At 69.7% G+C, this 57,671-nt stretch carries 48 protein-coding genes (2 of these 48 running past the window's edge); 34 read left to right on the plus strand and 14 right to left on the minus strand.

The annotated features are described in order from the left end of the window. The 6 genes from ACZ7LS_RS33315 to ACZ7LS_RS33340 all read left to right on the plus strand — a co-directional run. Positions 1-573, plus strand: the 3' portion of a protein-coding gene (locus ACZ7LS_RS33315; RefSeq protein WP_385134591.1) for a quinone oxidoreductase family protein. It extends 408 nt beyond the left edge of the window; the window shows 573 of its 981 coding nt (coding positions 409-981); its start codon lies off the left edge, out of view; the stop codon is at positions 571-573. An 82-nt stretch (positions 574-655) separates the two neighbouring features. Next, positions 656-1,834, plus strand: coding sequence for an aminofutalosine synthase MqnE (gene mqnE, locus ACZ7LS_RS33320; RefSeq protein WP_356516718.1), 1,179 nt, complete (start codon positions 656-658; stop codon positions 1,832-1,834). 67 nt (positions 1,835-1,901) lie between these two features. Beyond that, complete coding sequence (locus tag ACZ7LS_RS33325) at positions 1,902-2,432, plus strand: GNAT family N-acetyltransferase (RefSeq protein ID WP_382525705.1); 531 nt, start codon at positions 1,902-1,904, stop codon at positions 2,430-2,432. A gap of 72 nt (positions 2,433-2,504) precedes the next feature. Further along, on the plus strand, positions 2,505-2,801 hold the full coding sequence (locus tag ACZ7LS_RS33330; protein WP_382525707.1) for a DUF4229 domain-containing protein: 297 nt from the start codon (positions 2,505-2,507) through the stop codon (positions 2,799-2,801). A 557-nt stretch (positions 2,802-3,358) separates the two neighbouring features. Further along, positions 3,359-4,714 carry a dicarboxylate/amino acid:cation symporter gene (locus ACZ7LS_RS33335; protein ID WP_382525709.1) on the plus strand — a complete coding sequence of 452 codons (1,356 nt, stop codon included), beginning with the start codon at positions 3,359-3,361 and terminating at the stop codon, positions 4,712-4,714. A gap of 413 nt (positions 4,715-5,127) precedes the next feature. Continuing rightward, positions 5,128-5,757 (plus strand): TetR/AcrR family transcriptional regulator, encoded by a 630-nt coding sequence (locus ACZ7LS_RS33340; protein ID WP_382525789.1) that lies wholly within the window; start codon positions 5,128-5,130, stop codon positions 5,755-5,757. Here ACZ7LS_RS33340 and ACZ7LS_RS33345 read toward each other — a convergent pair. Then, positions 5,711-6,796 (minus strand): MaoC family dehydratase, encoded by a 1,086-nt coding sequence (locus ACZ7LS_RS33345; RefSeq protein WP_385134593.1) that lies wholly within the window; start codon positions 6,794-6,796, stop codon positions 5,711-5,713. The genes ACZ7LS_RS33340 and ACZ7LS_RS33345 overlap by 47 nt on opposite strands. A gap of 305 nt (positions 6,797-7,101) precedes the next feature. Between ACZ7LS_RS33345 and ACZ7LS_RS33350 the strand changes: the two genes are divergently transcribed. Next, on the plus strand, positions 7,102-9,021 hold the full coding sequence (locus tag ACZ7LS_RS33350; RefSeq protein WP_385134630.1) for an AMP-dependent synthetase/ligase: 1,920 nt from the start codon (positions 7,102-7,104) through the stop codon (positions 9,019-9,021). Positions 9,022-10,422: 1,401 nt separating this feature from the next. On the opposite strand, the gene ACZ7LS_RS33355 is transcribed toward ACZ7LS_RS33350, so the two are convergent. Further along, positions 10,423-10,626: a cold-shock protein gene (locus ACZ7LS_RS33355; RefSeq protein WP_017948713.1), complete on the minus strand. Its 204-nt coding sequence runs from the start codon at positions 10,624-10,626 to the stop codon at positions 10,423-10,425. 388 nt (positions 10,627-11,014) lie between these two features. Here ACZ7LS_RS33355 and ACZ7LS_RS33360 point away from each other — a divergent pair, with 388 nt between their 5' ends. The 5 genes from ACZ7LS_RS33360 to ACZ7LS_RS33380 all read left to right on the plus strand — a co-directional run bounded on the left by ACZ7LS_RS33360 (position 11,015) and on the right by ACZ7LS_RS33380 (position 16,382). After that, positions 11,015-11,878, plus strand: coding sequence for a menaquinone biosynthetic enzyme MqnA/MqnD family protein (locus tag ACZ7LS_RS33360; RefSeq protein ID WP_385134595.1), 864 nt, complete (start codon positions 11,015-11,017; stop codon positions 11,876-11,878). A gap of 91 nt (positions 11,879-11,969) precedes the next feature. Continuing rightward, complete coding sequence (locus ACZ7LS_RS33365) at positions 11,970-13,598, plus strand: serine/threonine-protein kinase (RefSeq protein ID WP_385134597.1); 1,629 nt, start codon at positions 11,970-11,972, stop codon at positions 13,596-13,598. A 247-nt stretch (positions 13,599-13,845) separates the two neighbouring features. Beyond that, positions 13,846-15,072, plus strand: a complete 1,227-nt coding sequence (mqnC, locus tag ACZ7LS_RS33370; protein WP_385134598.1) for a cyclic dehypoxanthinyl futalosine synthase — start codon at positions 13,846-13,848, stop codon at positions 15,070-15,072. A 32-nt stretch (positions 15,073-15,104) separates the two neighbouring features. Beyond that, the gene (locus ACZ7LS_RS33375) at positions 15,105-15,554 is read left to right on the plus strand and encodes an imidazolonepropionase-like domain-containing protein (protein ID WP_382525719.1); all 450 of its coding nucleotides are present in this window, start codon (positions 15,105-15,107) and stop codon (positions 15,552-15,554) included. 135 nt (positions 15,555-15,689) lie between these two features. Then, a complete protein-coding gene (locus ACZ7LS_RS33380) occupies positions 15,690-16,382 on the plus strand; it encodes a demethylmenaquinone methyltransferase (RefSeq protein ID WP_385134600.1) in 693 nt (230 codons plus the stop codon). A gap of 117 nt (positions 16,383-16,499) precedes the next feature. On the opposite strand, the gene ACZ7LS_RS33385 is transcribed toward ACZ7LS_RS33380, so the two are convergent. After that, positions 16,500-17,006 carry a GNAT family N-acetyltransferase gene (locus tag ACZ7LS_RS33385; protein ID WP_382525723.1) on the minus strand — a complete coding sequence of 169 codons (507 nt, stop codon included), beginning with the start codon at positions 17,004-17,006 and terminating at the stop codon, positions 16,500-16,502. 107 nt (positions 17,007-17,113) lie between these two features. Here ACZ7LS_RS33385 and ACZ7LS_RS33390 point away from each other — a divergent pair, with 107 nt between their 5' ends. Beyond that, positions 17,114-18,400 carry a geranylgeranyl reductase family protein gene (locus ACZ7LS_RS33390; RefSeq protein ID WP_129773153.1) on the plus strand — a complete coding sequence of 429 codons (1,287 nt, stop codon included), beginning with the start codon at positions 17,114-17,116 and terminating at the stop codon, positions 18,398-18,400. Positions 18,401-18,556: 156 nt separating this feature from the next. Here the strand turns inward: ACZ7LS_RS33390 and ACZ7LS_RS33395 are convergent, their stop codons facing one another. After that, positions 18,557-19,105, minus strand: coding sequence for a glycoside hydrolase family 25 protein (locus tag ACZ7LS_RS33395; protein ID WP_385134602.1), 549 nt, complete (start codon positions 19,103-19,105; stop codon positions 18,557-18,559). A 349-nt stretch (positions 19,106-19,454) separates the two neighbouring features. Between ACZ7LS_RS33395 and ACZ7LS_RS33400 the strand changes: the two genes are divergently transcribed. Further along, the gene (locus ACZ7LS_RS33400) at positions 19,455-22,121 is read left to right on the plus strand and encodes a scabin-related ADP-ribosyltransferase (protein WP_469450099.1); all 2,667 of its coding nucleotides are present in this window, start codon (positions 19,455-19,457) and stop codon (positions 22,119-22,121) included. 41 nt (positions 22,122-22,162) lie between these two features. Here ACZ7LS_RS33400 and ACZ7LS_RS33405 read toward each other — a convergent pair whose 3' ends face one another. The 3 genes from ACZ7LS_RS33405 to ACZ7LS_RS33415 form a co-directional block, all read right to left on the minus strand. After that, entirely contained in the window at positions 22,163-22,522 is a 360-nt protein-coding gene (locus ACZ7LS_RS33405) for a hypothetical protein (RefSeq protein ID WP_382525729.1), read from the minus strand. Positions 22,523-22,928: 406 nt separating this feature from the next. After that, complete coding sequence (locus ACZ7LS_RS33410; RefSeq protein WP_382525731.1) at positions 22,929-23,123, minus strand: DUF397 domain-containing protein; 195 nt, start codon at positions 23,121-23,123, stop codon at positions 22,929-22,931. 11 nt (positions 23,124-23,134) lie between these two features. Next, complete coding sequence (locus ACZ7LS_RS33415) at positions 23,135-23,986, minus strand: helix-turn-helix domain-containing protein (protein ID WP_382878739.1); 852 nt, start codon at positions 23,984-23,986, stop codon at positions 23,135-23,137. Positions 23,987-24,231: 245 nt separating this feature from the next. Between ACZ7LS_RS33415 and ACZ7LS_RS33420 the strand changes: the two genes are divergently transcribed. Beyond that, positions 24,232-24,705, plus strand: a complete 474-nt coding sequence (locus ACZ7LS_RS33420) for an ATP-binding protein (RefSeq protein ID WP_382525735.1) — start codon at positions 24,232-24,234, stop codon at positions 24,703-24,705. A 1,859-nt stretch (positions 24,706-26,564) separates the two neighbouring features. Here ACZ7LS_RS33420 and ACZ7LS_RS33425 read toward each other — a convergent pair. Together ACZ7LS_RS33425 and ACZ7LS_RS33430 are read right to left on the minus strand one after the other, a co-directional pair. Beyond that, a complete protein-coding gene (locus tag ACZ7LS_RS33425) occupies positions 26,565-27,158 on the minus strand; it encodes a hypothetical protein (RefSeq protein WP_385134605.1) in 594 nt (197 codons plus the stop codon). 165 nt (positions 27,159-27,323) lie between these two features. Continuing rightward, positions 27,324-28,004: a TetR/AcrR family transcriptional regulator gene (locus tag ACZ7LS_RS33430; RefSeq protein ID WP_382525741.1), complete on the minus strand. Its 681-nt coding sequence runs from the start codon at positions 28,002-28,004 to the stop codon at positions 27,324-27,326. 103 nt (positions 28,005-28,107) lie between these two features. Here ACZ7LS_RS33430 and ACZ7LS_RS33435 point away from each other — a divergent pair, with 103 nt between their 5' ends. After that, positions 28,108-29,040 carry an SDR family oxidoreductase gene (locus ACZ7LS_RS33435; protein ID WP_385134607.1) on the plus strand — a complete coding sequence of 311 codons (933 nt, stop codon included), beginning with the start codon at positions 28,108-28,110 and terminating at the stop codon, positions 29,038-29,040. An 86-nt stretch (positions 29,041-29,126) separates the two neighbouring features. Here ACZ7LS_RS33435 and ACZ7LS_RS33440 read toward each other — a convergent pair whose 3' ends face one another. Further along, on the minus strand, positions 29,127-29,975 hold the full coding sequence (locus ACZ7LS_RS33440; RefSeq protein WP_382525745.1) for a C40 family peptidase: 849 nt from the start codon (positions 29,973-29,975) through the stop codon (positions 29,127-29,129). Positions 29,976-30,788: 813 nt separating this feature from the next. Here ACZ7LS_RS33440 and ACZ7LS_RS33445 point away from each other — a divergent pair. The 14 genes from ACZ7LS_RS33445 to nuoN are packed head-to-tail and all read left to right on the plus strand — an operon-like array spanning position 30,789 to position 46,913. Further along, complete coding sequence (locus ACZ7LS_RS33445) at positions 30,789-31,148, plus strand: NADH-quinone oxidoreductase subunit A (protein WP_382525791.1); 360 nt, start codon at positions 30,789-30,791, stop codon at positions 31,146-31,148. 19 nt (positions 31,149-31,167) lie between these two features. Beyond that, positions 31,168-31,722, plus strand: a complete 555-nt coding sequence (locus ACZ7LS_RS33450) for a NuoB/complex I 20 kDa subunit family protein (protein ID WP_046505025.1) — start codon at positions 31,168-31,170, stop codon at positions 31,720-31,722. Further along, positions 31,719-32,456, plus strand: a complete 738-nt coding sequence (locus ACZ7LS_RS33455) for an NADH-quinone oxidoreductase subunit C (RefSeq protein WP_382525748.1) — start codon at positions 31,719-31,721, stop codon at positions 32,454-32,456. Before ACZ7LS_RS33450 ends, ACZ7LS_RS33455 begins: the two co-directional genes overlap by 4 nt. Continuing rightward, complete coding sequence (locus ACZ7LS_RS33460; RefSeq protein WP_382525749.1) at positions 32,456-33,787, plus strand: NADH-quinone oxidoreductase subunit D; 1,332 nt, start codon at positions 32,456-32,458, stop codon at positions 33,785-33,787. Before ACZ7LS_RS33455 ends, ACZ7LS_RS33460 begins: the two co-directional genes overlap by 1 nt. A gap of 35 nt (positions 33,788-33,822) precedes the next feature. Further along, positions 33,823-34,692, plus strand: a complete 870-nt coding sequence (nuoE, locus tag ACZ7LS_RS33465) for an NADH-quinone oxidoreductase subunit NuoE (protein ID WP_385134631.1) — start codon at positions 33,823-33,825, stop codon at positions 34,690-34,692. Further along, entirely contained in the window at positions 34,692-36,053 is a 1,362-nt protein-coding gene (nuoF, locus tag ACZ7LS_RS33470) for an NADH-quinone oxidoreductase subunit NuoF (RefSeq protein WP_356516655.1), read from the plus strand. The genes nuoE and nuoF overlap by 1 nt, the downstream gene beginning before the upstream one ends. Continuing rightward, complete coding sequence (locus ACZ7LS_RS33475; RefSeq protein WP_385134610.1) at positions 36,050-38,605, plus strand: NADH-quinone oxidoreductase subunit G; 2,556 nt, start codon at positions 36,050-36,052, stop codon at positions 38,603-38,605. The genes nuoF and ACZ7LS_RS33475 overlap by 4 nt, the downstream gene beginning before the upstream one ends. After that, a complete protein-coding gene (gene nuoH / locus ACZ7LS_RS33480) occupies positions 38,602-40,002 on the plus strand; it encodes an NADH-quinone oxidoreductase subunit NuoH (RefSeq protein ID WP_385134612.1) in 1,401 nt (466 codons plus the stop codon). The genes ACZ7LS_RS33475 and nuoH overlap by 4 nt, the downstream gene beginning before the upstream one ends. Next, on the plus strand, positions 39,995-40,600 hold the full coding sequence (gene nuoI / locus ACZ7LS_RS33485) for an NADH-quinone oxidoreductase subunit NuoI (RefSeq protein ID WP_382525755.1): 606 nt from the start codon (positions 39,995-39,997) through the stop codon (positions 40,598-40,600). The genes nuoH and nuoI overlap by 8 nt, the downstream gene beginning before the upstream one ends. Continuing rightward, complete coding sequence (locus ACZ7LS_RS33490; RefSeq protein ID WP_385134614.1) at positions 40,597-41,475, plus strand: NADH-quinone oxidoreductase subunit J; 879 nt, start codon at positions 40,597-40,599, stop codon at positions 41,473-41,475. The genes nuoI and ACZ7LS_RS33490 overlap by 4 nt, the downstream gene beginning before the upstream one ends. Continuing rightward, complete coding sequence (nuoK, locus tag ACZ7LS_RS33495; RefSeq protein ID WP_129773108.1) at positions 41,472-41,771, plus strand: NADH-quinone oxidoreductase subunit NuoK; 300 nt, start codon at positions 41,472-41,474, stop codon at positions 41,769-41,771. Before ACZ7LS_RS33490 ends, nuoK begins: the two co-directional genes overlap by 4 nt. A gap of 14 nt (positions 41,772-41,785) precedes the next feature. Then, a complete protein-coding gene (nuoL, locus tag ACZ7LS_RS33500; RefSeq protein ID WP_382525759.1) occupies positions 41,786-43,681 on the plus strand; it encodes an NADH-quinone oxidoreductase subunit L in 1,896 nt (631 codons plus the stop codon). 5 nt (positions 43,682-43,686) lie between these two features. Beyond that, positions 43,687-45,264, plus strand: a complete 1,578-nt coding sequence (locus ACZ7LS_RS33505) for an NADH-quinone oxidoreductase subunit M (RefSeq protein ID WP_382525761.1) — start codon at positions 43,687-43,689, stop codon at positions 45,262-45,264. Beyond that, positions 45,261-46,913 carry an NADH-quinone oxidoreductase subunit NuoN gene (nuoN, locus tag ACZ7LS_RS33510; RefSeq protein ID WP_382525762.1) on the plus strand — a complete coding sequence of 551 codons (1,653 nt, stop codon included), beginning with the start codon at positions 45,261-45,263 and terminating at the stop codon, positions 46,911-46,913. The genes ACZ7LS_RS33505 and nuoN overlap by 4 nt, the downstream gene beginning before the upstream one ends. Positions 46,914-47,021: 108 nt before the next feature. On the opposite strand, the gene fahA is transcribed toward nuoN, so the two are convergent. From fahA to ACZ7LS_RS33525, 3 genes are all read right to left on the minus strand, one after another. Next, the gene (gene fahA, locus ACZ7LS_RS33515; protein WP_382671656.1) at positions 47,022-48,245 is read right to left on the minus strand and encodes a fumarylacetoacetase; all 1,224 of its coding nucleotides are present in this window, start codon (positions 48,243-48,245) and stop codon (positions 47,022-47,024) included. 301 nt (positions 48,246-48,546) lie between these two features. After that, positions 48,547-50,562, minus strand: coding sequence for a CocE/NonD family hydrolase (locus ACZ7LS_RS33520; RefSeq protein WP_385134616.1), 2,016 nt, complete (start codon positions 50,560-50,562; stop codon positions 48,547-48,549). Positions 50,563-50,735: 173 nt separating this feature from the next. After that, positions 50,736-52,241: a peptide MFS transporter gene (locus ACZ7LS_RS33525; protein WP_385134618.1), complete on the minus strand. Its 1,506-nt coding sequence runs from the start codon at positions 52,239-52,241 to the stop codon at positions 50,736-50,738. 154 nt (positions 52,242-52,395) lie between these two features. Here ACZ7LS_RS33525 and ACZ7LS_RS33530 point away from each other — a divergent pair, with 154 nt between their 5' ends. The 4 genes from ACZ7LS_RS33530 to ACZ7LS_RS33545 all read left to right on the plus strand — a co-directional run bounded on the left by ACZ7LS_RS33530 (position 52,396) and on the right by ACZ7LS_RS33545 (position 57,150). Beyond that, on the plus strand, positions 52,396-53,406 hold the full coding sequence (locus tag ACZ7LS_RS33530) for a polyprenyl synthetase family protein (protein ID WP_382525770.1): 1,011 nt from the start codon (positions 52,396-52,398) through the stop codon (positions 53,404-53,406). Between the two features lie 304 nt (positions 53,407-53,710). Then, a complete protein-coding gene (locus ACZ7LS_RS33535) occupies positions 53,711-55,015 on the plus strand; it encodes a LolA family protein (RefSeq protein ID WP_385134620.1) in 1,305 nt (434 codons plus the stop codon). A 208-nt stretch (positions 55,016-55,223) separates the two neighbouring features. Then, positions 55,224-56,207 (plus strand): ABC transporter ATP-binding protein, encoded by a 984-nt coding sequence (locus ACZ7LS_RS33540; protein ID WP_385134622.1) that lies wholly within the window; start codon positions 55,224-55,226, stop codon positions 56,205-56,207. Beyond that, positions 56,194-57,150 carry an ABC transporter permease gene (locus ACZ7LS_RS33545; protein ID WP_385134624.1) on the plus strand — a complete coding sequence of 319 codons (957 nt, stop codon included), beginning with the start codon at positions 56,194-56,196 and terminating at the stop codon, positions 57,148-57,150. Before ACZ7LS_RS33540 ends, ACZ7LS_RS33545 begins: the two co-directional genes overlap by 14 nt. A gap of 147 nt (positions 57,151-57,297) precedes the next feature. Here ACZ7LS_RS33545 and ACZ7LS_RS33550 read toward each other — a convergent pair whose 3' ends face one another. Next, positions 57,298-57,671, minus strand: the end of a protein-coding gene (locus ACZ7LS_RS33550) for a M28 family metallopeptidase (RefSeq protein ID WP_385134626.1). The gene runs 1,027 nt beyond the window's last position; 374 of the gene's 1,401 nt are visible here — the last part of the coding sequence; the start codon falls outside the window, past its right edge — the gene reads right to left on this strand; it ends in the stop codon at positions 57,298-57,300.

Consider the following 57,671-nt stretch of genomic DNA (forward strand, 5'->3'; position numbering starts at 1 on the left):
GTGGCCGCCGGCGAGACGGTGCTGGTGCACGCGGGCGCCGGCGCGATCGGCCATATCGCCGTACAGGCGGCCCGTGCCCTGGGTGCGCAACGGGTCATCGCCACCGCCGGTTCACCGCGCAAGCTGGACTTCGTACGCGCGCTCGGCGCGGACGCGGCCGTCGACTACACCGACCCCGACTGGCCCGCGCGGGTCCGTGACGCCGCCGGACCCGAGGGCGTGGACGTCGTCCTCGACGGCGTCGGCGGCCCCCGGCTCCTCGACGGCGTCCGGCTCCTCGCACCGTACGGACGGCTCGTCTTCTACGGCGCGTCCGGTGGCGACAGCGAGCAGCCGGCCATCCCCGTCATGGAGCTGCTGGGCATGCGGCACGTGACGGGCTTCAGCATGCCCACCATGCTGCGCGACAGCCCGGCGCTCGCGGAGGAGGGCGTACGGCTGCTGTTCCGGCTGGTCGGGGACGGTTCCGTACGGCCGGTGATCCATGCGCGCGTGCCGCTCGACGAGGCCGCTCGCGCGCATGACCTGCTGGAACAGCGCGTCAGCATGGGCCGCGTCGTTCTCGTTCCGTGAGGGGCGTAGTCTCGACTGGCACGTTGTGGCGGACATTTCGGCAGAGACAGCAGAGACAGCAGAGATAGTGGGAGGCGGCCTGATGACTGCATCTGTTCAGGATGCGGGTCTCAAGCGCGAGCTGGAGGCGAAGATCCGGGCCGGCGAGCGGCTGACCCGCGAGGACGGCATCGCGCTGTACGAGTCGGACGATCTGGCCTGGCTCGGCGGTCTCGCCCACGAGGTGCGTACCCGCAAGAACGGTGACGTCGTCCACTTCAACGTCAACCGGCACCTCAACATGACGAACGTGTGCACGGCCTCCTGCGCCTACTGCTCGTTCCAGCGCAAGCCGGGCGAGAAGGACGCGTACACGATGCGCATCGAGGAGGCCGTCCGCCTCGCCAAGGCGATGGAGGGCGAGAACCTCACCGAGCTGCACATCGTCAACGGCCTCCACCCGACGCTGCCGTGGCGCTACTACCCGCGCTCGCTCAGCGCGCTGAAGGAAGCCCTCCCGCAGGTCTCCCTCAAGGCGTTCACCGCCACCGAGATCCACCACTTCGAGACGATCTCCGGCCTGTCGGCCTCCGAGATCCTCGACGAGCTGATCGAGGCCGGTCTGGAGTCGCTGACCGGCGGCGGCGCCGAGATCTTCGACTGGGAGGTCCGGCAGCACATCGTCGACCACAACACCCACTGGGAGGACTGGTCGCGCATCCACCGGCTCGCGCACGAGAAGGGGCTCAAGACCCCGGCGACGATGCTGTACGGGCACATCGAGGAGCCCCGGCACCGCGTCGACCATGTGCTGCGGCTGCGTGAACTCCAGGACGAGACCGGCGGTTTCCAGGTCTTCATCCCGCTGCGCTACCAGCACGACTTCGTGGACATGAAGGACGGCAAGGTCCGCAACCGCCTCCAGGCCCGTACGACCATGGCCACGGGCGCGGAGGCGCTGAAGACCTTCGCGGTCTCCCGGCTGCTCTTCGACAACGTCCCGCACGTCAAGGTGTTCTGGGTGATGCACGGCGTGCAGACCGCCCAACTCGCCCTCCAGCACGGCGCGGACGACATGGACGGCTCGGTCGTCGAGTACAAGATCACGCACGACGCGGACAACTACGGCACGCCGAACAAGCTCGGCCGCGAGGACCTGCTCGACCTGATCCGCGACGCGGGCTTCCGGCCCGTCGAGCGGAACACCCGGTACGAGATCATCCGCGAGTACCCGGGCCCCGACGCCGACCGCCGCGAGTCCCCGCAGCCGATGCGGGTCTGAGCGGGCGCACGGATCCGAAAGACGCACGGGACAGGGCAGGGACAGGGACAGGGACAGGGCATTCGGGATGGCGCTCATATTCGAGCTGGATCCGGCGGTGGACCCCGGCCTGCGTGACGGAGTTCTCGCGCTCTGGACGGATGTCTCCAACGCGGGCGGTGCCGTCGGATTCGTACCGCCGGTCACGGTGGACGACGTACGGCCCGAGCTGGTCAAGCACTTCGCGGCCATGGCCGAGGGCCGGGTCAGGCTGCTGGTCGGGTACGACGAGGAGGGCGCCGTCGCCGCGACGGCGTTCCTCGCGCTCAACACCCACCGGCTGATGCGGCACTGGCTCTGGCTCTACACCGTGATGGTCCACCCCCGGCACCAGGGCAAGGGGTACGGCCGTGACCTGATGGCCGCCGCGGCGGACGCCGCCCGCGGGATCGAGTCCATCGAGGCGATCCGGCTCACCTGCCGCGGGGGCACGGGCGTCGACACGTTCTACGCCTCCTGCGGCTACAAGGAGGTCGGGCGGGTGCCGGACGCGATCAGGGTCGCCCCAGGTGACGACCGTGACGACATCACGATGCTCCTCCCGCTGAACCGGTACTGAACAGGCCGTGCTTGACTGGTAGGACTCGGACATACCGCGACGTCGGTACGCCAGGAAGAGAGAGGGCCCGCTGTGACCGCTTCGAAGACAAGCGCCACGATCCGGTACACCGCGATGCGTCTGGGCATCTTCGCCGGGTGCTTCGTGGTCGTCGCAGGCCTGGTCCAGTTCGGTGTGCTGCCCAAGGGACTCGGCGACTCCAACTTCGTCTGGGTGCTGCTGCTCGCCATCGTGATCTCGGCGCCGCTCAGCTTCATCCTGCTGCGCAAGCAGCGCGACGAGATGTCGGCGCAGCTCGTGGGCAAGGTCGACAGCGCGAAGTCGCGACTGGAGGCGAACCGCGCCCGGGAGGACGGCGTCACCCAGTAGGGCGACGCGCCCCCGTCCCCCCTTCCGTACGTCATCGCGGCGGCTGCCGCGGGCGCGGCGGCACGGTGGGCGCGGCGGCACGGTGGGCGCGGCATAAGTGCCACGTAAGCGCCACGTAAGCTTTCTCACACCCCAGCTCCGGAGCCGTCCCTCCAGAGCTGGGGTGCTGCCGTTTCCGGGCCTTTCAGGGCCTTTCCGGGCCTTTCAGGGGCCTTTGCAGGATCCTTCCGGCGGTCTTTCGCGCGCTTCCTACCTCAAAGAAGTGCTTTGAGCTTCTCAAAGTTCAAGTGTTAACGTGTTCGATATGAAGACAGCAGTGCGTCACCGCGGCCACCTGGGCATCCCGCTCGTGGCACGCCTGCATGTCGATCTGTGCCGCTGTATGTCCGCGGTCTGTTGCCGCGCTGTCTGACCCGGCATCATGCAGCGGCGCCCCTGCTGAGTTCTCCTGAGACTTCGTTCACGTCCTCCCGAGCCCTTCGAAGCACGAGCGCCGCACCCCCGTCCCGTAGGGGCCCTGGCCCCTGGCCCCGATACGTCATGTCTGGAGTGTGTTCGTGTCCGCGAACTCCGCGTCCACCACGTCAGAGAAGCCGGCCGGTCCAAGATCCGGCTTCCCGCTGCCCAAGATCCCGTTCTGGGCGCAGATCGTCGCCGGTCTGGTCCTGGGTGTGCTGCTCGGCTGGCTCGCCCGCAGCCAGGACATCAGCTGGCTCTACACGACCCTCGACAAGATCGGCAGCATCTTCGTCCAGCTGCTGAAGCTGGCCGTGGCGCCGCTGGTCTTCTTCGCGATCCTCGTGTCGATCACCAACCTGCGCAAGGTCAACAACGCGGCCAGGCTGGCCTCCCGTACCCTGCTCTGGTTCATGATCACCTCGCTGATCGCGGTCGCCATCGGCCTGGCGATCGGCCTGATCACCAACCCGGGCTCGGGCACCGGCCTCACCCCGAAGGACGGCAAGGCACCCGAGGGCTCCGGATCCTGGATCGACTTCCTGACCGGCATCGTCCCGACCGACGTGATCACGCCGTTCACCGAGCTGAACGTCCTGCAGATCGTCTTCATGGCCGCCGTCGCCGGAATCGCGGCCCTCAAGCTCGGCCCGAAGGCCCAGCCCATCCTCACCCTCAGCGAAGCCGTCCTCGAACTGCTCCAGAAGGCCCTGTGGTGGGTCATCCGGCTCGCCCCGATCGGTACGGTCGGCCTCATCGGCTTCGCCATCGCCGACTACGGCTGGGACCTCATCGGCAAGTACGCGACCTTCACCGCCGACGTCTACATCGGCTGCGCGCTGGTCCTCTTCGGCGTCTACCCGCTGCTGCTCGCCACGGTCGCCAAGGTCAACCCGCTCCAGTTCTACAAGGGCGCCTGGCCCGCGATCCAGCTGGCCTTCGTCTCCCGCTCCTCCGTCGGCACGATGCCGGTCACCCAGAAGGTCACCGAACGCCTCGGCGTCCCGAAGGAATACACCTCCTTCGCCGTACCGTTCGGCGCGACGACCAAGATGGACGGCTGCGCCGCGATCTACCCGGCGCTCGCCGCGATCTTCATCGCGCAGATCTTCGACGTCCAGCTGGGCATCCAGGACTATCTGCTGATCGCGTTCGTCTCGGTCGTCGGCTCGGCGGCCACCGCGGGCCTCACCGGCGCGACGGTCATGCTGACGCTGACCCTCTCCACGCTGGGGCTCCCGCTGGAGGGCGTCGGCCTGCTGATGGCGATCGACCCGATCCTGGACATGATGCGTACGGCCACGAACGTGGCGGGCCAGGCGCTGGTCCCGGTCATCGTCGCGGCACGCGAGAAGATCCTCGACCACGACGCGTACAACTCGGCCTCGGCGTCGCCGGTGGACGACTACGACAGCGCGGACGAGACGCGCGGGACGAAGGTCCCGGTCGCCGCGTAACGAGCGCACGCGACGCGCACACGCGTAACGCACACGCGTAACGCACACGCGTAACGCACACGCAGGAAGCGCCACTCGGATCGCCCCCGTCCTCTGCTGAGGCCGGGGGCGACGTGCTGTGGCCGGAGCGGGCGGGCCGCGGCGTGTGTGGGAGCCGAGCGAGCGGCTCACGGGCAGCACGATCCGGTAAGTCGGCCGGAACACCACGGGTCCGCTGTCCGCGCTTCCGGCGAACCGTAGGCTTACGGGGTTTGGGTCGAGTTCGTGAGCCAGGTTTGTGGGCCGGGTTCGTGGATGGGACGCGTGGGCCGGTTGTGTGGGCCGGGTTTGTGGGGCGGCGGGGATACCGGGAGAGCGGGAGGAAGCCTGACGTGGGTGCGGTGAGTGCCGCGAGCACCGGCAAGAGCAAGCGGATGCCGCGCGCGGAGCGCGAACGGCAGATGATGGACGCCGCCGTGCGCACCTTCGGACAGCGCGGTTACCGTGCCGCCTCGATGGACGAGATCGCCGAGCAGGTGGGTGTCTCGAAACCGCTGGTGTACCTCTACCTCAACTCCAAGGAAGAGCTGTTCACCGCCTGTATCCGGCGCGAGTCGGCGGCGCTGGTCGCGGCGGTGACGGCGGCCGTGGAACCGGGGGCGCCGGCCGACCGGCAGCTGTGGACCGGACTCGTGGCGTTCTTCACGCACACCGCGGAGAACCCGGACGGCTGGGCGGTGCTCCACCGCCAGGCGCGTACGCACGGCCAGCCGTTCGCCGCCGAGGCCACGAAGATGCGGGAAGCGCTGGTCGCGTATGTGACGGGACTGATCGGCGCGACGGCCCGCGAGGCGCACGGCGCGCCCGATCTGGCCGACCGGGATGTGGCCGGGCTGGCGCAGGCGCTGGTGGGGGCGGCGGAGGCGCTCGCGGCGTGGGCGAACGAGACTCCGGGCGTCTCGGCGAAGGAGGCCGCGGCGACGCTGATGAACTTCGCCTGGACGGGACTCGGGAATCTCATGGCGGGGGAGCGCTGGACGGATCGCGAGACAGCTCCCCGGTGAGATGGACGCGGGTCCCGGCGCCGTCGCGCAGTTGGAAGGCGACGCTGCCCTCGGCGCCGGTCCGCGCGGCGTACGTCACGGTGGCGGGAAGCGGTACGGGCGCCCTGAACTCCCCGCGTACGGACGACGCGTGGCCACCGTGGCCACCCGTACCGGTGCCGGTGCCGGTGCCGGCTTCGCCTTCCGCCTCCGCGACGCAGCGGGCGAACGTCCACATGCCATGGGCGATCGCACGCGGAAAGCCGAAGGGCCGCGCGGTGAGCGGATGCAGATGGATGGGGTTGCGGTCGCCGGACACGGCGCCATAGCGACGGCCCAGCTCGGCGGGTAGCCGCCACTCCGCGCTGACCGGCAGCGGTCGGGGGATGTCGGGCGCGACCGCGACCGTAGGCGCGGGAGCTGGCAGCCGGCGGCCGTGACGGCCACGGCTGTCGGGGCCACGGCTACCGTGGCCGGGCTCGTCGCCCCGCCCGTCGCCCCGCCCGTCGTCGTCCCGGTGGCGCGCGAGATAGGCGCTGCGGGAGTGCCAGACCACTTCGCCGGCGACCCGCGCCTCCGTCACGATGATCACTTCCACGCCACGGCGGTGCGGCACGAGACTCTGCGCGTACACGCTGATCTCCGGCCGTTCCTCCACCGAGAGGGCCCGCTGTCCGCCAATCTCGATCCAGGTGTGCACCAGCCCCAGCACGGGCAAGGGGAACTGACGTGCCGTCATGAGCCGCATGGCCAGCGGGAATCCGAGGACATGCGGATACGTGAGCGGCACCGTCCCGTTCGGGTCGGAGGGAAACCCGCAGAGCCGGATGTACGAAGCGAGCCGACCCGGGTCGATACGGGCACCGGTCAGCACGAGCCGGGTCTTCGGCAGAGCGTCGGCGTCGTCCCGTATCCGCCCCGTCCAGCCCGGCCGCCGCAGCCGCCGCGCGCGGCCCGGCGAGGCGATGGCACCGCGCACCATGGCGGGCGCCAGTCGAGGTGGTGAGGAGAGGAAACGGCCGGGTGCTGTGCCGGTGAAGTGCAGATAGCGGTCGGCCATTGTCTGACTCCCTGGACGGTCGTAGATTTACTCCCCAGTAAGGTTACTTAAGGGTCAGGAATTTGGTCGAGATGCTCCGTCTCCGCCCTCTTCGAGATCCACGCCTCTTCGGGATCCACGAGGCGCTGGCGATTCCCGAACGCGTCTCACGGGATGACGGAGCAGCACAGCAGTTCAGCAGCACAGCAGTTCAGCAGCGCAGCAGCAGAAGCCTCACTGCCGAGGAGCCGCCCGTGTCCGCCGACACATCTGCCGATGCCGGGTCCGCGCGGTCCGCGCGGTCCGCGCAGTCCCCTCAGCCCTCCGTGTCCGTTCTTCCGAGGCTGGTCGAGCCCGAGAAGCAGCGCGTGGACGGGACCGTGAGACAGGTGTCCGTACCCCCGCTCGCGCCGCCCGTCCGGCACGGTTCCCTCGCGGACATCCCTTTCGACAACGCCGAAGAGGCCCCCGGCGAGGCGGTCCTCAGCCGCAAGGGACCGAACGGGCGGTGGCGGGACGTCACGGCCGCCGCCTTCGCCGACGAGGTACGGGCCGTCGCCAAAGGGCTGATCGCGGAGGGGCTGCGCCCCGGTGACCGACTCGCGATCATGGCCCGTACGACCTACGAGTGGACACTCCTCGACTTCGCGGCCTGGGCCGCCGGGCTGATCACCGTACCCATCTACCCGACCTCCTCCGCCTTCCAGGCTCGCTGGATCCTCCAGGACTCGGGCGCGGTGGCATGCGTCGTGGAGGACGCGCAGCAGGCCCGGCTGATCTCCCAGGAACGCAGACAACTACCGGATCTCACCCGCCTGTGGGCGTTCGACACCGGCGCCGTCGGCACCCTGCGCGGCGCGGGCGAACACCTCCCGGACGAGGAGGTCATCGCGCGCCGCTCGCGGCTGGCGCCGGATTCCCCGGCCACGTTCATCTACACCTCGGGCACCACCGGACGTCCCAAGGGCTGCGTCCTCACCCACGCCAATTTCTTCGCCGAGGTGGACAACTCCATCGAACTGCTCCACCCCGTCTTCAAATCGGTGAGCAAGGAGCCGGCGTCCACACTGCTGTTCCTGCCGCTGTCCCATGTCTTCGGACGGATGGTCGCGATCGGCTGTCTGCGGGCGCGGGTACGGCTCGGACACGCGCCGTCCATCAAGACCGACGACCTGCTCGCGGATCTGGCGGGGTTCCGGCCGACGTTCCTGCTGGCCATCCCGTACGTCCTGGAGAAGGTCTACAACACCGGCCGCGCGACGGCCGAGAGGATGGGCCGCGCCTCGTCCTTCGACCGCGCGGCGAGGATCGCCCGGCGGTACGGCCAGGCATTGGAGGCGGAGGAACACGGCACCGGCCAGGGCCCGTCGTTCGCCCTGCGCGCGGCCCGCGCGCTGTACGACCCGCTGGTCTACCGGCGGATACGGGCCGCCCTGGGCGGCAAGGTGACGTACGCGATCTGCGGCGGCTCACCCCTGGGGCGCCGGCTCGCCGCGTTCTACTCGGGCGCGGGCATCGGGATCTTCGAGGGGTACGGCCTGACGGAGACGACGGCGGCGTCGACCGTCACCCCACCGCTCAAACCCCGGCTGGGAACGGTCGGCTGGCCGCTGCCGGGCACGGCGGTACGGATCGCCGACGACGGGGAGGTACTGCTGCGCGGGAGCCATGTGTTCGCCGGCTACTGGGACGCGGAGCGGGGCCGGGCGGTGGGGGCGCTGGAGCCGGGCCCGGGATCCGGGCCGGGGCAGCCGGAGGGCTGGTTCGCGACGGGGGACCTGGGGGCGCTGGACGAGGACGGCTATCTGACGATCACCGGCCGGAAGAAGGACATCATCATCACCTCGGGCGGCAAGAACGTCATCCCGGCACCCCTGGAGGACTGGCTGCGCGCGCATCCTCTGGTCAGCCAGTGCATGGTGCTCGGGGACAACCGCCCGTACGTCACGGCCCTGATCACCCTCGAACCCGACGGCCTGGCCCACTGGCGCCTGATGAAGAAGAAGCAGGACATCCCCCTGCCCGCCCTGACGGAGGACGAAGACCTGCGCGGCACACTCCAACGCGCGATAGACGAGGCCAACCGCCTGGTGTCCCGCGCGGAGTCCATCCGCCGCTTCAGGGTCCTTCCGGTGGACTTCACGGAAGAGAGCGGCCACCTGACGCCGTCGCTCAAACTGAAGAGAGCGAAGATCGCGGAAGACTTCGGCCCGGAGATCGAGGGGTTGTACGGGGGGAGGCGGTAGGTGGTGGGGGTGGGGGTGGGTTTTCGGCTGGGGGTGAGGGCCGAGGGGTAGTCGGGGTGGCCCGGAATGGATCATGGCGGGTGGGGGCCGCCCCTTGGGTTTCAGTGTCGCGGCTCCGGGTCGGGCGTCAAGGGCGCTCCTTCGTCGCGTCGGCTGCGCCGATTGCGCTGCGCTCCACCCTTGACTCCCGTCCCTCCACCGCAAGTGCTGCTTTGAGGGGGGCGGCCCGGGGGGAGGGGTCCCCGGGGAGGCACCCATGTTCCCGGGCTCCGGTTGCCGGCTTACTGGCCGGTGGGCCCTGCGGGGCTGCGCGGCAGTGGTGTGGGGTGGCCCGGCCTCGGCTCAGCGGGCTGGTGTGGGTGGGTGGTTGGGGCGCATGCCCCGCTGGTGAGGGCCCGTTGTCGGCTGCTCCTGTAGCCCGGGGCGGATGGAAGCGGCCACCCGCCCCTAATGCCCCAGTTTGTTAGGCCTCTTGGGGGGTCGTCGGGTCGGTTATGCGTCCTGGTGCCAGCCAACCGGGCCTCATGACGCCCCACGGCCCCTGGCCGGCCCACTGTCGTCTGCTGGGGCGCGGGAGTGGTGTGGGGTGGCCCGGCACCGGCTCGGCGTCTGGCCGTGGGGGGTGGTTGGGACGCATGCCCCGCTGGTGAGGGTGTGTGGGTGGTGGGGTGGCTGTGACTCAGGGGGCGGTGAGTGGGCCCGTGAGAGGCCGTGATGTGCCGTGGGGCCAGGTTAAGTGGACACGGGACGCATCACCGGTCCGAGGACCCTCCAAAAGGCCCGCCAAACTGGGACATAGGGGGCGGGTGGTCCTCTCGTCCGCCCCCCGGCTACAGAAGCAGCCGACAACGGGCCCTCACCAGCGGGGCATGCGCCCCAACTACCCACTCACCCCTGCTCGCCGAGCCGGTGCCGGGCCGCCCCACTCCACTCCTGCGCCCCCACCCACCGACCGGCAGTCGGCAACCGGACCCCCGCAACAAGGGAGCTTCCCCGGGGACCCCTCCCCCCGGGCCGCCCCCCTCAAAGCAGCACTTGCGGTGGAGGGGCGGGAGTCAAGGGTGACCGAAGGTCATCGGCTTGCCGACGCGACGAAGGAGCGCCCTTGACGCCCGACCCGGAGCCGCGAAACTGAAGCCTGAGGGGCGGCCCCAACCCGCCATCAAACCCCCCGGCCCACCACGGTTACCCCCCGGCACTCACCCGCAGCCGAAAACCCACCCCCACCGCTCACCGGTCGTATACGTTCCAGCGTGGGAACAGGGGTTGGATTGTCGGTAGCGGCGCCCCTCCCGCTCGCCCCGGCGCGAAAGGCAGGAGCCCCGCTGTCCCCCACCCGAGTGGGGAAAGCAGGGCTCCTTGGTTACTGCGTAAGTCGTGCGCGATCGCCGACCCGGGCAACTAGGCCGGGGTGACGTTCTCCGCCTGCGGGCCCTTCGGGCCCTGAGTGACGTCGAAGTTCACGACCTGGTTCTCCTCAAGGGAGCGGAAGCCGGTCGCGTTGATCGCGGAGTAGTGGACGAAGACATCCGGGCCGCCGCCGTCCTGGGCGATGAAGCCGAAGCCCTTTTCAGCGTTGAACCACTTGACGGTTCCGGTAGCCATAAGCCCTCCTTGGGCCAAAGGGTTGCCCTGCTCCAGAACCTGCAAAGAAGTCTGAAAACTACAAAAGCCTGCGGGTCACATGCTCCGCAGGCTCTGTACTGCAAGGGAAACCAAACTGCAACTTGCGGCGAGCCTAGCACGCAGTACATGTCCAGCGGTAGAGGGAAAGATCACTTCACCCGGACGTTTGTATAGGGCCCTGACGTGCTGACGAGCCACGCCGTAAGGGAGCCCCGGGGCCGTCCCGCACCCGGCGCGGGTCTAGCCTCGCGCTGTGGACAGTCCAGCGGAAAACACAGCGACAGAAGCATCACGGGCATCAGGGGCATCCGGCGCGGCAGCCCCCCCGGCCGAGGTGCCTGAGGCGACTGGGACGCCTGGGGCACCAGTGGTGGCCGGCGGCGGTGACGACCGTCGCAGTCGGCCGCGTGTCGGCCATATTCAGTTCCTGAACTGCCTGCCCCTCTATTGGGGCCTCGCCAGGACCGGTGCTCTTCTCGATCTGGAGCTGACGAAGGACACTCCCGAGAAGCTCAGTGAGCAGCTGGTGCGCGGCGAGCTGGATATCGCCCCCGTCACCCTCGTCGAATTCCTCCGCAACGCCGACGATCTTGTCGCCTTCACCGATCTCGCGGTCGGCTGCGACGGGCCTGTCATGTCCTGTGTCATCGTCTCGCAGGTACCGCTGGACCAGCTGGACGGCGCCCGGGTGGCCCTCGGCTCCACGTCCCGTACATCCGTGCGCCTGGCTCAGCTGCTGCTCAGCGAGCAGTACAAGGTGGCGCCCGACTACTACACGTGTCCGCCGGATCTCGGTCTGATGATGCAGGAGGCCGAGGCGGCCGTCCTGATCGGTGACGCCGCGTTGCGCGCCTCCCTCTACGAAGCGCCCCGGCTCGGCCTCCAGGTCCACGACCTGGGGCAGATGTGGAAGGACTGGACGGGCCTGCCGTTCGTCTTCGCGGTGTGGGCGGCGCGCAAGGACTATCTCGCGCGTGAGCCGAGGGTCGTACGGAAGGTCCACGAGGCGTTCCTCGCGTCCCGGGATCTCTCCCTGGAAGAGGTCGCGAAGGTCGCCAAGCAGGCGGCGCGGTGGGAGACCTTCGACGCGGAGCTGCTGGAGCGGTACTTCACGACGCTCGACTTCCGCTTCGGCCCCGACCAGCTCGCGGGCGTACGGGAGTTCGCGCACCGCACGGGCCCGACCACCGGGTTCCCTGCCGATGTGCACGTCGAGCTGCTCAGGACCTGACCGCGGACGTACCCCCACCCCCTACTCTGCTGCGTAGAGGTCCGTCGGGACGTTCGGGGACGTAGGACAGGACTCACGAGGGGGACGGGGAATGCAGCCGCTGGAGGCCGGCGATCCGGCGATCATCGGTCGGTACCGGCTGCTCGGGCGGCTGGGCTCGGGCGGAATGGGCAGGGTCTACGTCGCCCGCTCGCAGGGCGGCCGTACGGTCGCGGTCAAGGTCGTCCATCCGCACTTCGCGACGGACGACGAGTTCCGGGCCCGCTTCCGCCGCGAGGTGGACGCGGCGCAGCGCGTCGGTACGGCGCCCGACGGGTCCCGCCGGTCGGCGCCGGTGCTGGACGCCGACCCGGAGGCGGCCGTTCCGTGGGTGGCCACGGCCTATGTGGCGGGCCCTTCGCTGACCCAGGCGGTCGGGACGTACGGCCCGCTGCCCGAACACTCCGTACGCGCGCTGGGCGCCGGTCTCGCCGAGGCGCTGGAGGCCGTGCACGGCCTCGGGCTCGTGCACCGGGACGTCAAGCCGTCGAACGTGCTGCTCGCCCCGGACGGGCCCCGGCTGATCGACTTCGGTATCGCGCGTGCCACGGACGGCACCGCCTCGCTCACCTCGACCGGCGTCTCGGTCGGGTCGCCCGGCTACATGTCGCCGGAACAGATCCTGGGCAAGGCGGTCTCGGGCGCGTCGGACGTCTTCTCGCTGGGCGCGGTACTGGCGTACGCGGTGACGGGCACGAGCCCCTTCCCCGGCGACTCGTCGGCCGCGCTCCTCTACAACGTGGTGCACGAGGAGCCCGAACTGGGCTCCCTCCGCGGCGAACTGCGAGAGCTGGTCGCGGACTGCCTCGCCAAGGACCCGTCCGCACGGCCCGCGCCGGCCGAGATCGTGCGCCGCCTCGCCGGTGGCATGGCCGACGGTGCGCGGGAACTGGTGGCCGCGGGCTGGCTGCCGGCACCGCTGGTCGAGGAGGTCAGCCGGGCGGTGGTCCGGCTGCTGCACCTGGAAGCGACGGCTCCGCCCGTACAGACGGGTCCCGTGCCCTTCAGCAACCCGTCGCTGGGGGTCTTCGGACCGCCGACGGACAGCACGGCAACGGGAACGGGTCCCGACTCCATCGCAGGCACCGATTCCCACACCGGCACCGGCTCCGACTCCACCACCGGCACCGGCACCGGACGCCGAGCGCGCAAGATCAGCTGCACGGTGGCACTGGCCGTCGCGGGCGCGATGGCCGCAGTGATGGTGGGCAGCGCGTTCCTCTTCGACCTCATCCCGAGCGGCGGCGGCACCAACGACTCCGCCTCCACGGACAAGCCCGCCCCGTCGTCGAGCGTCTCCGCGTCCAGTCCTCAGGCAGGCTCCGGCGACGCCTCCGTACCCGCGGAACTCGTCGGTGTCTGGGACGGCGAGGTCACCGCCGCCGGACTGCCCGCGGGCACGATGAAGGTGACCATACAAACGGGCTCCGCCGGCGAGCGGGTCGGAAAGGCCGAACAGACCGACATACTCGGCAACTTCATCTGCGAGGACCTGCTCACCCTCACCGGCGTCGAGGGCAACACCCTCGTGGTCGACGCCCGGCGCGGCCCTCGCAGCAAGGACATGTGCACCGAGAGCACGACCGGACTGCGGCTCGGCCTCGAAAGGGACGGCCTGCGCTACCTCTCCGAGGACGCGCGGGCGGGCAGCCCCACCGGCATCCTGACGAAGCAGAGGTGACCACAGAGGTGACCACAGAGGCGATCGCAGACGTGGCCGCAGACGTGGCCGCAGACGTGGCCGCAGACGTGGCCGCAGACGTGGCCACGGGTCGGCCGCAGACGTGGCCACAGCGGCAGCCGCAGACATGAGCAGGCCGCTTCCCCGCGCCTGAGGCTCACCCGCCCCCATGGCGCTCGCGGCCCGCCGCCACCCCTGGCGTAGGCTGGATCGGTCGTCACAGCCCCCTTGGGAAGGACCCGCACCGGTGACCGAGAAGGCCGACCTCACGTCCGTAAAAGTCACTGGCAGCCTCACTGACGTCCTGGACCGCGCCGCCGCCGGCGGTCGCATCACCCCCGAGGAAGCGCTCGACCTCTACCGCTCCGCTCCGCTGCACGCGCTCGGCGCCGCTGCCGATGCCGTACGCCGCCGCCGGTACGCCGGGACGGAGCACATCGCGACGTACATCATCGAACGGAACATCAACTACACCAACGTCTGTGTGACGGCGTGCAAGTTCTGCGCCTTCTACGCCGCGCCCAAGGACACCGCCAAGGGCTGGAGCCGCGACCTCGACGACATCCTGCGCCGCTGCGCGGAGACCGTGGAGCTGGGTGGTACGCAGATCATGTTCCAGGGCGGCCACCACCCGGACTACGGCGTCGAGTACTACGAGAAGCACTTCGCCGCGATCAAGAAGGACTTCCCGCAGTTGGTCATCCACTCCCTCGGCGCCTCCGAGGTCGAGCACATGGCCCGGATCTCCGGTGTCTCCGCCGAGGAGGCGATCCAGCGCATCCACGCCGCCGGTCTCGACTCCTTCGCGGGCGCGGGCGCCGAACTACTGCCCGCCCGCCCGCGCAAGGCGATCGCGCCGCTCAAGGAGTCCGGCGAACGCTGGCTGGAGATCATGGAGATCGCGCACGGCCTCGGTGTCGAGTCGACGTCCACGATGCTCATGGGTACGGGCGAGACCAACGCCGAGCGCATCGAGCATCTCCGGATGATCCGTGACGTACAGGACCGGACGGGCGGTTTCCGCGCCTTCATCCCGTACACCTACCAGCCCGAGAACAATCACCTGAAGGGCCAGACGCAGGCCACGCTCTTCGAGTACCTGCGCATGATCGCGATCGCGCGCATCTTCCTCGACAACGTCGCGCACATCCAGGGCTCCTGGCTGACCACGGGCAAGGAGGTCGGCCAGCTGTCGCTGCACTACGGCGCCGACGACCTGGGCTCGATCATGCTGGAGGAGAACGTGGTGTCGTCGGCCGGCGCCAAGCACCGTTCCAACCGGCTGGAGATCATCGACCTGATCCGCAAGGCGGGCCGCGTCCCGGCGCAGCGCGCCACGACGTACGAGCACCTGGTCGTGCACGACGACCCGGCGAACGACCCCGTCGACGACCGCGTCCAGTCGCACATCTCGTCGACGGCGATCGAGGGCGGTACGGCCCACCCCGAGCTGAAGCTCATCGCCACCAACTGAGCCGATCGATCGGGAGTCCGGGAGTCCGCGCGGTGGAGACCCTGCATGTGGCCGACGAGGTGCGCCGCGCCTGGGACGCCGCTGAGCCGGTCAAGGGCGGCGGCGTCGTGGTGACAGGGGACCGGATCGGCGCGGTCGGCACGTTCGAGGAGTTGCGGGAGCGGTTCCCCGGTGCGCGGGTGCGGACGTGGGCCGGGGTGCTCGGGCCCGCCCGTGTCCACGAGGGGCCGCTGCCGGACGCCCCGACCCCGCGCGAGCGGATCCACGCCGTACTGAAGCTGGGCGCGGCGGCGGTCCTCGCCGAGTACGCGACGGCCCCGGGGCTGCGCGAAGCCGCCGCGCGGGTGGGCGTCCTCGTCCTGCCCGTGGCCGGGCGTACGGCCATCGCCGAGGCGGGCCGCGCCGATCTCGCGGTGTTCGACGCGGACGGGCGCTGCGTCGCCACGGTGTGCGCGGGCCGACTGGTGCACCGCCGCGCGTAGCCCCGTAGCCCGGTAGCCCGGTAGCTCGCGTAGGCGCTCAGCCGTGTCTGTGCGTAGCCGCGTCCTGCGGGAGCGGGGAGTCGTACGGGGGAGCGGGCCGGTCCGGCCGATTCCGGCCCTGCCACAATGGAGCGCGTGACCCGAGCCTCCCTGGACAAGCAGCCGCACGAAGTCATCTCGATGTTCGACGACGTGGCGGAGAAGTACGACCTCACGAATGATGTGCTCTCGCTCGGCCAGGCACGGCTGTGGCGCAAGGAGGTCGCCAAGGCCGTGAAGGCCCGCCCGGCGGAGAAGGTACTCGACCTGGCCGCGGGCACCGCCACCTCCTCGATGTCGCTCGCCGCGGCCGGTGCGTACGTCGTGCCCTGCGACTTCTCCCAGGGCATGCTGCGTACGGGCAAGAAGCGGCACCCATGGATGCCGTTCACGGCCGGGGACGCGACGAAACTGCCGTTCGCCGACGGGGTCTTCGACGCGGTGACGATCTCCTTCGGCCTGCGCAATGTCCAGGACACGGACCTCGCGCTGCGCGAGCTGTACCGGGTGACGAAGCCCGGCGGGCGGATCGTGATCTGTGAGTTCTCGCACCCGACGTGGGCGCCGTTCCGTACCGTCTACGAGGAGTACCTGATGCGCGCGCTGCCGCCGACCGCGCGCGCCGTGTCCTCCAACCCCGAGGCGTACGTCTATCTCGCCGAGTCGATCAGGGCCTGGCCGGAACAGCCCGCCCTCGCGGCGCGGCTGAAGGGGGCGGGCTGGTCCAGGGTGGCGTGGCGGAATCTGACGGGCGGGATCGTGGCGCTGCACCGGGGCGTACGCGCCTGAGCCGCGCCGGCTCAGGCGACCCCCGGGACCGGCTCGGCTCCGACTTCGGCTCCGGCTCGGTTCCGACTTCGGTTCAGGCTCGGTCCCGGCTCGGCTCCGGATCAGGCGCTCACCGGCTCACAACTCCATCCGAAAGCAGTACGCGGTGTCCCCCGACGAGAGCGGGTACGTCTCCGCCAGTTCCATCCCGAGCCGCCGCGTCACCGCGACCGAGCGTTCGTTGCGGGAGTTGACCATCGCGACGACCCGGCCGACCCCCGCCGCGCGTACCCGTTCCAACGTGGCGCGCGCGGCGGCCGTCGCGTAACCCCGCCCCCAGTGGGCCCGCCCCAGCCGCCAGCCGATCTCGATCTCGCCGACCGGACCGAACGTCTCGTGCGGCCAGGGCTGTGCGCCGGTGAAGCCGATGACCTCACCGTCGTCGTCCGTCATCGTCCAGAAGCAGAAGCCGCGCTCGGCGTCGTGCCTGCGCTGCCGGGCGGTCAACTCCTCGTACACCGACTTCTCCGCCGAGACGCCACCGTGGAACTCCATCACCTCGGGGTCGTCGAAAACCCGGTGCCAGTGGAACGCGTCCTCCTCCGTGGGCACGTGGAGCTGCACCACAGGGAGGGGGTGGGTCATGTTGTTCACGAGGGCAGCCCTTCAGTGGAGGTAACAGTGCACCCCCATAGACTGCACATGCCCCGTGCCGCCAGGTACCCAAATTCGAGTCTTCGGGAGAACCCGCTGTGACCGAGCCCCTCTCCGAAAACAGCGCAGATGTGATCGTCGTGGGCGCCGGCCCGGCCGGTTCCACCACCGCGTACTACCTCGCCAAGGCGGGCCTGGACGTTCTGCTGCTGGAGAAGACCGCGTTCCCGCGCGAGAAGGTCTGCGGCGACGGCCTTACCCCGCGCGCCACGAAGCAGCTCGTCTCGATGGGCATCGACATCTCCGAAGAGGCCGGCTGGCTGCGGAACAAGGGGCTCCGGATCATCGGCGGCGGCGTACGGCTCCAGCTGGACTGGCCGGATCTGGCCGCGTACCCGGACTACGGCCTGGTCCGCAAGCGCGACGACTTCGACGAACAGCTCGCCCGCCAGGCGCAGAAGGCCGGCGCGCGGCTGCACGAGCGGTGCAACGTGGGCGCCCCGATCACCGACGACCGCACCGGCCGCATCATCGGCGTCAACGCCAAGCTGGGCGAGGAGAAGACCCCGGTCACCTTCCACGCGCCGCTCGTCGTCGCGGCCGACGGGAACTCGACCCGGCTGTCCCTGGGCATGGGCCTGCACCGGCGCGAGGACCGACCGATGGGTGTCGCGGTCCGTACGTACTTCACCTCCCCCCGCCACGACGACGACTACCTGGAGTCGTGGCTCGAACTCTGGGACCGGCGAGGCCCCGGCGAGGACCGGCTGCTGCCCGGCTACGGCTGGATCTTCGGGATGGGCGACGGTACGTCCAATGTCGGCCTCGGCATCCTCAACTCCTCCTCCGCGTACAAGGAGCTGGACTGGCGCGAGGTGCTCAAGGCGTGGTGCGCCTCGATGCCGGAGGACTGGGGCTACACCCCGGACAACATGACGATGCCGATCCGCGGCGCCGCGCTGCCCATGGCGTTCAACCGCCAGCCGCACTACACCAAGGGCCTGTTGCTGGTCGGTGACGCGGGCGGCATGGTCAACCCGTTCAATGGCGAGGGCATCGCGTACGCCATGGAGTCCGGCCAGATCGCCGCCGACGTCATCGTCCAGGCCCACGCCCGCGCGACCCCCGCCCAGCGCGAGATGGCACTGCTCCACTATCCGAAGGTTCTCAAGGAGACCTACGGCGGCTACTACACGCTCGGCCGCGCCTTCGTGAAGCTCATCGGCAACCCGAAGATCATGAAGATCGCCACGCAGCGCGGGCTGACGCATCCGCTGCTGATGAAGTTCACCCTGAAGATGCTGGCGAACCTGACGGACCCGACGGGCGGTGATGCGATGGACCGCATCATCAACGGACTGTCGAAGGTGGCCCCCAAGGCGTAGAGGGCACACCCGGCCCCGGAATTCATTCCGGCCCGGATCCCCGGGGCCGCGGGGAATTCGGCCCGGACCCCCGGGGCCGCAGGGAATTCGTGCCGGCCTCGGGTCCACGGGGCCGCGGGGAATTCGTGCCGGCCTCGGGTTCACGGGGAATTTGTCTCAGCCTCGGGTCCACTTCTTCAGCGCGGCCCGGTCGGCGAACTTCCCCACGTTCGTGTCGACCGGGGTGTCCGTGTACTGATGGAACTGCCACGCGGCCTTGATCCGGGGCTTTCCGGCGGTCACATAGTCGGCGATCCACAGCGCGTCACCCGCGTTGCTGGTGGTGTCGCGGTGCAGCCAGTAGTACTGCCCGCAGTACAGCCCCACCCGGTGATTGGACCCGCGCAACCGCTTCACCTCGGAGATGAACGCGTCCTTCTCGGCGCAGGAAACCCCGTCGTCCTCCCAGTCGGCGAACAGCGGGTCGTACTCGACGCTGGCGCACTTCTCGACGAAATAGCGCGCCTGCGCCTTCATGTCACCGGGCCGCAGGAAGTGATAGAACCCGACCACCAGCCCGGCGTCCCGGGCCCGTCCGGCCTGCGCGGTCATCTTGGGGTTGACGTACGACGTGCCCTCGGTGGCCTTGACGAAGACGAAGTCGAGGTCGGCGGTGCTGTAGCTGGAACTCTGATGTGACGAGACGTCGATGCCTTTGGTGGTCATGGGGGAGAGGCCTCCTGCGCGGTGGTTCAAGCGTTTCAACTCTCCCTTACCCAAGCGTGGTTCGTACGGACCGCGCTGGCGTATCGGCGACAGCCACGACATCTTTACGAGTGAAATCCCCGGCTGAGGGAACTTGAGCCCGCCGTTGAGACACGGCGTGGGCCCGGCGTGGGCCCGAGGTGGGTCCGTGGGCCCTTCGAAATGGGTCTTGGTCGTACGTACTGTCCGATATACGTGCCATGGGCTGGACGTCCGGGCCGGACAACAAAGCAGTTTGCTGGAAGGGTTACCCGTGTCGGACTCACAGGGCCTGGCGATTCAGGTCGGCATACCCACGCATCGTTGGGAGTTGCCGAGATCACTTGCTGTGACCCGGGTGCTGCTCTATCTGATGTTCGCTCTCACGCTGCTGGGCGCCATCGGCGTACTGAATTCGCTGCTGGAACTGGGCACCCACATCACGCCGACGCTCACACTGGCCGCGCTGTACGCGCTGGTGCCGGGTATCGCCGCCGTGATTCTGGCGCGGCGCCTGTGGACCGGTGGGAAAGTTGTCTGGCTCGCGTTGATCGGTCTCCAGGGATGGCTGCTGGTCGGCAGCATCGTCAATCTGTACGGGGGTTCCGCGCGGGGGCTCAGCCAGCTTCTGCTGCCGGGTGCTCTGCTGGTGCTGGTCGGTGCGGGTGCCAGTCGGACGTGGTTCGAACTGCCTGCGGAGCAGCGGGCTGTGAGGCCGCGGTGGACGCTGGAGCGGCTGCGCCGGGAGGGGATCCCGTCGATCTCCCACTTGATCGGGTGGCGCAGGAACCGTGGTCAGACGACGGCCGAGTACGTGGGAATGATCGGCCTGGTCGCGCTGATCATCGGCGCGCTTGTGCTGGGCGGCGTGGGCACTCAGATCGCGAACGGCCTCCAGACGGCGGTCTGCAACATCCTCGGCGGCGACTGCGACAGCGATGCGGTCGCGGGCGGCGGCGGTGAGTCGGGGGGCGGCGGCAACGGTGGTGGCACCGGTGGCACCGGTGGCACCGGCAACGGCGGTGGGGACAACGGGGGTGGTGACTCCGGTGGCGGGGACAACGGCGGTGGTGACTCCGGTGGGAGCAACGGGGGTGGTGACTCCGGTGGTGGGGACAACGGCGGTGGTGACTCCGGTGGGAGCAACGGGGGTGGTGACTCCGGCGGTGGGGACAACGGCGGTGGTGACTCCGGCGGTGGGGACAACGGGGGTGGTGACTCCGGCGGTGGGGACAACGGCGGTGGGTCCGATGGCGGGTCTGACGGTGGCGGTTCCAACGGCGGTGGCTCGGACGGCGGACGTTCGAGCGGTGGTGGCTCCAACGGGGGCGGGTCGAACGGCGGCGGGTCCGATGGTGGGTCGGACGGCGGTGGTTCGGATGGTGGGTCTGATAGTGGCGGCTCCGACGGTGGTTCGGACGGCGGCGGTTCAAGCGGCGGCGGGTCGAACGGCGGCGGGTCCAATGGTGGCGGGTCCAATGGTGGATCAGACGGTGGCGGTTCGAACGGCGGCGGGTCCAGCGGTGGTGGGTCCAACGGTGGTGGTTCGAACGGTGGCGGGTCCAGCGGTGGTGGGTCCAACGGTGGTGGTTCGAACGGTGGCGGGTCCAGCGGTGGTGGGTCCAACGGTGGTGGTTCGAACGGTGGCGGGTCCAGCGGTGGTGGGTCCAACGGTGGTGGTTCGAACGGTGGCGGCTCGAACGGTGGTGGTTCGAACGGCGGCGGGTCCAGCGGTGGCGGTTCCAACGGCGGTGGTTCGAACGGCGGCGGGTCCAGCAGTGGCGGTTCCACCGGTGGTCGCTCAAGCGGTGGTGGCTCGAATGGCGGCAGTTCGAGCGGTGGCAGTTCGAGCGGTGGTGGCTCGAACGGTGGTGGTTCGAGCGGCGGTGGGTCGAGCAGTGGCGGCTCGGACAGTGGTGGTTCGGGTGGCGAAACCGTGTGCACGCCCGTCATGGGTCCTGCGGGGATCACCCAGCACTGCACGGGACCGGATAAGCCGGATAAGCCGGATGACGATGACAAGGATGACGACAAGGACAAGGACGACGACGGCAAGGAAACCGTCTGCACGCCGGTCATGGGTCCTGCGGGGATCACCCAGCACTGCACGGAGCAGGACAAGCCGGATAAGCCGGATGACGACGACAAGGATGACGACAAGGACGACGACAACGACGACTGTCGGAACAAAAATGTCGCCTTCTACAACCGTGTGACCCCCGGCGGAGCCGGCAGCGGGCGCTACACGCTCGCCTCGGCCGGTATTCGTACGCCCGTTGTCGTCAGTGGCACCACGTTCGCAGCCGGCTCCGGAATCCCTTCCCCCCTGAACCTGATCTCCACGGTGTCCGGGTCCACCATCGCCGGTGTCGACACGTTCCAGGACGTCAAGGACAGGCTGACCATCGCGATCGGCCTCACGGACCCGCCGCCCCCGCCGATCAAGGAAGACCCGGAGCCGGAGCCCGAGCCGGAGCCCGAGCCCGAGCCGGGGCCGGAGGACTGCCCGGTCGGCAAGCCCAACCCCAACCCTCACCCAGAGGTGATGGAGGACGACTACGACATCAAGATCACGGGTGTCGACCAGGAAGACATCAAGTGGCGCGACTCGGACGAGCCTCTGTACCGCTTCGATGACCGTCCCCCCGAGGACATCTTCCTGAACGGCTTCGATCCCAAGAATCCGGACAACGGGGATCTGTACGACTACGTCACGCAGAACACGGACTCGGCGTTCGTCGGGACGACGAGGAACGAGCAGCCGGATCTGCTCTACGAAGACAGGAAGTACCGCTACGACATCGATCCGCCGGGGGGAATCGACGTCAACGGGACCCTCGGGGACAACAGTCGCTGGTCCAGCGAAGAGGAGGTCGCCTTCCCCGGCGGGATCGATTCGAGGTACATCAAGGGCGCCTGGGAGATCAACCCGGACGGTAGTTTGGGCAAGTACATACCGAACGACAAGTGGTACGAGCCGCCGAACGAGCGAGACTGACGGCTGAGCCGTACGTATGGCCCTGTGCGGTGACCGATCGGTCACCGCACAGGGCCATCGTCATGCCGGGTGCTGAGGGGGAGCGGGACGGGGTGTACGGTCCACTCCGTCCAGAGGCCACGGTGGCTGAGCGAGAACCCGCACGGCTCGCCCCGGTGCAGCGCCCCGACCGCGCCGATGCAGCCGCCGCCGTCCACCCAACTCAGGGCGCGTTTGCGCTCGATGGGCGGGAGGGTGGCGGCGAGATCACGAACGGCCCTGCGGATGGCGCTGATCGCGTCTGCGGGGGTGGGAGCCACGTGGTGCGACGCGTCGGCGACGCCGCCGACGGCCAGTGAGCTGTAGGTGACCCGCTCGCACCAGAACGCGCGCTCTGCTTGCTCTGTGCCGGAGTTGGGCATGGTGGGGCCTCCTGGCGGGTGGGCGGAGTGTGGAGGAGGTGCGGGGTTGCCCCCTGCCTTTGGCCGGCATGACGAGCGGCGGGCAGGGGGCAACCTTTCTGACGCTCCCCCAACTGGCGCAGAGGGAGGGGGAGTTGTGCGACATCCACGGGCACGGCGGGGCCGGGAGTTCTGCCCGTGGCGGCGGCACGGGGGAGACGTTAGCGTTTGCTGCGGACGCGTATCAAGTGTTTGACGTCTAACGAGTGAGGCGGCTCGTGTCGACGGGTTGTACGTGATGAAGCTGGCGGTCTGGGCGGAGGCTCAGGTCAGGTCGTCGAACTCGCCCTGTTTGGCGTCTCGGCAGCCAAACGGGCGGCCTCCACCTGCGCCGGTGGAGACCGCCCGTTGTGCGGAACGCGTTGGATCAAGCGAGGTTGTCGAACTCGCCTTCCTTGGCGCCGTCGAGGAAGGCGCGCAGCTTGGCGGGGGTGGTGTGGATGATGACGTCGGGGTTGTCGCTCTCGCGCATCAGGATCTCGCCGTCGTGCTCGGCAAGTTCGAGGCAGTTGCTGCCGTCAGCATTTGAGGACTTCGAGGACTTGCGCCAATGAATATCCATTTTTCACGCCTTCATACTTGTTGTGCGATTCTGCGAATGAAGTCTCGCGAACTCTCCGGATCGAGTGACCGCTCTTCGGTCCGATCCAGTGCGCCGCGCCAGTTCTCGAGGCTCGTCTCGGCATTCAGGAATCCTGATCCGGTTGCTGGATCCGTCTGTACGGTATCGAGCTGCGGAACGGGACCGTACACATAGTGTGCCGAACTGCTGGCATGCGGGAACCCACCCGCTGAGAACGGAATCACTCGAACGGTGACGTTGTCGCGTTCCGACTCCTTCAGTAGGTGGTCGAGCTGTCTGCCAGCGACTTTGGTGCCGCCGTACGTCATCCGTAGTGCGGCTTCGTGGATCAAGAACGTACAAGCGGGTGAGTCTGCGCGGTCGAGCACGTCGCGCCGCTTCAGGCGGTGTGAAAGCAGGCGTCGTAGGTAGGTGTCGCTTGGAGGTGGCACTGTCTCCGTGAATACGGCGCGTGCGTAGTCCTCGGTCTGGAGCAAGCCGGGCATGTGCATGATCTCCACTGACCGGATGCCGACGGCGTGGTGCTCCAGCTCGGCAAGATCGAGGGCGCCACTGGAGAGGTCGCCCCGATAGTCCTCCCACCATCCGTTTATGCGCTCTGCTGCCATGTCGGCGAGCGCCTCGATGTAGGCCGCGTCGGGGCATTCGTAATGGCCGGCCCAGGTGCGCACTCGCTCAGGGCTTACACCGAATCGACCGGATTCGATGTTGCTGATGGTGGTGCGATCCGTGCCGAGCTTGGCTGCCGCTTGGGTGAGCGACAAGCCAGTGCGCTCCCGGATCTTGCGCAGTTCGGTACCCAAGCGACATTGGCGCGCTGTGGGTGCCTTCCTCGATGGCATCGGCCTCTCCTCTTGTTGGCTTTCAGTGTGGCCCGTGACCAAACCGGGGTCCATCTCGTTCGTGACTTTACGCGACTCCGTCCAACGTGTGAGGTGAAGGCGCTATGGTCGTCTCAGCATCGCGTCGCACGTCAGTAAGACCGAAGTGCAGCCGCTTTGGCGCGCCTTGAGGCGCGCTCACGCGGTCATCGCCACGCATGGCGGGCCACGCGCCAGTTCAGACCGCACCGCGTTGGGAGAACGACATGACCACCGTGACCGCCACCGCAACTCCCGTACCCCCGCCACCACAAGGCGGCGAGAACTACCGGCTCGCCCTGCCTAACACCGCGAGCGCGGCCAAGGTCGCGCGTGACTTCGTCACGTCGCTGCTGGGGGTGAACCGTCACCGCGCACTCGTTGATGACGCGCGCCTTTGCGTGACCGAGGTGGTCACCAACGCGCATCGCCACACGCATACGCCGCTGATCCGCGTACATGTGACGGTCGATCACCAACAGGCCACGGTCTCCGTGGCGGACGACAGGCCCTGGTCCTTCCCCCTGCCGCCCGAGCCCGCCGCGCTGTGCGTGGAGCGTGCGCAGGATGGCGGACGCGGGCTGATGCTCGTGGACAGCCTGGCCCGTGCGTGGGGATTCACGATCTACGGGGGGCGCTCGCCCAAGCTGAAGGCGGTCTGGTTCACGTTGTCCGAGGCCAGGAACGAGGTGGCCGGGTGATGGAACCCGTAACGGATCCGGCGTGGTGTCGTGTGCGGTGATGCCTGCGGTGGACAGTGCCGCTGTTCCGCTGGTGCCGCTGGATGCGGAGGAGGGGTACACGTACACCTGCTACTGCTGCCCCGACCCGGTGCGGGTCACGATCCGTGCGCCGCAGGCGCATTTGGTGGGGCGTGTTCCTGGTGGTCGGCGGCGGGTCAGAACCGAGGGGTAGCCGGAGTGATCCGGAATCCATCATGGCGGGTGGGGGCCGCCCCTGATCTTTGAGTTTCGCGGTTGCGGGCCGGGCGTCAAGGGCGCTCCTTCGTCGCGTCGGCTACGCCGATTCCGCTGCGCTCCACCCTTGACACCCGCCCCTCCACCGCAAGTGCAGCTTTGAGGGGGGCGGCCCGGGGGGAGGGGTCCCCGGAGGGGATCCGTGGGTGGGGATGGTCGGTTGCCGACCTCGGATCGTGGGTGGTCTGCGCGGGAGTGGTGTGGGGTGGCCCGGCCCCGGCTTGGCGGGTTGGTGTGGGTGGGTGGTTGGGGCGCATGCCCCGCTGGTGGCGGTCCGTTGTCGGGTGCTTCTGTGGCCCGGGATGGACGGGATCCGCAGCTTGCCCTCTATGTGCCGTTTTGGCGGGCCTTTTGGGGGGTCTTCGGGCTGGTCGTGTGTCCTGTGGCCAGTTGACCGGGATGCATGGCGCCCCACGGCCTCTGGCCGGTCTGCTGTCGTCTGCTGGGGCGCGGGAGTGGTGTGGGGCGGCCCGGCGCCGGTTCAGCGACTGATCCCCGTGGACGGTTGGGATTCATGCCCCGCTGGTGGGGGAGGGTTTTCGGCTGCGGGTGAGTGCCGGGGGGTAGTCGGGGTGGCCCGGAATGGATCATGGCGGGTGGGGGCCGCCCCTTGGGTTTCAGTGTCGCGGCTCCGGGTCGGGCGTCAAGGGCGCTCCTTCGTCGCGTCGGCTGCGCCGATTGCGCTGCGCTCCACCCTTGACTCCCGTCCCTGCGCCGCAAGTGCTGCTTTGAGGGGGGCGGCCCGGGGGAGGGGTCCCCGGGGGGCTGGGTTCGTGGGCCGGGTCTGTTCCCGGCCTGCTGTCCGGTGGGTGGTCTGCGCGGGAGTGGTGTGGGGTGGCCCGGCCCCGGCTCAGCGACTGACCCCCGCAGGTGGCCGGGATTCGTGCCCCGCTGGTGACGATGTGTGGGTGGTGGGGCGGGTGTGACGGGGGAGGCGGTGAGTGGGCCGGCCAGGGGCCGTGGGGCGTCATGAGGCCCGGTTAGCTGGCACCAGGACGCATGACCAGCCCGAGGACTCCCCAAAAGGCCCGTCAAACTGGGACATAGGGAGCAAGCTGCGGGTCTCGTACGCCTTGGCCTACAGAAGCAGCCGACAACGGGCCCTCACCAGCGGGGCATGCGCCCCAACCACCCACCCACACCTGCTCGCTGAGCCGGTGCCGGGCCGCCCCACTCCACTCCTGCGCCCCCACCCACCGACCGGCAGTCGGCAACCGGACCCCCGCAACAAGGGAGCTTCCCCGGGGACCCCTCCCCCCGGGCCGCCCCCCTCAAAGCAGCACTTGCGGCGCAGGGACGGGAGTCAAGGGTGACCGAAGGTCATCGGCTTGCCGACGCGACGAAGGAGCGCCCTTGACGCCCGACCCGGAGCCGCGAAACTGAAGCCTCAGGGGCGGCCCCCACCCGCCATGATCCATTCCGGGTCGCCACGGTTACCTCTTGGTCCTGACCCGCAGTCGAAGAACCCTCCCCCCACCAGCGGGGCATGAATCCCAACCACCCACCCACATCAGCCCGCTTAGCCGGTGCCCCGCCGCCCCACTCCACCCCCGCGCCCCCACCCACCAGCCCGCCGTCGCCCCCTACCCGTACCCGTACCCGCCCCCGTACCCGCCCCCGCCCGGCTGCTGCGGTTCGTCCGGCGGTAGGTGCTTGAACATGCTCAGTACCCCCGGGCGGCTCGCGCCGACCAGTTCCCAGGCTCGGTTGATGCCCACGATGAACATGACGATCACCAGGATCGCGTGCGTGCGCACCTGTGAGACGTCCGCCTCGGTGCCGTTGATGCTCAGCGCGCTCGTCAGCTGCACCACGTACAGCGCCAGGAGCATGGCCAGCGACGCCGTGGATCGGAGGATTTCCCACCAGGCGCTGCGTGGGATCTCCGTCCGCAGCCGTGCCACGGCGAGGACCACCGTCGAGACGATTCCGGCGATCGACACGATGGTCGAGCCGGTCCCCAGGTTGTTCCCGGGGATCAGCGCCACCATCGAGACGACCAGCGCGTCGGTGAAGACGCTCAGTGCCGCCGCCGCGTTGAAGCCTTCCTTCCGGCGCTCCGCCTTCGCGATCACCGATCTGGGGACCACCGACATCGCGACGAACAGCAGGCCGATCAGCGCGCCCACCGCGCTCGCGGCGGCGAGGAAGAAGTCGTGGAAGTCGTCGCTGACCATGGGCGGTGACTGTACCGGGGCCCCTACGCGTTCCGTCGTATCCGCCGACTGAGCCTCAGGGCGCCGCGCGCCTCAGCGCGGCATCTCGTGCCCCAGCGAGCGCATCCCGCGCCTCAGCCGAAGTCCCCGCCTCAGCCCATCCCACGCCTCAGCCCATCCCCCGCCTCAGCGCGCCGCGCGGGCCAGCAGGCCCGAGGCCGCCACCTCCAGCTGCTCGCGGAGCGTCGCCGTGAAGTCCATGCGCAGGGCCGCCAGTGCGGGATCGGCCTCGTACGCGGCCAGCATCGCGGCCGACGGCTGCGCGTGGGTCCAGATCGCGCCGGTCAGCAAGAAGGCGGCGGCGGCGTACCGCATCGCGTCGTTTTCGTCCAGCTCGGGTACGTATGCGCGGATCAGCCGGGCCATGACGGAGGCGTTGGCCAGGGTGGCGTGTTTGTACTCCGCGGCGATCCGCGGGGAGACGTTCCGTTCCAGCACCGCGGCCTGTGTGCTGACCAGGTCGCAGAGCACCGGGCGGGCCGCGAGTGTCTCCGCGAAGGCGCCGGCGAGCTGGTCGCCGCGTTCGTACGGTCCGCCGGCTGTGTCGACCGCCGTGGCGAGGGCGTCGTCCAGCAGCTCCAGCCACTCCCGCAGCGCGGTGTCGAGCAGTTCGAGCAGGACCGCCTCGCGGGACTCGAAGTAGCGCAGCACGTTCGACTTCGCCAGACCGACCCGTCGGCTCAGCTCGTTGAGGCTCACCTGTGCCACGGGCATCTCGGTCAGCATCGCCGCCGCGGTGTCCAGGATCGCCTGCCGGCGTACGGCGCGCTGCTCCTCGCTGCGGGCGCGCTGGAAGGGCGTTGTCATGGCCTCAGACTACAGACCCCTGGTCTGTTGTTAGCAGACCATCGGTCTGCTAGCGTCGGGGCAGTCGAGACAACAGACCGCCGGTCTACTAGAAGGAGTCGCCATGTACGTCGTCCCCGACCAGAGCGGGAAGCTCGCCGTCGTCACCGGCGCCAACAGCGGGACCGGCAAGGAAGCGGCCCGGCGGCTCGCCGGCGCGGGGGCGCGGGTCGTGATGGCCGTCCGTACGGTCGCCAAGGGCGAGCAGGCCCGTGCGGAGATCCTGGCCCAGCACCCGGACGCCCGGCTGGAGGTGCGCCGGATCGATCTGGCCGAGCTGGCCTCCGTCCAGGAGTTCGCCGACGGGCTCATCGCCGACGGCACCCCACTCGATCTGCTGGTCAACAACGCCGGGGTGATGGCCCCGCCGTCCAGGCACACCACGGCCGACGGCTTCGAGCTCCAGATGGGCAGCAACTACCTCGGCCCCTTCGCGCTGACCGTCCGGCTGCTTCCGCTGCTGCTCTCCGCCACCGCGCCGCGGGTGACCACGATGAGCAGCGGTGTGGCCAACTACGGCCGTATCGACTTCGAGGATCTTCAGTGGGAGCGCCGCCGCTACAGCCCCAACCTCTCCTACGCGCAGTCCAAGCTCGCCAACCTGATGATGACCCGGCACCTCGCGGCCCTCGCCGCCGAGCGCGGCTGGCGGCTGCTGAGCACCGGCGCGCACCCCGGCTATACCCGCACGAACCTCCAGACGACGGGGCCGAGTCTCGGCACCGGCAAGCCGTCGCGCGGGGTCTCCGTACTCACGTCTCTCACCTTCCTGCCCTCGCAGGACGTCCAGCAGGGCACGGAACCGCTGCTGTACGCGGCGGCCGATCCCGGTGCCGTCGCGGGTGGTTACTACGGTCCGAGCCGACGGTTCGAGCTGGTCGGCCCCACCACCACGGCCCGTACCACCCGCCGGGCCCTCGACCCGGCCGCCAACGCCCGTCTGTGGGCGGAGTCCGAGCGCCTCACGGGAGTCACGCTTCCTGCCCCGGCCGCCTGACAGGGCGAGGAGGGGAACGACGAAGACCCGCATCCCCCGAGAGGGGTGCGGGTGTTCGCCGTATGGCCGGTGGGCCTGCGGGTGGATCAGAGGACGCGGACCGCGCCGCTCGGCGGGTCCCAGTCCATGGACTTCTTCACAACACCGGAGCTGGGGTTCTGCGCGCCGATGAACTCGCCGCCGCCGGCGTAGATCGCCGTGTGGTACGCGCTGCCCGCGCCGCCCCAGTAGAGGATGTCACCCGGCTGGAGGTTGCTCAGGGAGACCTGGGTGCCGGCCGTCGACTGGTCCTGCGAGACGCGCGGGAGGTCGACACCGATCTGGCGGTAGGCGGCCTGGACGAGGGCGGAGCAGTCCCAGGCGTTCGGGCCCGTCGAGCCCATGATGTACGCGTCGCCGATCTGGGACTGGGCGAACGCGAGGACGGCCGCCGCGGAGCCGGTCGCCTGTGAGCTGACGTTCGAGGCGGAGGCGGTCGAGCCGGAGGACGAGCCCGAGCCGGAGTTCGAGGAGGAGGACGCCGACAGGGTCGTGCGCTCCGCGGTACGGGACGCGCGCTCGGCGGCGGCAGCGGCCTTGGCGCGGGCCTCGGCGGCCTTCTTCTTCGCCTCGGCCTCGCGGTCCGCCTCGGCCTTGGCCTTCTTGGCGGTCTGCGCGGCGGAGGACGCGGCGGCGTCCTGCTGGGCGCGCAGGTCCAGGGAGTTCGCGACGCGCTGCGTGGCCTCGGCGGACCGCGTGAAGTCGCCGACGAGTCCGGAGGTGAGCGTGGGCATTTCGATGGTCTGGGTGGTCACCGGCTCGGCGTTCGCCGGTCCGGCGGCACCGGCGACCGCGATGGTGCTGAGGACGCCACCGGCAACTCCACTACGGAGGACGACTTTCGACGCGCTGCGGCGGGGCTTCCGGTGGCTGGGTATGTGAGCGGTGTGGGACATGAGAACTACGGCTATCAGGTGGAACCTGGTTCCCGTCAAGCAAGGTGTGTTGCGCCACAGTTACGTTCGGAATCTGTGAATCCGCTTAGCCTCGGGTCTTATTGACGCCGTAACGGGCAAACCGGGCATGGGTGATCATGGCTGTGATCACGGTCTTTCGGGTAAACGTCCGAATTGCCCGCCACTTACCACCCCTTCACATACTTGGCCAAGCCCTCTTGTCTTGGCGGTGAGGTGAGGTGGTACAGGTCACAGAGTGGCCACGTCCGGCGGCCGGAACGATCACGGGGCCCGCTCGGGGTGATCCCGGCGTGATCTCGGCGTGATCTTGGGGTCCTTCGAAGGTGCTCGCACGTATCTCTGTGGACGCACGTGAAGCTGTCCCGGTTGCTCGTGAATGCGTGCACGTGTCCATGTCGGTCCGCACTTCCCCTCGTGCGGGTGACCATCGGGCCCTTATCACGGTAGACTATTTCATTGCAAATTTGCTTGTACGGTGCATCCCTTGGTAGAGGGATGCGCCCCCGACCAGCGGAAACGAGATCGGATGTCACATCTGGTGACCGCTCGGCCGCTTCACGTATGAAGATCACCGCTCATCCGACTTCATGATCCTTCGTCGGGTGGTGGAGATCACAAAGCCGTTGCTGTACCCCGTGTCGCAGATCACAGACCACCGGGCATAGGATGCGGGGCAGTCGGGCTTGTGAACTGCCTCACATGTACGCGATCTTCAGGGGTTGCGGTGGGGCGGCGAGGCGAACCGCCCGGTGCGATCCAACGGTCAAGGACGACTGGAAGGAGCTGAGGGGCGTGAATTCCTACGCACCCATCCTCGTGCTCGGCGCCCTCGGGGCTGGGTTTGCGATCTTCTCCGTGGTCATGGCCACGCTTATCGGGCCAAAGCGCTACAACCGGGCCAAAATTGAAGCGTACGAGTGTGGCATCGAACCCACGCCGACGCCGGCCGGAGGCGGCCGTTTTCCCATCAAGTACTACCTGACGGCGATGCTCTTCATCATCTTCGATATCGAGGTCGTCTTCCTTTACCCCTGGGCTGTCACCTTCGACTCCCTGGGGCTTTTCGGGCTCGTGGAGATGCTGCTCTTCGTGCTCACCGTCTTCGTCGCCTACGCGTATGTGTGGCGGCGCGGCGGTCTGGAATGGGACTAAAGGGGCTGAGGGGCCACCAATGGGACTCGAAGAGAAGCTGCCGAGCGGTTTTCTGCTGACCACCGTCGAACAGGCCTCGGGCTGGGTGCGGAAGTCATCCGTCTTCCCCGCGACCTTCGGCCTCGCGTGCTGCGCCATCGAGATGATGACGACCGGTGCCGGGCGGTACGACCTGGCGCGGTTCGGCATGGAGGTCTTCCGCGGTTCGCCGCGGCAGGCCGATCTGATGATCGTGGCCGGGCGGGTGAGCCAGAAGATGGCGCCGGTTCTGCGGCAGGTCTATGACCAGATGCCCAACCCCAAGTGGGTGATTTCCATGGGGGTTTGTGCATCATCGGGCGGAATGTTCAATAACTACGCGATTGTCCAGGGTGTGGATCACATTGTCCCTGTCGACATCTATTTGCCCGGCTGCCCACCGCGGCCCGAGATGCTGATGGACGCCATTCTCAAGCTCCACCAGAAGATCCAGAGCTCCAAGCTCGGGGTCAACGCGGAGGAAGCGGCCCGCGAGGCGGAGGAGGCGGCCCTCAAGGCGCTCCCGACGATCGAGATGAAGGGGTTGCTGCGGTGACCGGCGACCAGGGATCCGGAGAGCGGCCCTCCGGAAGCAACGTTCCGTCCGCGCGCGAGGACACCGGCGAGCCCATCCGCGTACAGAAGGGCATGTTCGGCGCCAACAACGGCGGCGACACCTCCGGATACGGCGGGCTCGTCAGGACCGTGCTGCTGCCGGGCGCCTCCGCCCGGCCGTACGGCGGCCCCGGCGGGTCCTTCGACGAGATCGCCGACGAGCTGGAAGGCGCGCTGGAGGAGCAGGGACTCGTCCCGGAGAACGCCATCGAGAAGACGGTCGTCGACCGCGGCGAACTCACCTTCCACGTCGCCCGCGAGCACCTCGTCCAGGTCGCGCGCACCCTGCGCGACGACCCGGCGCTGCGCTTCGAGCTCTGTACGGGGGTGTCGGGCGTCCACTACCCGGGCGACAAGGGCCGCGAGCTGCACGCCGTCTACCACCTGCGCTCGCTCACCCACAGCCGGCTGATCCGCGTCGAGGTCTCCGCGCCGGACGCCGACCCGCATGTGCCGTCCCTGGTCGAGATCTATCCGACCAACGACTGGCACGAGCGCGAGACGTACGACTTCTTCGGGCTGATCTTCGACGGCCACCCCGCCCTGACCCGGATCATGATGCCGGACGACTGGCAGGGCTTCCCGCAGCGCAAGGACTATCCGCTCGGCGGGATCGCCGTCGAGTACAAGGGCGCCCAGATCCCGGCTCCGGACCAGCGGAGGTCGTACTCCTGATGTCTGCTCCCCACGCACCCCACGCCACGCCCCGCGCGACCACCGAGGGCACCGTATATACGGTCACCGGCGGCGACTGGGACGAGGTCGTCCAGTCCGCAGCCAAGGCCGACGACGAGCGGATCGTCGTCAACATGGGTCCCCAGCACCCCTCCACCCACGGAGTGCTGCGGCTGATCCTGGAGATCGAGGGCGAGACCGTTACCGAGGCCCGCTGCGGCATCGGCTATCTGCACACCGGTATCGAGAAGAACCTCGAATTCCGCAACTGGACGCAGGGCACCACCTTCGTCACGCGCATGGATTACCTGACGTCGTTCTTCAACGAGACGGCGTACTGCCTGGGCGTCGAGAAGCTGCTCGGCATCGAGGACGACGTACCGGACCGGGCCACGCTCATCCGCGTCCTGCTGATGGAGCTGAACCGGCTCTCCTCGCACCTCGTCTGCATCGCCACCGGTGGTATGGAGCTGGGCGCGACGACGATCATGATCTACGGCTTCCGTGATCGTGAACTGATTCTCGATGCCTACGAGCTGATCACCGGCCTGCGGATGAACCACGCGTTTATCCGCCCCGGCGGCCTCGCCCAGGACCTGCCCCCGGGCGCCGTCGACCAGCTGCGCGAGCTGCTGAGGACGCTGCGGAAGAACCTGCCGGAGTACGACAAGCTCGCCACCGGCAACCCGATCTTCAAGGCCCGTATGCAGGACGTCGGCTATCTCGATCTGACCGGCTCCATGGCGCTGGGCGCCACAGGACCGATCCTGCGCTCCGCCGGGCTCCCGCACGATCTGCGCAGGAGCGACCCGTACTGCGGCTACGAGACCTTCGACTTCGAGGTCCCGACCGCCGACACCTGCGACGCGTACGGCCGCTTCCTCATCCGGCTGGAAGAGATGCGGCAGTCGCTGCGGATCGTCGAGCAGTGCCTGGACCGGCTGGAGCCGGGCCCGGTGATGGTCGCCGACAAGAAGATCGCCTGGCCCGCGCAGCTCGCGCTCGGCCCCGACGGCCTCGGCAACTCGCTCGACCACATCAAGAACATCATGGGCACGTCCATGGAGGCTCTGATCCATCACTTCAAGCTGGTGACGGAGGGCTTCCGGGTCCCGCCGGGACAGGCGTACGCCGCCGTGGAGTCGCCCAAGGGCGAGCTGGGCGCGCATGTCGTCTCCGACGGCGGCACGCGCCCCTACCGGGTCCACTTCCGCGACCCGTCCTTCACCAATCTCCAGGCCATGGCGGCGATGTGCGAGGGCGGCCAGGTCGCCGATGTCATCGTCGCCGTCGCGTCCATCGACCCCGTGATGGGAGGCGTCGACCGGTGACCACCACACCGCCCAACGCGGGGGTGAGCCTGGGGATGCCACAGCTCCCCGCTCCCGACTACCCGGCCGATGTGCGCGCCAGGCTGGCAGCGGACGCCGAGGAGATCATCGGCCGCTACCCCGGCTCCCGGTCCGCGCTGCTTCCGCTGCTGCACCTCGTGCAGTCCGAGGAGGGCTTCGTCTCCCGTACGGGGATGGCCTTCTGCGCCGAGCTGCTCGACCTGACCACCGCCGAGGTCACGGCCGTCGCGACCTTCTACTCCATGTACCGCCGCAAGCAGGGCGGCGACTACCAGGTCGGCGTCTGCACCAACACGCTCTGCGCGGTGATGGGCGGCGACGCCATCTTCGACGCGCTGAAGGAGCACCTCGGCGTCGGCAATAACGAGACGACCGACGACGGCAAGGTCACCCTCGAACACATCGAGTGCAACGCGGCCTGCGACTTCGCGCCCGTCGTGATGGTGAACTGGGAGTTCTTCGACAACCAGACACCGGACAGCGCCAGGCGGCTCGTCGACGACCTGCGCGAAGGGCAGACCGTCCAGCCGACCCGCGGCGCGCCCCTGTGCACATACAAGGAGACCGCGCGCATTCTCGCCGGCTTCCCCGACGAGCGCCCCGGCGCCGTCGAGGCCACCGGCGGCGCCGGGCCCGCGTCGCTGATCGGTCTGCGGCTGGCCAAGGGCGAGACGCCCGAGCCGCGCGTGGTGCGCCCGCGCGACTCCGGGGCGCCGCGCGACGCGGCGCAGCCGGGCGCCGAGCACCTCAGCTCGCACGCCGGCCCGTCGCCCGACCACCACCCCACAACGAGTCCCTCCGGGACACCGGAGACATCGCCGCAGCAGACCTCGGCCTCCGACCCGGACCACCCGGCCGGACCCGCAGCCGAGGAGGGGGAGTGATGACGATGGCCGCCGCGCTCAACGAGAACGGGACCAGCCCCGAGAAGATCCTCGCGCCCGTCCTGTCCGCCTTCTGGGACCAGCCGGAGTCCTGGACGCTGGAGACCTACGAGCGGCACGAAGGGTACGAGGGGCTGAAGAAGGCCCTCGCCATGCCGCCCGACGACGTCATCGCGTACGTCAAGGACTCGGGCCTGCGCGGCCGCGGCGGCGCGGGCTTCCCCACCGGGATGAAGTGGCAGTTCATCCCGCAGGGAGACGGCAAACCGCACTATCTCGTCGTCAACGCGGACGAGTCGGAGCCGGGCACCTGCAAGGACATCCCGCTCCTCTTCGCCAATCCGCACTCCCTCATCGAGGGGATCGTGATCGCCTGCTACGCGATCCGGTCGCAGCACGCGTTCATCTACCTGCGCGGCGAGGTCGTCCCCGTACTGCGCAGGGTGCAGGAAGCCGTGCGCGAGGCGTACGCGGCGGGGTATCTCGGCAAGAACATCCTGGGCAGCGGGCTCGACCTCGATGTCATCGTGCACGCGGGCGCGGGCGCGTACATCTGCGGTGAGGAGACCGCGCTGCTCGACTCCCTGGAGGGCCGTCGCGGACAGCCCCGGCTGCGTCCTCCCTTCCCGGCGGTGGCGGGCCTTTACGCCTGCCCCACCGTGGTGAACAACGTCGAGTCCATCGCGTCCGTTCCCGCGATCCTCAACCGCGGCAAGGACTGGTTCAAGTCGATGGGCAGCGAGAAGTCCCCGGGCTTCACGCTCTACTCGCTCAGCGGCCATGTCACCAGCCCCGGCCAGTACGAGGCCCCGCTCGGCATCACACTGCGCCAGCTGCTCGACATGAGCGGCGGCATGCGGGCGGGCCACCGGCTCAAGTTCTGGACGCCGGGCGGCTCCTCGACCCCGATGTTCACCGACGAGCACCTCGATGTCCCGCTGGACTACGAGGGCGTGGGCGCCGCCGGATCCATGCTCGGCACGAAGGCGCTCCAGTGCTTCGACGAGACCACGTGCGTCGTACGGGCCGTCACCCGCTGGACCGAGTTCTACGCCCATGAGTCCTGCGGCAAGTGCACGCCATGCCGCGAAGGCACCTACTGGCTGGTGCAGTTGCTCCGCGACATCGAGGACGGCAAGGGACAGCTGTCCGACCTCGACAAGCTCAACGACATCGCCGACAACATCAACGGCAAGTCCTTCTGCGCGCTCGGCGACGGTGCCGCGTCCCCGATCTTCTCCTCGCTCACGTACTTCCGCGAGGAGTACGAGCAGCACATCACCGGCAAGGGCTGCCCCTTCGACCCCGCGAAGTCCACCGTCTGGGCAGACCGGAACCCGCACCTGGAGGTGAACGCATGACCGTGACGACGAGCGCTCCCTCCGGCGGCGGCGAGGCGGCGGTCCCGCCCGAGGATCTCGTCTCGCTGACCATCGACGGCATCGAGATCTCCGTCCCCAAGGGGACCCTGGTGATCCGCGCCGCCGAACTCCTCGGCATCGAGATCCCGCGCTTCTGCGACCATCCGCTGCTCGACCCGGCCGGCGCCTGCCGCCAGTGCATCGTCGAGGTGGAGGGCCAGCGCAAGCCGATGGCCTCCTGCACCATCACGTGCACCGACGGCATGGTCGTCAAGTCGCAGCTGACCTCCCCGGTCGCCGAGAAGGCCCAGCGCGGGGTGATGGAGCTGCTGCTCATCAACCACCCGCTGGACTGCCCGGTCTGCGACAAGGGCGGCGAATGCCCGCTCCAGAACCAGGCCATGCAGGTCGGCGACCCGGACACCCGCTTCGAGGGCAAGAAGCGGACGTTCCAGAAGCCCGTCCCGATCTCCACGCAGGTGCTGCTGGACCGCGAGCGGTGTGTGCTGTGCGCGCGCTGTACGCGGTTCTCCAACCAGATCGCGGGCGACCCGATGATCGAGCTGATCGAGCGGGGCGCGCTCCAGCAGGTCGGCACCGGCGAGGGCGACCCCTTCGAGTCGTACTTCTCCGGGAACACCATCCAGATCTGCCCGGTCGGGGCGCTGACCTCGGCCGCGTACCGCTTCCGCTCCCGCCCGTTCGACCTGGTGTCCTCGCCGAGCGTCTGCGAGCACTGCGCGGGTGGCTGCGCCACCAGGACCGACCACCGGCGCGGCAAGGTCATGCGGCGGCTGGCCGCCAACGACCCCGAGGTCAACGAGGAATGGCTGTGCGACAAGGGGCGGTTCGGCTTCCGCTACGCGCAGAAGCCCGACCGGCTCACCACCCCGCTCGTACGCAACGAGGACGGTGTCCTCGAACCGGCGAGCTGGCCCGAAGCGCTGGAGGCCGCCGCCCGCGGTCTGGGCGCCGCGCGCGGCCGGGCCGGCGTCCTGGCGGGCGGCCGGCTCACGGTCGAGGACGCCTACGCCTACGCCAAGTTCGCCCGGGTCGTCCTCGGCACCAACGACATCGACTTCCGCGCACGCGTGCACAGCACCGAGGAAGCCGACTTCCTGGCCGCCCATATCGCCGGCCACGGCCGTGACCTGGACGGTACGGGGCTCACGTACACCACGCTGGAGAAGGCTCCGGCCGTGCTGCTCGCGGGCTTCGAGTCCGAGGAGGAGGCGCCCGGCGTCTTCCTGCGGCTGCGCAAGGCGCACCGCAACCGCGGCCAGCGCACCTTCTCGCTCGCCCCGTACGCCACCCGCGGTCTGGAGAAGGCCGGCGGCACGCTGCTGCCCGCCGCGCCCGGCACCGAGACCGAGTGGCTGGACGCGCTGGCGGCCAACCCGGTCAGCGCCGGACTCGAAGGGGACGGCGAACGGGCCTCCCAGGCGCTGCGCGAGCCGGGCGCCGTGATCGTCGTCGGCGAGCGGCTCGCGGCCGTACCCGGCGGGCTCACCGCCGCCGCGCGGGCCGCCACCGCGACCGGCGCGAAGCTGGTGTGGATCCCGCGGCGGGCCGGCGAGCGCGGCGCGGTGGAGGCGGGCTCGCTTCCGTCGCTGCTGCCCGGCGGCCGTCCCGCCACCGACCCGCGGGCCCGTGAGGAGACCGCGGCGGTCTGGGGCGTACGCGAACTGCCGCACCACTACGGCCGCGACACCGGCCAGATCATCGAGGCCGCCGCCACCGGCGAGCTGGCCGCCCTGGTCGTCGCGGGTGTCGAGGTCGCGGACCTGCCCGACCCGGCGGGCGCGCGGGCCGCGCTGGACGCCGTCGGCTTCCTCGTCTCGCTGGAGCTGCGGCCGAGCGAGGTCACCGAGCGGGCCGATGTGGTCTTCCCGGTGGCGGCCGTCGCGGAGAAGTCCGGCACGTTCCTCAACTGGGAAGGCAGGGCGCGGCTGTTCGAGGCCGCGCTGAAGCCGGAGCAGATGACCCGGCGCCTGGCCCCGGCCGACGCGCGCGTGCTGCACATGCTGGCCGACACGCTCGCCGCCACACCTGCCGCCACCGAAGGCGCCGGCGTACCCGGCGACTTCGGACTGCCGGACCTGCGGGCCGTACGCACCGAGCTGGACCGGCTCGGCCGCTGGGAGGGACCGCGCGCCACCGAGCCGCTGGAACCGTCCCGTCCGGTGCCCAGGCCCGGCGACGGCGAGGCGGTCCTCGCGGGCCACCGGCTGCTGCTCGACCTCGGCCGGCTCCAGGAGGGCGACGACGCGCTGGCCGGCACCCGGCACGCGGCGGTCGCCCGGCTCTCCGCCGTGACGGCCGCCGAGACGGGCGTCAAGGACGGCGACGAGCTGTCCGTCACCGGCCCGCTGGGCACGGTCACGCTCCCGCTCCAGGTCACGCGGATGCCGGACCGGGTGGTCTGGCTGCCGCTCAACTCCACGGGCGGCGGGGTCCTCGCGGACACCGGCTCCCGCCCCGGCACGCTCGTCCGTATCGGCCCGGCCGAGGCAAGGGACGCGGCCACGGAAGCACCGGAGGTGCGCGCATGACCGCCCTCGCCCAGTTCGCGGCGGCGCCTGGGACCGTCCTCGCCGCGGAGGACCTGTCGATGTTCGGCCGGGACCCGTGGTGGCTCGTGGTCGTCAAGGCCGTGTTCTGCTTCGCGTTCCTGCTGCTGACCGTGCTCTTCGCCATCGTGTGGGAGCGCAAGGTCGTCGCCTGGATGCAGCTGCGCATCGGCCCCAACAGGCACGGCCCCTGGGGCATGCTCCAGTCGCTCGCCGACGGCGCCAAGCTGATGTTCAAGGAAGACATCATCGTCAAGCGCGCCGACAAGGTGGTCTACGTCCTCGCGCCGATCATCGCGGCGGTGCCGGCGTTCATGGCGATCGCCGTGATCCCGTTCGGCCCGGCCGGCAACGAGGTGTCGATCTTCGGCCACCGCACCACGATGCAGCTGACCGACCTGCCGATCGCGATGCTCTACATCCTCGCGGTCGCCTCGGTCGGGATCTACGGCATCGTCCTCGCGGGCTGGTCGTCGGGGTCGACGTATCCGCTGCTCGGCGGGTTGCGCTCGTGCGCGCAGATGATCTCGTACGAGATCGCCATGGGCGCCGCGTTCGCGTCGGTGTTCCTCTACTCGGGGTCGATGTCGACCTCGGCGATCGTCGAGGCCCAGGCCGACCGCTGGTACATCATCCTGCTGCCGGTCTCCTTCATCATCTACATCGTCACGATGGTGGGCGAGACCAACCGCGCCCCCTTCGACATGCCGGAGTCCGAGGGCGACCTCGTCGGCGGCTTCAACACCGAGTACTCCTCGATCAAGTTCGCGATGTTCATGCTCGCCGAGTACATCAACATGGTCACCGTCTCGGCCGTCGCGACCACGCTCTTCCTCGGCGGCTGGCGCGCTCCGTGGCCGATCTCCACGTTCTGGGAGGGCGCGAACCACGGCTGGTGGCCGCTGCTCTGGTTCGTGGTGAAGGTGCAGCTGCTGCTGTTCTTCTTCATCTGGCTGCGCGGCACGCTGCCGCGCGTGCGCTACGACCAGCTGATGAAGCTCGGCTGGAAGGTCCTGATCCCGGCCTCGGTGGTCTGGCTGATGGTCGTCGCGACCGTACGGGCCCTGCGCAACGAGAACTACGGCTTCCAGTCGATCGTGCTGTACGTCCTCGGGGCGGTCATCGCGATCCTGCTGCTCTCCTTCGTCGCGGACATCTTCCGCGACAGGAAGGAGAAGGCCGCGGCGGCGAACGAACCGGAACCCCCGGCCTTCGACCCGATGGCGGGCGGATTCCCCGTACCGCCGCTGCCGGGACAGGAGTTGCCGCCCGTACCGCGCAGGCGGCCACGACGTGACCGCGAGCTGATTGTCAGTGGCGGGGGCAATACTGTGAGTGACGGTACCGAGAGTGACGGAAAGGAGGCTGACAGTGTCTGACTCTTCGCCGGGGGACATCCCGCGTCCCCCCCGGAATCCGGTGGCCGGCTTCGGCGTGACCTTCAAGGCCATGTTCAAGAAGCGGCTGACCGAGCAGTACCCGGAACAGCAGAAGGTGACGGCGCCGCGCTTCCACGGCCGGCATCAGCTGAACCGGCATCCGGACGGGCTGGAGAAGTGCATCGGCTGCGAGTTGTGCGCCTGGGCGTGCCCGGCGGACGCGATCTATGTGGAGGGCGCGGACAACACGGACGAGGAGCGCTACTCCCCGGGGGAGCGCTACGGCCGCGTCTACCAGATCAACTACGCGCGCTGCATTCTGTGCGGTCTGTGCATCGAGGCGTGCCCGACCAGGGCGCTCACGATGACCAATGACTTCGAGCTGGCCGACAGCTCCCGCGAGAACCTGATCTATACGAAGGAGCAGCTGCTCGCGGGCCTCCAGGAAGGCATGGTCGAGTCGCCGCACTCGATCTTCCCCGGGACCGACGAACAGGACTACTACCGGGGGCTGGTCACCGAGGCCGCGCCGGGTACGGTCCGGCAGGTCGCGGTGAGCAAGGGCGAGAAGCCGACGGACGAGGAGGTCGGTGCATGAGCCTGCTCGCCGCGTCCGCCCTCTCGTCCGTCACGTCTGTTTCCTCTTTCACTGGCGCCCCTTCCTTCGCCGCCGCCGCCACGACGACCTCGACCGGTGAGGCCGTCCAGTTCTGGATCCTCGGCACCGTCGCCGTGATCGGCGCGCTCTGCACGATCCTGATGAAGAAGGCCGTGCACAGCGCGCTGTGTCTGGCCGCGACGATGATCATCCTCGCGGTCTTCTATCTCGCCAACGGCGCCTATTTCCTGGGCGTGGTGCAGATCGTCGTCTACACCGGCGCGATCATGATGCTGTTCCTCTTCGTGGTCATGCTGGTCGGTGTCACCGCCGCCGACTCCCTCAAGGAGACGCTGAAGGGGCAGCGCTGGTGGGCCGCCGCCTGCGGGCTCGGCTTCGGTGTGCTGCTCATCGGCGGGATCGGCAACGCCTCGCTGAACTCCTTCACCGGGCTCGGCCAGGCCAACGCCGGCGGCAACGTCGAGGGGCTGGCCACCCTGATCTTCACGCGGTACGTCTTCGCCTTCGAGATCACCGGCGCGCTGCTGATCACCGCGTCCGTCGGCGCGATGGTGCTCACGCACCGCGAGCGCACCGAACGGGCCAAGACCCAGCGGGAGCTGGCCGAGGCGCGCGTACGCAAGGGCACACAACTGCCCCCGCTGCCTGCCCCCGGTGTCTACGCCCGGCACAACGCGGTGGACATCGCCGGTCTGCTGCCCGACGGCACCCCGTCCGAGCTGACGGTCAACAAGACGCTCAAGGACCGCGGACAGATCCGCGATGTGTCGAACGAGGCCATCGCGGACCTCAAGGCGCTGGAGCAGCGGTCGTCGGAGCGGCTGGGCCGCGAGGATGAGGAGGTCAAGCGATGAATCCGGTCAACTACCTCTATCTCGCCTCGCTGCTGTTCACCATCGGCGCGGCCGGGGTGCTGATCCGGCGGAACGCGATCGTGGTGTTCATGTGCGTCGAGCTGATGCTGAACGCCTGCAACCTCGCGTTCGTCGCCTTCTCCCGGATGCACGGCAATCTCGACGGCCAGATCATCGCCTTCTTCACGATGGTCGTCGCCGCCGCGGAGGTCGTGGTCGGGCTCGCGATCATCGTGTCGCTGTTCCGTTCCCGCCACTCGGCCTCGGTCGACGACGCCAGCCTGATGAAGCTCTGAGGGGTCGCTGAATCGTGGAGAACTTGATTGCGCTGCTTGTCGCGGCGCCTCTGCTCGGAGCGGCGGTCCTGCTGTGCGGCGGGCGTCGGCTCGACCGCGTGGGCCACTGGCTCGGCACACTGCTGGCCGCCGCGTCCTTCGTGATCGGTGTCGTGCTCTTCAGCGACATGCTCGGCAAGAGCGGCGAAGGCCGCTCGCTGCACCAGCATCTGTTCAGCTGGATCCCCGTCGAGGGGTTCCAGGCGGACATCGCCTTCCAGCTCGACCAGTTGTCGATGACCTTCGTCCTGCTGATCACCGGCGTGGGCACGCTCATCCATATCTATTCCATCGGGTACATGGAGCACGACGAGCGGCGCCGCCGCTTCTTCGGCTATCTGAACCTGTTCCTTGCGGCGATGCTGCTGCTGGTCCTCGCCGACAACTACCTGCTGCTGTACATGGGCTGGGAGGGTGTCGGGCTCGCCTCGTACCTGCTCATCGGGTTCTGGCAGCACAAGCCCAGCGCGGCCACGGCCGCCAAGAAGGCGTTCCTGGTCAACCGCGTCGGCGACATGGGTCTGTCGATCGCGATCATGCTGATGTTCACCACCTTCGGGACCTTCGCCTTCGGCCCCGTCCTGTCGTCCACGGGCGACGCGACGGAGGGCAAGCTGACGGCGATCGGCCTGATGCTGCTGCTGGCCGCGTGCGGCAAGTCGGCGCAGGTGCCGCTGCAGTCCTGGCTCGGTGACGCGATGGAGGGCCCGACCCCGGTGTCGGCCCTGATCCACGCGGCGACGATGGTGACGGCGGGCGTGTATCTGATCACCCGCTCCGGCGCGATCTTCAACGCGGCGCCGGACGCACAGCTGGTGGTCGTGGTGGTCGGCGCGGTGACGCTCCTCTTCGGTGCGATCGTCGGTTGCGCGAAGGACGACATCAAGAAGGCCCTCGCGGGCTCGACGATGTCGCAGATCGGCTACATGATCCTGGCGGCGGGCCTCGGCCCGATCGGCTATGTCTTCGCGATCATGCACCTGGTGACGCACGGCTTCTTCAAGGCCGGGCTCTTCCTCGGCGCCGGTTCGGTCATGCACGGCATGAACGACGAGGTCGACATGCGGAAGTACGGCGGCCTGCGGAAGTACATGCCGGTCACGTTCGTCACGTTCGGTCTCGGCTATCTGGCCATCATCGGCTTCCCCGGGCTGTCCGGCTTCTTCTCCAAGGACAAGATCATCGAGGCGGCCTTCGCCAAGGGCGGTACGGAGGGCTGGATCCTCGGCGCCGTCACGCTGCTGGGCGCCGCGATCACCGCGTTCTACATGACGCGCGTGATGGTGATGACGTTCTTCGGCGAGAAGCGCTGGCAGCCCGATGAGAACGGACACGAGCCGCGTCCGCACGAGTCCCCGAAGTCCATGACCATCCCCATGATCATCCTGGCCTTCGGCTCGGTCTTCGCCGGCGGGTTCTTCTCCATCGGGGACCGCTTCCTGCACTGGCTGGAGCCCGTCACCGGACATTCGCACGGGAACCCGCCGGTCAGCGCGGCCACCGTCACCACCGCCACCGTGGTCGTGATGGTTCTCGGGGTCGCCCTCGCCTGGTTCATGTACGGACGCAAGCCCGTGCCGGTGGCCGCCCCGCGCGGCTCGCTGCTCACCCGCGCCGCCCGCCGCGATCTCCTCCAGGACGACTTCAACCATGTCGTCCTGGTCCGCGGCGGCGAGCACCTCACCCGCTCCCTGGTCTATGTCGACCACACCCTGGTCGACGGCGTGGTCAACGGCACCGCCGCGTCGTTCGGCGGGCTCTCCGGCCGGCTGCGCAAGCTGCAGAACGGCTACGCCCGCACCTATGCGGTCTCGATGTTCGGAGGTACGGCAGTGCTCATCGCCGCGACCCTGCTGATGAGGGCGGTGTAACGGACATGTCGTTCCCGCTTCTGACGGCGACGGCCGCGCTGCCCGCGGTCGGCGCGATCGTCACGGCGGCCGTCCCGGCCGCCCGGCGCACCGCCGCCAAGTGGCTGGCGCTGCTCTTCTCGCTCGCCACGCTCGTGCTGGCCGCCCTCGTGGTGGTCCGCTTCGAGCCCGGCGGTGCCCGCTATCAGCTCACCGAATCGCATGCCTGGATCGCGGACTTCGGGGTCCGGTACGAACTGGGCGTGGACGGCATCGGGGTGGCGCTCCTCGCGCTGACCGCGCTGCTGATCCCCTTCGTCATCCTGGCCGGCTGGCATGACGCCGACCCGCTGGAAGAGGTGAACCCGAACCGCCGCTGGCGGCCGACCCAGGGCTTCTTCGCGCTGATCCTGATGGTCGAGGCGATGGTGATCCTCTCCTTCGAGGCCACCGACGTCTTCCTCTTCTACATCCTCTTCGAAGCCATGCTCATCCCGATGTACTTCCTCATCGGCGGCTTCGGCGACCGCGCCCACAGCGGCGGGGACGAGGCGGCGGCCACCCAGCGCTCGTACGCGGCCGTCAAGTTCCTCCTCTACAACCTGGTCGGCGGCCTGATCATGCTGGCCGCCGTCATCGGGCTCTATGTCGTCGCGGGCAGCTTCTCGCTCTCCGAGATCGCCGAGGCGCGGGCCAATGGCTCGCTGTCCATCGCGACCGACACCGAGCGGTGGCTCTTCCTCGGCTTCTTCTTCGCCTTCGCGGTGAAGGCGCCGCTGTGGCCGCTGCACACCTGGCTGCCCAATGCCATGGGCGAGGCCACCGCGCCCGTCGCCGTACTGATCACGGCCGTGGTCGACAAGGTCGGCACGTTCGCGATGCTGCGCTTCTGCCTCCAGCTCTTCCCCGAGGCGTCCACATGGGCCACGCCGGTGATCCTGGTGCTCGCGCTGATCAGCATCGTCTACGGGGCGCTGCTCGCCGTCGGCCAGCGGGACATGAAGCGGCTGATCGCGTACGCGTCGATCTCCCACTTCGGCTTCATCATCATGGGCATCTTCGCGATGACCAGCCAGGGCCAGTCGGGCGCCACGCTCTACATGGTCAACCACGGGATCTCGACGGCCGCGCTGATGCTGGTGGCCGGCTTCCTGATCACCCGGCGCGGTTCGCGGCTCATCGCGGACTACGGCGGGGTGCAGAAGGTCGCGCCGGTTCTCGCCGGGACGTTCCTGATCGGCGGGCTCGCGACGCTCTCGCTGCCGGGGCTCTCCCCGTTCGTGAGTGAATTCCTGGTCCTGGTCGGCACGTTCAGCCGGTATCCGGTGATCGGCATCATCGCCACCATCGGCATCGTGCTCGCCGCGCTCTATGTCCTCGTGCTCTATCAGCGCACGATGACGGGACCGGTGAAGCCCGAGGTCAGGACGATGCCCGATCTGCGCGTCCGGGAGCTGGTGGTCGTCACCCCGCTGATCGCGCTGCTCCTCTTCCTGGGTGTCTACCCGAAGCCGCTGACCGAGATCGTCAACCCGGCGGTGGAGCACACGCTCTCCGACGTCCAGCAGACCGATCCCAAGCCCGAGGTGGAGGCCGCTCCATGAGTGCGACTGTCGTCCACAGCCTGTGGACAACGACGGCGGCCGACGGGATCACCAAGATCCCGGCCCCGAACATCGAGTACGCGCAGCTGTCACCCGTACTGATCGTGCTGGGCGCGGCGGTCCTGGGCATCCTGGCCGAGGCGTTCGTCCCGCGCCGGGGCAGGTACTACACCCAGCTGTTCCTCTCCGTGGTCGCCCTGGCCGCCGGCTTCGCGGCGGTGGTCGGGCTCGCGGCCGGCGGATACGGCACGACCAAGAAGCACATCGCGGCCATGGGCGCCATCGCCGTCGACGGTCCGGCGCTCTTCCTCCAGGGCACGATCCTGCTGGCCTCGATCGTCGCCGTGTTCACCTTCGCCGAGCGCAAGCTCGACCCGGAGGCCCACGGCAACCGCGTCGACTCGTTCGTGGCGCAGGCCGCGGCCGTACCGGGCAGCGACAGCGAGAAAGCGGCGGTCAAGGCGGGGTTCACCACTACCGAGGTGTTCCCGCTGGCCCTGTTCGCCGTCGCGGGCATGCTGGTTTTCCCGGCGGCCAACGACCTGCTGACGCTCTTCATCGCGCTGGAAGTCTTCTCGCTCCCGCTCTACCTCCTCTGCGCCCTCGCCCGCCGCAAGCGGCTGATGTCGCAGGAGGCGGCGGTCAAGTACTTCCTGCTGGGCGCCTTCTCGTCGGCGTTCCTGCTCTTCGGGATCGCCCTGCTGTACGGATACGCGGGCTCCGTCTCGTACGCGCGGATCGCGGAGGTCGTCAGCGGCACCGCGCAGAACGTCAACCCGGCCCTCGCCGGCACCATGGGCAATGACGCGCTGCTGCTGATCGGCGGCGCGATGGTGCTGATGGGGCTGCTCTTCAAGGTCGGCGCGGTGCCGTTCCACATGTGGACCCCGGACGTCTACCAGGGCGCGCCCACACCGGTCACCGGCTTCATGGCCGCGGCGACCAAGGTGGCCGCCTTCGGCGCGCTGCTGCGGCTGCTGTACGTCGTGCTGCCGGGGCTGCGCTGGGACTGGCGCCCGGTGATGTGGGGCGTCGTGATCGTCACGATGCTGGGCGGCGCGATCGTCGCCATCACCCAGACCGACATCAAGCGCCTCCTGGCGTACTCCTCGATCGCGCACGCGGGCTTCATCCTGGCCGGTGTGATCGCGGGGACGAGCGAGGGCATCTCGTCCGTCCTCTTCTATCTGGCGGCGTACTCCTTCGTCACGATCGGCGCGTTCGCGGTCGTCACGCTGGTGCGCGACGCGGGCGGCGAGGCGACGCATCTGTCCAAGTGGGCCGGGCTCGGGCGGCGTTCACCCCTGGTGGCCGCGGTCTTCGCGGTCTTCCTGCTCGCCTTCGCGGGTATCCCGCTGACCTCGGGCTTCTCCGGGAAGTTCGCGGTCTTCAAGGCGGCGGCGGACGGCGGCGCCGGGGTGCTGGTCGTGATCGGTGTGATCGCCTCGGCGATCGCCGCGTTCTTCTACATCCGGGTCATCGTGCTGATGTTCTTCAGCGAGCCGAAGCCGGAGGGCCCGACGGTCGCGGTGCCGTCGGTACTGACGACGACGGCGATCGCGGTGGGCGTCGCGGTCACGGTGGTCCTGGGCGTGGCCCCGCAGTACTTTCTGGACCTGGCGGGCCAGGCGGGCGGGTTCGTACGGTAGAGCGCCGTCCATGGAGTCCACGGAGTCCGTTGGAGTCCATCGACCGAGCCGGCTGCCCGGCACCCGTCGCGGGTGCCGGGCAGTCTCGTCATGTACCGGGCGGTCGGTTCAGGCGGGCACGATCCGGCCCGTGACCTCGCCGAGGCCGACCCGGGTGCCGTCGGGACCCGGGGCCCAGGCGGTCAGGGTGACCTCGTCGCCGTCCTCCAGGAACGTCCGCTTGCCGGCGGGCAGTTCGAGGGGCTCGGTGCCGTTCCAGGTGAGTTCGAGCAGGGAGCCGCGCTGCTCGCGCGCGGCGCCGCTGACCGTGCCGGACGCGAAGAGGTCCCCTGTACGGAGCGAGGCGCCGTTGACCGTCATATGGGTCAGCTGCTGGGCCGCCGTCCAGTACATGGTGGAGAACGGCGGCTCCGAGATGACCTGGCCGTTGAGCGCGACGGAGATCCGCAGGTCGAAGCCGCCCGGCTCCTCGTCGTCGGCGTCGTCCAGGTAGGGGAGCAGTTCGGCGGTACGGGCCGGGGGCGCCACCCGGGCCGCGTCCAGGGCCTCCAGCGGGGTCACCCACGCCGAGACGGACGTGGCGAAGGACTTCCCGAGGAACGGGCCGAGCGGTACGTACTCCCACGCCTGGATGTCGCGCGCCGACCAGTCGTTGAGGAGCGACAGCCCGAAGACATGGTCGCGGAAGGACGCCTGGTCCACCGCACCGCCCTGCCGCGAGGGCGTGCCGACGACGAAGGCGACCTCCGCCTCGATGTCGAGCTTGACGGAGGGCCCGAAGACCGGCGCCGGGTCGGCGGGCGTCTTGCGCTGGCCCGACGGGCGCGTCACGTCCGTACCGGACACGACGATCGTGCCCGCCCTGCCGTGGTAACCGATCGGCAGATGCTTCCAGTTGGCGGGCAGCGCGTCCCCGTCGGGGCGGAAGATCCGGCCCACATTGGTGGCGTGGTGCTCGCTCGCGTAGAAGTCGACGTAGTCCGCGATCTCGTACGGCAGATGCAGCGTGACCGAGCCGAGCGGATGGAGCAGGGGCTCTATGTCCGCGCGGTGAGCGGGCACGGTGACCCACGCGGTGAGGGCCCGGCGGACATCGCGCCAGGCCGTACGGCCCGCCGCCATCAGGGGGTTGAGGCTCGGCCTGGCCAGCAGTGCGGCGTACGGGGAGCCCAGGGCGTGCGCCGCCGCTCCCGCGTCGAGCACGTGGTCGCCGATACGGACCCCGAGCCGGCGGCGGTCGGGCTCGTCGGCGGTGGAGAACACTCCGTACGGGAGGTTGTGCGGGCCGAAGGGGTCTCCCTCGGCCGGTTCGAGCGGGCTCTGCTCGGGCATTGGTGCTGCCTCGCTTTCCGGATCGATGCAGGACACGTTACGTCGCTGTTGCCCAGCCGCGGCAGTGGTGAAAAGTCCGCCTTGACCCAAAAGTGCGGACTGTGACGGGTAGTTCGCGGAGCGTACCCGCGGTAGCCCCCGCCGCGGACCTGTTCCCCCGTCAGATCGCCGCCGTCGGGCCCGTCCCCGCCCCTCCCGGGGTACGCGCACGTCGGGTCCGTCCCCGTCCGTCCCAGGTACGCGCACGTCGGGCCCGTCCGCGTACCGCCTGGGCGCGGGCTCCGCGCCGCTGTGCGCGCGATCACCCCGCCGTGCGCGGAACGCGCTTCTCCCAGGTCCGGTGGTAGACCACCTCGTCGCCGTCGCGGCAGATCACCTCGTTGGACGTGATGAAGTCGGCCACGTCGCAGCTGATCTCGGAGCGGGTCTCGACCCGCGCGTCCCACCCCAGCTCCGGCCGGTGCAGCCGGATCCGCCAGTCCGAGCGGGCGGTGGCCGACAGCGGGTCGCTCTCCTGGATCGTGTACGTCTCCAGCGCGTCCTCGCCGAATTCGAGCCCGTCGGGATAGACGCGGGTGCCGCCGTAGCGCGGATCGACCTCCAGCCGCCACAGCCCCCGCGCCACGTCCCGGGTCACCAGCCGCTCGGGCCGCTCCTCGTCCAGTGTGACCGGCGAGACCACGCCCATCGGTTCGGCCTGCTCGGGCGGTCCGAAAGCGATCGCCCGGTCCGCGGCGGCGGTGGCGGCGGTGGCCGTACGGACCGGGAGTTCGAGCGAGCTGCCCGCCGGGTCCAGGGTGAAGCCCGCCGACTCCGCGCGCGGCCAGATCCACGGCCAGTACGCGGACGAGACCGCGAGCCTGACGCGGTGCCCCGGCGGGAAGGTGTGCCCGATGCCGTTCAGCTCGAAGGTGACGTCCTCGGTCGCGCCCTCGGGCCAGGGCGCGACCCGGTCGCGGCCCTTCCGCGCCGACAGATTGAGGACACCGCGCGTGACGAGGGTGGACGAGCCGTCCGGAGCGACGTCGCAGAGCCGGGCGATCGCCTGTCCCGCGGGGACGTCGAGCCGCAGCCGCAGCCGGACGCGCGGGCGGCCCAGGATCTCGGTCAGCCCGCCGGTGACGGGGATCTCGAAGCAGGCGGACTTCGCGTCCTCGTCGCGCTGGTCGGGCGGCAGGTCCGCGTCATTGCCGAACGGGAAGAAGCGGCCCGCGTCCAGCCCGGTCTGCTGCGGGGAGTCGACGGCCACCGGCTCGCCCTGGAAGGCGTACGGGACGACGGTGACGTTGGGCGAGGGCCAGGAGGGTTCGCCGGCCCAGCGGCCCGGCAGCTCGGGGTAGACGGTCGCGGGCGGGTGCGAGGCGCTGATCCAGGAGCGCAGCGGCGGCTCGGCCATGATCCCCGTGTCCGTGTCCTTCAGCCACTGGTCCCACCAGCGCAGGGTCTCCTGGAGGAAGCCGATCGCCGGGCCCGGCGGCAGCCCCCGGTCCGGGTACTGATGCGACCAGGGCCCGATCAGCCCCCGTACCCGCGCCGGGTCCAGGTGCTCGACGAGCCGCAGCACGGTGTCGCGGTACGGGTCGTGCCAGCCGCCGACGGCCAGGACCGCCGCCTCGATCGCGCCGTAGTCCTCGCAGACGCTGCCGTGCCGCCAGTACGCGTCCCGGGTCTGGTGGGCCAGCCAGGTGTGGACGAGGGGCTCGACGGCTTCGAGGCGGTTCAGCCACATCTCGCGCCAGCCCTCCCCGGCGTACACCGGGTCCGGCGGCCGGGCGACGAAGGCCAGCATCGTCGCCGCCCAGGCGTGCATGTCCACGGCGAGCACCGAGCCGCCCATGTAGTGGACGTCGTTGTCGTAGCGGTCGTCGGACGAGCAGACGGTGACGATCGCCTTCAGGGGCTCCGGCGCGAGGGCGGCGAGCTGGAGCGCGTTGAAGCCGCCCCAGGAGATCCCGAACACGCCCACGCGGCCGGTGCACCAGGGCTGCGCGGCGAGCCAGTTGATCACCTCGACGCCGTCGGCCAGCTCGGTCGCGTCGTACTCGTCCCCCGGCAGGCCCTCGCTGTTGCCGTGCCCGCGCACATCGACCCGTACGGACGCGTAGCCGTGGCCCGCGTACCAGGGGTGGCGCTGCCAGTCGCGCGGGGCCGTCCAGTCGCTCAGCCGGTACGGCAGGTATTCGAGCAGCGCGGGGACGGGTTCGTCGGTGACCGGGCGCCATACGCGCGCGTGGAGCCGGGTGCCGTCGGGGAGGGGGACGCGTACGTCCGTGCGGGTCGTCTCGTACGGGAAGTCGGTGCGGATGGTGGGGGGCATGCCGGTCACCTCGGCGGACGGTGCGGGGAGGGGGAAGGGCTGGGGTGCGGGTCCGGTGGCCGGGGCTCGGCGGACCCGGCGGCCGGGAGTCGGTGGGCGGGGCTCGGTGGGCGGGGTCCGGTGGACGGGGCTCGGTGGGCGGGGTCCGGTGGACGGGGCTCGGTGGGTGCGGTTCAGTGGACGGGGTGCATGGTCCGGCGCAGCCAGGGGGCCGCCGCGACCACCGCCAGACCGGCCACGACCGCGATGGCGCCGTTCACGCCGAAGTACGCGGGCTGCGACACCTGCCCGTACAGCTTCACGGTCTGTGCCTGGATGCCGTTGGCGAGGGCCAGCGAGAGGAACCAGAGCGCCAGGGTCTGGCCGGCGAACGCCTTGGGCGCGAGCTTGGTGGAGGCGGAGAGCCCGGAGGTCTCCACCAGGATGTCGCCGAGGCCGAGCAGCAGATACGAGCCGACGATCCACCAGGCGGCCATCCGGTAGTCGGTGCCGCCGTGCCCGGAGGTGGGCAGCACCATCAGCAGGAAGGACAGACCGCCGAGGATCACCCCGATCGCGATCTTGTTGGAGGCGTGCGGCTGGCGGCGGCCCATCCGGACCCAGACGGCGGCGACGACGGGCGCGAGCGCGACCTCGAAGGCGCCCAGGGCGGAGGCGTACCACCCGGCGGGGAAGGTGAAGCCGAGGATCGAGGTGTCGGCGTTGGCCGAGGCGAGCAGGATCATCGTCGAGTACGCCTGGAACAGGATGAAGTTGAAGAAGACGGAGGCTATGAACAGCACCAGATACGGGCGCAGCCGGCCGCGCTCCTCGGCGGTCACCCGCGGGCTGCGGAACATCACCACGAAGTAGACGACGGGCGCGATCACCGAGAGCACGGTGAGGACGTCGGCGAAGCGGCCGATGGTGAGCCAGCCCGCCAGCGACAGCGCGACCGCGAGGACGGCGATCACGAGCGCGCCCGCGATCATCAGCCGTACGGCCCGGCGCATCGGCTCCGGCGCGAGCGCGAACCCGGCGGCGTGCTTGCGTCCGGCCAGGTGACGGCGGCCCGCCACGTACTGGACGAGACCGAGGGTCATCCCGACGGCGGCGGCCGAGAACGCGGTGTGCCACCCGGAGTGGTCGCCGAGCCAGCCGGTGACGAGCGGGCCGAGGAAGGCACCGATGTTGATCGCCATGTAGTAGAGGGCGAAGCCGGCGTCCCTGCGCTCGTCCTCGGTGCGGTAGAGCTTGCCGACCATGGCCGACACGTTCGGCTTGAGCAGGCCCGTGCCGGCGCTGATCAGACCGAGGCCCGCCCACGTCATGCCCGCCGTGGGGACGGCCATGGCGTAGTGCCCGAGGGCGATGAGGACGCCGCCCCAGAGCACCGCGCGGTACGAGCCGAGGATCCGGTCGGCGAGCCAGCCGCCGGCCACCGAGAGCAGATAGACGAGCGTCCCGTAGGCCGCCGCGACGGAGGCCGCCGTACCGTCGGCCATCCCCAGGCCGCCGTCCTGGACCGTGGCGACGAAATAGAGGACGAGGACGGCCTGCATCCCGAGGAATGAGAAGCGCTCCCAGACTTCGAGACCGGACAGGGTCAGCAGACCTCGGGGGTGGCCGAGGAAGGCGTGATCGTCGCCTGGCGGTGGCTGCTCCGCGTTCGCTCGGGGTTCGGCCGTTGTTCCGGACAAAAGCGCTACTCCTGGTTGTATGGCTGTTCCGAACATACCGGCGGGTCCGGGAAGGCGCCCACGGTGATCGAAAGGCGACCGGATACGCTGACTTGAGTGAAGGCAGCGACACATCGACAATCCGTGTGATCGTCAGCAGACAGGAGTACTTCTCGTGACCGTCGTCGGGCCGTTCGGGCTGAGCGTGCGGGACCAGGCTCTTGAGGCCGATGTCCAGACCGGGTTGGCGGCTGTCGAGGCGGGACTGCTCGATGCCACCAAGAGCGACGTGCCCTTCATCACGGAAGCGGCGCGGCACCTGGTACGAGCCGGCGGCAAACGGTTCAGGCCGTTGTTGGTCATGCTCGCGTCACAATTCGGTGACCCGTACGCCCCCGGTGTCGTCCCGGCGGCGGTGGTCGTCGAGCTGACCCATCTCGCGACGCTGTACCACGACGACGTGATGGACGAGGCGGAGGTCCGCCGCGGCGTGGCCAGCGCCAACGCCCGCTGGGGCAATTCGGTCGCCGTCCTCACGGGCGACTTCCTCTTCGCGCGCGCCTCGCACATCCTGGCCGACCTGGGGCCCGAGGCGGTACGGGTCCAAGCCGAGGCGTTCGAACGGCTGGTGACGGGCCAGATCCTGGAGACCGCGGGACCGCGCGACGGACGCGACCCGGTCGCGCACTACCTCGATGTCGTGGGCGGCAAGACCGGTTCGCTGGTCGCCGTCTCCTGTCGCTTCGGCGCGATGACCTCAGGGGCGGACGAGTCGGTCGTCGACATCCTCACCCAGTACGGGGAGCGGCTCGGCGTCGCCTTCCAGCTCGCCGACGACGTACTCGACATCGCCAGCGACTCGCACGAGTCGGGCAAGATTCCCGGCACGGATCTGCGCGAGGGCATTCCCACGCTGCCGGTGCTGCTGCTGCGCGCCCAGGCCGAGGCGTACGGCAAGCCCGAGGACCTCGCGCTGGTCGAACTGCTGGACGGCGATCTGTCGGACGACGAGCGGCTCTCGGAGGCCCTGCGGCTGCTGCGCGCGCATCCGGCCCTGGAGCAGGCGCGCAGGGACACGGTGCGGTACGCGCAGGAGGCGCGGGCGACGCTCACGCCGCTGCCCGACGGGTACGCGAAGTCCGCGCTGATCGAGCTGTGCGACGCCGTGGTCCACCGGGCGGGCTGACGGGGCGTCCGCCCGAGGCGGGGCGGTGGGCCGGGGCGTCCGCCCGGAGCGATGGGCCGGCGTGACGTGGCGCGGGTCGGCGCGGGTTGGCGGAACGTTGTCTTCCCCTAGTGGATACGGGAAGCATCTCATCGGTATGTCATCCCAGAGCAGTACGGGAAGTTGCGCCCCGGGTCTGACGCTTATATCGAGGCCGTTTGGTCAGATGGTTAACACCACTCCTGACCAATTCGGGTGAGACTGGCGGCGCGGAGTGGACGAGTGCACGAGACCGAAGGCCGCCGACCACGGAGGTAGAGCACACATGGCACCGAACGACAGCGCACGGATCACCGAGGACGACAGGGAGCCCGGCGAGGGCCGCCGCAAGGCGGCGCGCTACGCGCTCCCCGTCGCGGTGGCGGGGGTGGCTGCGGCGACCATCGGGCTCGTCCCGGCACTCGCCGCGACCGGCGACCCCGAACTGCCGGAGATCAGCGCGCAGCAACTCATCGAGAAGATCGCCGCGTCGGAGACCGAGCAGCTCTCGGGCTCCGTGAAGATCACCACGGATCTGGGGCTCCCGCCACTGGCCGGCCTCGGCGACCTGGCGGGCGGCGCGCTCGCCGGCGGCAAGGGCGGACCGGCCGGTTCCGGCCCCACGGACGGCTCGTCCGCGGACCCGAACGCCAAGCTGATGGAGCTCGGCTCGGGCACGCACACGCTGCGGGTCGCGGTGGACGGTCCCGACAAGCAGCGGCTGTCGATCCGTGACACCGCCGCCGAGTACAGCCTGATCCACAACGGCGGCGAGGTCTGGGCGTACGACAGCGCCTCCAACGAGGCGTACCACGCGACGGCCCCGAAGGGCGCGGCCAAGGGCGGCGCGGCCGAGGACGGCGGGAAGCACGCCCCGAAGGACGCGCTGAAGGATGTCCCGGCGACCCCCAAGGACTTCGCCGAGCAGGCGCTGAAGGCCGCGGGCGACACGACGTCCGTGACCGTCGACGGCACGGCGAAGGTCGCCGGGCGCGATGCCTACCAGCTGCTCATCAAGCCCAAGCAGAGCGGTTCGACGGTCGGCTCGATCAAGGTCGCGGTCGACGCGAAGACCGGTACCCCGCTGAAGTTCACGCTCTCGCCGAGCAGCGGTGGCAAGGCCGTGGTCGATGTCGGCTTCACCGAGGTCGACTTCGCCAAGCCCGCCGCCTCCACGTTCGACTTCACGCCGCCCAAGGGCGCGAAGGTGACGCGGGGCGACGACAAGGGCGCGGGCGACAAGAGCGGGATCCCGGAGCTGCCCAAGGGCCACGACGGCGCCGAGGGGCCGAAGGAGCAGGACGCTCCGAAGGTCATCGGCGGGGGCTGGAACGCCGTCTACGAGCTCAACACCGGCGCCGGCGAGGGCTTCGCGGGCGCGGCGGGCGCGGACGCGGGGAAGTCGGGCGATGTCCCGGCCGAGGCGCGGCAGTTCCTGGACGCGCTGGGTGACAAGGTCACCGGGAAGTTCGGCTCGGGCACGGTCTTCAAGACCCGTCTGATCAACGCCCTGATGACGGACGACGGCACGGTGTACGTCGGCGCGGTCACGCAGGACGCGCTGGTCAAGGCCGCCAACGCGGCGAAGTAACGATCCGTCCGGCCTGTTCGGTTTATTCGGTCCGTCCGGCTTGTTCCGCCCCGTCGTACGTCGCGTACGGCGGGGCGGAACGCTGACCTGGGCCGGTCCGTTCTCGTACTGCCGGACGGCGACGGACGGCGCACGGACGGCGCACGGATGGCAGAGGACCGGTGTACGGCCGGCGACGGGACGACCAGACCGGGGGAGCGGGAGCGAGATGACAGCCGTGCTCGACGAGACCCATGGGCGCGAGGCGCGCGCTGTGATCGCGACGCGTGGGCTCACCAAGCGGTACCGCGGCGGGCAGCTCGCCGTGGACCGGCTCGACCTCTCCGTCCCCGCCGGCAGCGTGTTCGGCTTCCTCGGGCCCAACGGCTCGGGCAAGACGACCACCATCCGGATGCTGATGGGACTGATCGAGCCGACCGCCGGCTCGGCCTCGCTCCTGGGCCGGCCCATGCCCCGCGCGGCCCGCGCCGTACTCCCCGAGGTCGGCGCCCTCATCGAGGGGCCCGCGCTGTACGGGTACTTGTCGGGCCGGGAGAACCTCGTACGGTACGACTCCGCCGACCCGACCGCCGACCCCCGTACCCGCCGCGCCCGGGTGACCGACGCCCTGGACCGGGTCGGGCTGACCGCCGCGGCGGGCAAGCGGGCGAAGGCGTACTCCCTCGGGATGAAGCAGCGCCTCGGGCTCGCGTCGGCGCTGCTGAGGCCGCGCAGGCTGCTGGTGCTCGACGAACCCACGAACGGTCTTGACCCGCAGGGCATGCGGGAGATCAGAACCCTGATACGGGAGCTGGCTGCGGACGGCACGACCGTCTTCCTGTCCTCGCATCTCCTCGACGAGATCGAGCAGGTGTGCACGCACGCCGCCGTGATGGCCCAGGGACGGCTGATCACCCAGGGGCCGGTCGCCGAGCTGGCGGCCGGGACCCGGGGGCGGCTGGCCGTCACCACCCCCGATCCCGGCGAGGCCGCCCGGGTGCTGAAGGAGCTGGGGGTCACGGATGTGGTCGTGGCGGAGGACCGGGTGAGCGGCGAACTGCCCACGGGCGGGGCGGAGCCGGTGGACCCCGCCGACCTCAACGCGGCGCTCGTACGGGCCGGGGTCCGCGTACGGGCCTTCGGCCAGGAGCGCGCCTCGCTGGAGGACGCCTTTGTCGCGCTGACGGGGGAGGGCTTCGATGTCGCGGGCTGAGGCGGGGGCCGGGGCAGGGACCGGGGCAGGGGCCGAGGCGGAAGCGCCGGCGACGGCGGGCGCGGGACCGGCGGGGCCCGTGACCCGGGACAGGGAGCGCCGGCTGTGGTGGACGTTCGGGCTGCTGTACTCCGAGGTGACCACCACCTTCCGGCGCTGGCGGACCCTCGCGCTGCTGGGTGTGCTCGCCGCCGTACCCGTCCTCATCGGGATCGCCGTGAAGATCGAGACGAGCGACGGCGGGGGAGTGGGGCCGGGGGGCGGACCGAACGGCCCGGCGTTCCTTACGCAGATCACCAACAACGGACTGTTCCTGGTCTTCGCGGCGCTCGCCGCGACGCTGCCCGTCTTCCTGCCGATGGCGGTGGGGGTCATCGCGGGCGACGCGATCGCCGGTGAGGCCAATGGCGGGACGCTGCGCTATCTGCTGGTCGCGCCGGCCGGACGTACGCGACTGCTGCTCGCCAAGTACGCGTCCACGCTGGCCTTCTGTCTGGTCGCGACGCTCGTCGTGGCGGTCTCGGCGCTCGCCGTCGGCGCGCTGCTCTTCCCGCTGGGCGAGGTCACCACGATCTCGGGCACCCGCGTCTCCTTCGGCGACGGGCTGCTGCGGGCCCTGCTGATCGCGGTGGTCGTCGCCGCCTCGCTGGTGGGGCTGGCGGCGCTCGGTCTGTTCATCTCCACCCTGACCAACAGCGGGATCGCGGCGATGGCCGCGACCGTCGGGCTGCTGATCACGGTGCAGATCCTGGACACGATCCCGCAGTTGCACGCGATACAGCCGTATCTCTTCTCGCACCACTGGCTGTCCTTCGCGGATCTGCTGCGCGAGCCGTTCTACTGGGACGACATCGGCCGGAACCTGGGGCTCCAGGCGCTGTACGCGGCGGTGTTCGGCTCGGCGGCCTGGGCGCGCTTCACGACGAAGGACATCAGCGTCTGAGCCAGACGCCCCCGGAGTACGTGCGGCCGCCCGCGTGCGCACCGATTGCAGCACGCGGGCAGCCGCGGTCATGGGAGGCGCCTCATACGGCCCCGGGCGGTCCGGTCCGGTCCGGACCGCCCGTACGGCTCAGAAGCATCGGACGCCTCAGAAGGTGAGGCGCCAGCTGTCGATGTAGCCGGTGTCCTGGGCGGCCACGTCCTGGACCCGGAGCCGCCAGACGCCGTTCGCGACCTCGCTCGACGCGTTCACCGTGTAGGTGGCGATCACGTTGTCGGCCGAGTCGTTGGCGCTGGAGTTCTTCAGCCGGTAGGCCGTCCCGCTCGGGCCGATCAGGTCGATGACCACGTCACCCCGCCAGGTGTGCTTGATGTCCACACCCACCTTGAGCGCGGCGGGGGCGTTGCCCGTACGGCCGGAGACGGTCACCGCCGAGGTGATGGTCGGGCCGTTGTCCGGGATGGTGACGTCGTCGAGGGTCTCGAAGACCTCACCCGACGGGCCCGAGGAGTTCGCCGACA

This window comes from Streptomyces sp. NPDC039430 (assembly GCF_055639435.1).

Excerpts from the sequence above, each read along its gene's own strand:
- mqnE (WP_356516718.1), top strand. The coding sequence starts at position 656 with ATGACTGCATCTGTTCAGGATGCGGGTCTCAAGCGCGAGCTGGAGGCG.
- ACZ7LS_RS33325 (WP_382525705.1), top strand. The coding sequence starts at position 1,902 with ATGGCGCTCATATTCGAGCTGGATCCGGCGGTGGACCCCGGCCTGCGT.
- ACZ7LS_RS33340 (WP_382525789.1), top strand. The coding sequence starts at position 5,128 with ATGCCGCGCGCGGAGCGCGAACGGCAGATGATGGACGCCGCCGTGCGC.
- ACZ7LS_RS33345 (WP_385134593.1), bottom strand. The coding sequence starts at position 6,796 with ATGGCCGACCGCTATCTGCACTTCACCGGCACAGCACCCGGCCGTTTC.
- ACZ7LS_RS33355 (WP_017948713.1), bottom strand. The coding sequence starts at position 10,626 with ATGGCTACCGGAACCGTCAAGTGGTTCAACGCTGAAAAGGGCTTCGGC.
- ACZ7LS_RS33365 (WP_385134597.1), top strand. The coding sequence starts at position 11,970 with ATGCAGCCGCTGGAGGCCGGCGATCCGGCGATCATCGGTCGGTACCGG.
- ACZ7LS_RS33385 (WP_382525723.1), bottom strand. The coding sequence starts at position 17,006 with ATGACCCACCCCCTCCCTGTGGTGCAGCTCCACGTGCCCACGGAGGAG.
- ACZ7LS_RS33395 (WP_385134602.1), bottom strand. The coding sequence starts at position 19,105 with ATGACCACCAAAGGCATCGACGTCTCGTCACATCAGAGTTCCAGCTAC.
- ACZ7LS_RS33405 (WP_382525729.1), bottom strand. The coding sequence starts at position 22,522 with ATGCCCAACTCCGGCACAGAGCAAGCAGAGCGCGCGTTCTGGTGCGAG.
- ACZ7LS_RS33410 (WP_382525731.1), bottom strand. The coding sequence starts at position 23,123 with ATGGATATTCATTGGCGCAAGTCCTCGAAGTCCTCAAATGCTGACGGC.
- ACZ7LS_RS33415 (WP_382878739.1), bottom strand. The coding sequence starts at position 23,986 with ATGCCATCGAGGAAGGCACCCACAGCGCGCCAATGTCGCTTGGGTACC.
- ACZ7LS_RS33420 (WP_382525735.1), top strand. The coding sequence starts at position 24,232 with ATGACCACCGTGACCGCCACCGCAACTCCCGTACCCCCGCCACCACAA.
- ACZ7LS_RS33425 (WP_385134605.1), bottom strand. The coding sequence starts at position 27,158 with ATGGTCAGCGACGACTTCCACGACTTCTTCCTCGCCGCCGCGAGCGCG.
- ACZ7LS_RS33430 (WP_382525741.1), bottom strand. The coding sequence starts at position 28,004 with ATGACAACGCCCTTCCAGCGCGCCCGCAGCGAGGAGCAGCGCGCCGTA.
- ACZ7LS_RS33435 (WP_385134607.1), top strand. The coding sequence starts at position 28,108 with ATGTACGTCGTCCCCGACCAGAGCGGGAAGCTCGCCGTCGTCACCGGC.
- ACZ7LS_RS33440 (WP_382525745.1), bottom strand. The coding sequence starts at position 29,975 with ATGTCCCACACCGCTCACATACCCAGCCACCGGAAGCCCCGCCGCAGC.
- ACZ7LS_RS33450 (WP_046505025.1), top strand. The coding sequence starts at position 31,168 with ATGGGACTCGAAGAGAAGCTGCCGAGCGGTTTTCTGCTGACCACCGTC.
- ACZ7LS_RS33460 (WP_382525749.1), top strand. The coding sequence starts at position 32,456 with ATGTCTGCTCCCCACGCACCCCACGCCACGCCCCGCGCGACCACCGAG.
- nuoE (WP_385134631.1), top strand. The coding sequence starts at position 33,823 with ATGCCACAGCTCCCCGCTCCCGACTACCCGGCCGATGTGCGCGCCAGG.
- nuoF (WP_356516655.1), top strand. The coding sequence starts at position 34,692 with ATGACGATGGCCGCCGCGCTCAACGAGAACGGGACCAGCCCCGAGAAG.
- ACZ7LS_RS33475 (WP_385134610.1), top strand. The coding sequence starts at position 36,050 with ATGACCGTGACGACGAGCGCTCCCTCCGGCGGCGGCGAGGCGGCGGTC.
- nuoH (WP_385134612.1), top strand. The coding sequence starts at position 38,602 with ATGACCGCCCTCGCCCAGTTCGCGGCGGCGCCTGGGACCGTCCTCGCC.
- ACZ7LS_RS33490 (WP_385134614.1), top strand. The coding sequence starts at position 40,597 with ATGAGCCTGCTCGCCGCGTCCGCCCTCTCGTCCGTCACGTCTGTTTCC.
- nuoK (WP_129773108.1), top strand. The coding sequence starts at position 41,472 with ATGAATCCGGTCAACTACCTCTATCTCGCCTCGCTGCTGTTCACCATC.
- ACZ7LS_RS33505 (WP_382525761.1), top strand. The coding sequence starts at position 43,687 with ATGTCGTTCCCGCTTCTGACGGCGACGGCCGCGCTGCCCGCGGTCGGC.
- nuoN (WP_382525762.1), top strand. The coding sequence starts at position 45,261 with ATGAGTGCGACTGTCGTCCACAGCCTGTGGACAACGACGGCGGCCGAC.
- fahA (WP_382671656.1), bottom strand. The coding sequence starts at position 48,245 with ATGCCCGAGCAGAGCCCGCTCGAACCGGCCGAGGGAGACCCCTTCGGC.
- ACZ7LS_RS33520 (WP_385134616.1), bottom strand. The coding sequence starts at position 50,562 with ATGCCCCCCACCATCCGCACCGACTTCCCGTACGAGACGACCCGCACG.
- ACZ7LS_RS33535 (WP_385134620.1), top strand. The coding sequence starts at position 53,711 with ATGGCACCGAACGACAGCGCACGGATCACCGAGGACGACAGGGAGCCC.
- ACZ7LS_RS33540 (WP_385134622.1), top strand. The coding sequence starts at position 55,224 with ATGACAGCCGTGCTCGACGAGACCCATGGGCGCGAGGCGCGCGCTGTG.
- ACZ7LS_RS33545 (WP_385134624.1), top strand. The coding sequence starts at position 56,194 with ATGTCGCGGGCTGAGGCGGGGGCCGGGGCAGGGACCGGGGCAGGGGCC.